This is a genomic window from Kitasatospora sp. NPDC091207 (genome assembly GCF_044768625.1).
GTDB lineage: Bacteria > Actinomycetota > Actinomycetes > Streptomycetales > Streptomycetaceae > Kitasatospora.
In genome coordinates, this window is sequence record NZ_JBIVVS010000002.1 from 278,641 (window position 1) to 335,349 (window position 56,709).

The 56,709-nt window shown below is 73.0% G+C and carries 47 protein-coding genes and 1 tRNA gene (2 of these 48 cut by a window edge); 23 read left to right on the forward strand and 25 right to left on the reverse strand.

Annotated features, from left to right (window positions below):
• On the reverse strand, positions 1-57 hold the start of the coding sequence (locus tag ACIQTO_RS05915) for an RNA polymerase sigma factor (protein WP_402383410.1). 531 nt of this gene lie to the left of the window's left edge; only the first 57 of its 588 coding nucleotides appear in the window; it begins with the start codon at positions 55-57; its stop codon lies beyond the left edge, outside the window.
• A gap of 120 nt (positions 58-177) precedes the next feature.
• Between ACIQTO_RS05915 and ACIQTO_RS05920 the strand changes: the two genes are divergently transcribed.
• Complete coding sequence (locus ACIQTO_RS05920) at positions 178-591, forward strand: hypothetical protein (protein WP_402383413.1); 414 nt, start codon at positions 178-180, stop codon at positions 589-591.
• Between the two features lie 64 nt (positions 592-655).
• On the opposite strand, the gene ACIQTO_RS05925 is transcribed toward ACIQTO_RS05920, so the two are convergent.
• On the reverse strand, positions 656-1,135 hold the full coding sequence (locus tag ACIQTO_RS05925) for a MarR family winged helix-turn-helix transcriptional regulator (protein ID WP_402383416.1): 480 nt from the start codon (positions 1,133-1,135) through the stop codon (positions 656-658).
• Positions 1,136-1,232: 97 nt separating this feature from the next.
• Between ACIQTO_RS05925 and ACIQTO_RS05930 the strand changes: the two genes are divergently transcribed.
• A complete protein-coding gene (locus ACIQTO_RS05930) occupies positions 1,233-1,616 on the forward strand; it encodes a hypothetical protein (protein WP_402383419.1) in 384 nt (127 codons plus the stop codon).
• Positions 1,617-1,712: 96 nt separating this feature from the next.
• On the opposite strand, the gene ACIQTO_RS05935 is transcribed toward ACIQTO_RS05930, so the two are convergent.
• Both ACIQTO_RS05935 and ACIQTO_RS05940 read right to left on the reverse strand, forming a co-directional pair.
• A complete protein-coding gene (locus tag ACIQTO_RS05935; RefSeq protein ID WP_402383422.1) occupies positions 1,713-2,894 on the reverse strand; it encodes a hypothetical protein in 1,182 nt (393 codons plus the stop codon).
• A 77-nt stretch (positions 2,895-2,971) separates the two neighbouring features.
• On the reverse strand, positions 2,972-3,604 hold the full coding sequence (locus ACIQTO_RS05940; RefSeq protein ID WP_402383424.1) for a hypothetical protein: 633 nt from the start codon (positions 3,602-3,604) through the stop codon (positions 2,972-2,974).
• Positions 3,605-3,795: 191 nt separating this feature from the next.
• Between ACIQTO_RS05940 and ACIQTO_RS05945 the strand changes: the two genes are divergently transcribed.
• On the forward strand, positions 3,796-4,212 hold the full coding sequence (locus tag ACIQTO_RS05945; RefSeq protein ID WP_402383427.1) for a hypothetical protein: 417 nt from the start codon (positions 3,796-3,798) through the stop codon (positions 4,210-4,212).
• Between the two features lie 85 nt (positions 4,213-4,297).
• Here the strand turns inward: ACIQTO_RS05945 and ACIQTO_RS05950 are convergent, their stop codons facing one another.
• Positions 4,298-5,179 carry a LysR family transcriptional regulator gene (locus ACIQTO_RS05950; RefSeq protein ID WP_402383429.1) on the reverse strand — a complete coding sequence of 294 codons (882 nt, stop codon included), beginning with the start codon at positions 5,177-5,179 and terminating at the stop codon, positions 4,298-4,300.
• 76 nt (positions 5,180-5,255) lie between these two features.
• Here ACIQTO_RS05950 and ACIQTO_RS05955 point away from each other — a divergent pair, with 76 nt between their 5' ends.
• Complete coding sequence (locus ACIQTO_RS05955) at positions 5,256-5,993, forward strand: hypothetical protein (RefSeq protein WP_402383431.1); 738 nt, start codon at positions 5,256-5,258, stop codon at positions 5,991-5,993.
• Positions 5,994-6,004: 11 nt separating this feature from the next.
• Here the strand turns inward: ACIQTO_RS05955 and ACIQTO_RS05960 are convergent, their stop codons facing one another.
• The 4 genes from ACIQTO_RS05960 to ACIQTO_RS05975 form a co-directional block, all read right to left on the reverse strand.
• A complete protein-coding gene (locus ACIQTO_RS05960) occupies positions 6,005-6,235 on the reverse strand; it encodes a hypothetical protein (protein ID WP_402383434.1) in 231 nt (76 codons plus the stop codon).
• A gap of 15 nt (positions 6,236-6,250) precedes the next feature.
• Positions 6,251-6,439 (reverse strand): hypothetical protein, encoded by a 189-nt coding sequence (locus ACIQTO_RS05965; protein ID WP_402383436.1) that lies wholly within the window; start codon positions 6,437-6,439, stop codon positions 6,251-6,253.
• A 38-nt stretch (positions 6,440-6,477) separates the two neighbouring features.
• On the reverse strand, positions 6,478-7,074 hold the full coding sequence (coaE, locus tag ACIQTO_RS05970; RefSeq protein ID WP_402383439.1) for a dephospho-CoA kinase: 597 nt from the start codon (positions 7,072-7,074) through the stop codon (positions 6,478-6,480).
• Positions 7,075-7,137: 63 nt separating this feature from the next.
• Positions 7,138-7,779: an MBL fold metallo-hydrolase gene (locus ACIQTO_RS05975; RefSeq protein WP_402383442.1), complete on the reverse strand. Its 642-nt coding sequence runs from the start codon at positions 7,777-7,779 to the stop codon at positions 7,138-7,140.
• 62 nt (positions 7,780-7,841) lie between these two features.
• Here ACIQTO_RS05975 and ACIQTO_RS05980 point away from each other — a divergent pair, with 62 nt between their 5' ends.
• The 3 genes from ACIQTO_RS05980 (at position 7,842) to zapE (ACIQTO_RS05990) (ending at position 9,397) form a co-directional block, all read left to right on the forward strand.
• Positions 7,842-8,267, forward strand: a complete 426-nt coding sequence (locus ACIQTO_RS05980; RefSeq protein ID WP_402383445.1) for a MarR family winged helix-turn-helix transcriptional regulator — start codon at positions 7,842-7,844, stop codon at positions 8,265-8,267.
• A 100-nt stretch (positions 8,268-8,367) separates the two neighbouring features.
• The gene (gene zapE / locus ACIQTO_RS05985) at positions 8,368-8,745 is read left to right on the forward strand and encodes an AFG1/ZapE family ATPase (protein ID WP_402383447.1); all 378 of its coding nucleotides are present in this window, start codon (positions 8,368-8,370) and stop codon (positions 8,743-8,745) included.
• A complete protein-coding gene (gene zapE / locus ACIQTO_RS05990) occupies positions 8,696-9,397 on the forward strand; it encodes a cell division protein ZapE (protein WP_402384242.1) in 702 nt (233 codons plus the stop codon). Before zapE (ACIQTO_RS05985) ends, zapE (ACIQTO_RS05990) begins: the two co-directional genes overlap by 50 nt.
• A 55-nt stretch (positions 9,398-9,452) precedes the next feature.
• On the opposite strand, the gene ACIQTO_RS05995 is transcribed toward zapE (ACIQTO_RS05990), so the two are convergent.
• Together ACIQTO_RS05995 and rpsA are read right to left on the reverse strand one after the other, a co-directional pair.
• The gene (locus ACIQTO_RS05995; protein WP_402383449.1) at positions 9,453-11,669 is read right to left on the reverse strand and encodes an MMPL family transporter; all 2,217 of its coding nucleotides are present in this window, start codon (positions 11,667-11,669) and stop codon (positions 9,453-9,455) included.
• Positions 11,670-11,920: 251 nt separating this feature from the next.
• Entirely contained in the window at positions 11,921-13,411 is a 1,491-nt protein-coding gene (gene rpsA, locus ACIQTO_RS06000) for a 30S ribosomal protein S1 (protein WP_387891445.1), read from the reverse strand.
• A gap of 454 nt (positions 13,412-13,865) precedes the next feature.
• Between rpsA and ACIQTO_RS06005 the strand changes: the two genes are divergently transcribed.
• Together ACIQTO_RS06005 and hrpB are read left to right on the forward strand one after the other, a co-directional pair.
• A complete protein-coding gene (locus tag ACIQTO_RS06005) occupies positions 13,866-14,681 on the forward strand; it encodes a class I SAM-dependent methyltransferase (protein ID WP_402384245.1) in 816 nt (271 codons plus the stop codon).
• Between the two features lie 94 nt (positions 14,682-14,775).
• The gene (gene hrpB, locus ACIQTO_RS06010; RefSeq protein ID WP_402383451.1) at positions 14,776-17,334 is read left to right on the forward strand and encodes an ATP-dependent helicase HrpB; all 2,559 of its coding nucleotides are present in this window, start codon (positions 14,776-14,778) and stop codon (positions 17,332-17,334) included.
• 82 nt (positions 17,335-17,416) lie between these two features.
• Here the strand turns inward: hrpB and ACIQTO_RS06015 are convergent, their stop codons facing one another.
• The gene (locus tag ACIQTO_RS06015) at positions 17,417-18,655 is read right to left on the reverse strand and encodes a DUF3103 family protein (RefSeq protein WP_402383454.1); all 1,239 of its coding nucleotides are present in this window, start codon (positions 18,653-18,655) and stop codon (positions 17,417-17,419) included.
• A 320-nt stretch (positions 18,656-18,975) separates the two neighbouring features.
• Complete coding sequence (gene polA, locus ACIQTO_RS06020; protein WP_402384248.1) at positions 18,976-21,675, reverse strand: DNA polymerase I; 2,700 nt, start codon at positions 21,673-21,675, stop codon at positions 18,976-18,978.
• Between the two features lie 337 nt (positions 21,676-22,012).
• Here polA and ACIQTO_RS06025 point away from each other — a divergent pair, with 337 nt between their 5' ends.
• From ACIQTO_RS06025 to ACIQTO_RS06050, 6 genes are all read left to right on the forward strand, one after another.
• Positions 22,013-22,492, forward strand: a complete 480-nt coding sequence (locus ACIQTO_RS06025) for a PaaI family thioesterase (protein WP_402383458.1) — start codon at positions 22,013-22,015, stop codon at positions 22,490-22,492.
• 586 nt (positions 22,493-23,078) lie between these two features.
• Positions 23,079-24,308, forward strand: coding sequence for a branched-chain amino acid ABC transporter substrate-binding protein (locus ACIQTO_RS06030; protein WP_402383461.1), 1,230 nt, complete (start codon positions 23,079-23,081; stop codon positions 24,306-24,308).
• 160 nt (positions 24,309-24,468) lie between these two features.
• The gene (locus ACIQTO_RS06035; RefSeq protein ID WP_380573573.1) at positions 24,469-25,398 is read left to right on the forward strand and encodes a branched-chain amino acid ABC transporter permease; all 930 of its coding nucleotides are present in this window, start codon (positions 24,469-24,471) and stop codon (positions 25,396-25,398) included.
• Positions 25,399-25,403: 5 nt separating this feature from the next.
• Positions 25,404-27,338, forward strand: coding sequence for a branched-chain amino acid ABC transporter permease (locus ACIQTO_RS06040; protein ID WP_402384250.1), 1,935 nt, complete (start codon positions 25,404-25,406; stop codon positions 27,336-27,338).
• A gap of 8 nt (positions 27,339-27,346) precedes the next feature.
• The gene (locus tag ACIQTO_RS06045) at positions 27,347-28,192 is read left to right on the forward strand and encodes an ABC transporter ATP-binding protein (RefSeq protein ID WP_402384252.1); all 846 of its coding nucleotides are present in this window, start codon (positions 27,347-27,349) and stop codon (positions 28,190-28,192) included.
• Positions 28,189-28,905 carry an ABC transporter ATP-binding protein gene (locus ACIQTO_RS06050; protein ID WP_402383464.1) on the forward strand — a complete coding sequence of 239 codons (717 nt, stop codon included), beginning with the start codon at positions 28,189-28,191 and terminating at the stop codon, positions 28,903-28,905. The genes ACIQTO_RS06045 and ACIQTO_RS06050 overlap by 4 nt, the downstream gene beginning before the upstream one ends.
• 66 nt (positions 28,906-28,971) lie before the next feature.
• On the opposite strand, the gene ACIQTO_RS06055 is transcribed toward ACIQTO_RS06050, so the two are convergent.
• Positions 28,972-29,661 carry an ANTAR domain-containing response regulator gene (locus ACIQTO_RS06055; protein WP_402383467.1) on the reverse strand — a complete coding sequence of 230 codons (690 nt, stop codon included), beginning with the start codon at positions 29,659-29,661 and terminating at the stop codon, positions 28,972-28,974.
• A gap of 70 nt (positions 29,662-29,731) precedes the next feature.
• Here ACIQTO_RS06055 and ACIQTO_RS06060 point away from each other — a divergent pair.
• Both ACIQTO_RS06060 and ACIQTO_RS06065 read left to right on the forward strand, forming a co-directional pair.
• A tRNA-Leu gene (locus ACIQTO_RS06060) sits at positions 29,732-29,804 on the forward strand.
• A gap of 119 nt (positions 29,805-29,923) precedes the next feature.
• A complete protein-coding gene (locus ACIQTO_RS06065; RefSeq protein WP_402383469.1) occupies positions 29,924-30,697 on the forward strand; it encodes a transcriptional regulator in 774 nt (257 codons plus the stop codon).
• 44 nt (positions 30,698-30,741) lie between these two features.
• Here the strand turns inward: ACIQTO_RS06065 and pyk are convergent, their stop codons facing one another.
• On the reverse strand, positions 30,742-32,172 hold the full coding sequence (gene pyk / locus ACIQTO_RS06070) for a pyruvate kinase (RefSeq protein WP_402383472.1): 1,431 nt from the start codon (positions 32,170-32,172) through the stop codon (positions 30,742-30,744).
• A gap of 266 nt (positions 32,173-32,438) precedes the next feature.
• Here pyk and ACIQTO_RS06075 point away from each other — a divergent pair, with 266 nt between their 5' ends.
• The 3 genes from ACIQTO_RS06075 to ACIQTO_RS06085 are packed head-to-tail and all read left to right on the forward strand — an operon-like array spanning position 32,439 to position 35,842.
• Complete coding sequence (locus ACIQTO_RS06075; RefSeq protein WP_402383475.1) at positions 32,439-33,527, forward strand: hypothetical protein; 1,089 nt, start codon at positions 32,439-32,441, stop codon at positions 33,525-33,527.
• A 7-nt stretch (positions 33,528-33,534) separates the two neighbouring features.
• Positions 33,535-35,325: an extracellular solute-binding protein gene (locus ACIQTO_RS06080; RefSeq protein WP_402383478.1), complete on the forward strand. Its 1,791-nt coding sequence runs from the start codon at positions 33,535-33,537 to the stop codon at positions 35,323-35,325.
• Positions 35,312-35,842 (forward strand): hypothetical protein, encoded by a 531-nt coding sequence (locus tag ACIQTO_RS06085; protein ID WP_402383480.1) that lies wholly within the window; start codon positions 35,312-35,314, stop codon positions 35,840-35,842. The genes ACIQTO_RS06080 and ACIQTO_RS06085 overlap by 14 nt, the downstream gene beginning before the upstream one ends.
• A 44-nt stretch (positions 35,843-35,886) precedes the next feature.
• On the opposite strand, the gene ACIQTO_RS06090 is transcribed toward ACIQTO_RS06085, so the two are convergent.
• On the reverse strand, positions 35,887-39,255 hold the full coding sequence (locus ACIQTO_RS06090) for an AAA family ATPase (RefSeq protein WP_402383483.1): 3,369 nt from the start codon (positions 39,253-39,255) through the stop codon (positions 35,887-35,889).
• A 516-nt stretch (positions 39,256-39,771) separates the two neighbouring features.
• Between ACIQTO_RS06090 and ACIQTO_RS06095 the strand changes: the two genes are divergently transcribed.
• From ACIQTO_RS06095 to ACIQTO_RS06105, 3 genes are all read left to right on the forward strand, one after another.
• Positions 39,772-40,467, forward strand: coding sequence for a LuxR C-terminal-related transcriptional regulator (locus ACIQTO_RS06095; protein WP_380573723.1), 696 nt, complete (start codon positions 39,772-39,774; stop codon positions 40,465-40,467).
• Between the two features lie 258 nt (positions 40,468-40,725).
• Positions 40,726-42,552 carry a bifunctional metallophosphatase/5'-nucleotidase gene (locus ACIQTO_RS06100; RefSeq protein ID WP_402383486.1) on the forward strand — a complete coding sequence of 609 codons (1,827 nt, stop codon included), beginning with the start codon at positions 40,726-40,728 and terminating at the stop codon, positions 42,550-42,552.
• Between the two features lie 353 nt (positions 42,553-42,905).
• Positions 42,906-43,373: a hypothetical protein gene (locus ACIQTO_RS06105; RefSeq protein ID WP_402383488.1), complete on the forward strand. Its 468-nt coding sequence runs from the start codon at positions 42,906-42,908 to the stop codon at positions 43,371-43,373.
• A gap of 102 nt (positions 43,374-43,475) precedes the next feature.
• Here the strand turns inward: ACIQTO_RS06105 and ACIQTO_RS06110 are convergent, their stop codons facing one another.
• The 9 genes from ACIQTO_RS06110 to ACIQTO_RS06150 form a co-directional block, all read right to left on the reverse strand.
• Positions 43,476-44,933, reverse strand: a complete 1,458-nt coding sequence (locus ACIQTO_RS06110; RefSeq protein ID WP_402383490.1) for an aldehyde dehydrogenase family protein — start codon at positions 44,931-44,933, stop codon at positions 43,476-43,478.
• 89 nt (positions 44,934-45,022) lie between these two features.
• Positions 45,023-45,889, reverse strand: coding sequence for a helix-turn-helix domain-containing protein (locus ACIQTO_RS06115; protein ID WP_402383493.1), 867 nt, complete (start codon positions 45,887-45,889; stop codon positions 45,023-45,025).
• A gap of 126 nt (positions 45,890-46,015) precedes the next feature.
• Positions 46,016-46,966, reverse strand: coding sequence for an MFS transporter (locus ACIQTO_RS06120; protein ID WP_402383496.1), 951 nt, complete (start codon positions 46,964-46,966; stop codon positions 46,016-46,018).
• Between the two features lie 154 nt (positions 46,967-47,120).
• Positions 47,121-48,581, reverse strand: coding sequence for a glutamate synthase subunit beta (locus tag ACIQTO_RS06125; RefSeq protein WP_402383499.1), 1,461 nt, complete (start codon positions 48,579-48,581; stop codon positions 47,121-47,123).
• Entirely contained in the window at positions 48,574-53,175 is a 4,602-nt protein-coding gene (gltB, locus tag ACIQTO_RS06130; RefSeq protein WP_402383502.1) for a glutamate synthase large subunit, read from the reverse strand. Before gltB ends, ACIQTO_RS06125 begins: the two co-directional genes overlap by 8 nt.
• A 508-nt stretch (positions 53,176-53,683) precedes the next feature.
• Positions 53,684-54,415: a VIT1/CCC1 transporter family protein gene (locus ACIQTO_RS06135; RefSeq protein ID WP_402383504.1), complete on the reverse strand. Its 732-nt coding sequence runs from the start codon at positions 54,413-54,415 to the stop codon at positions 53,684-53,686.
• A gap of 153 nt (positions 54,416-54,568) precedes the next feature.
• Complete coding sequence (gene lgt / locus ACIQTO_RS06140; protein WP_402383506.1) at positions 54,569-55,570, reverse strand: prolipoprotein diacylglyceryl transferase; 1,002 nt, start codon at positions 55,568-55,570, stop codon at positions 54,569-54,571.
• Between the two features lie 149 nt (positions 55,571-55,719).
• Positions 55,720-56,583, reverse strand: coding sequence for a DsbA family protein (locus tag ACIQTO_RS06145; RefSeq protein WP_402383509.1), 864 nt, complete (start codon positions 56,581-56,583; stop codon positions 55,720-55,722).
• A gap of 54 nt (positions 56,584-56,637) precedes the next feature.
• Positions 56,638-56,709: the 3' portion of a MauE/DoxX family redox-associated membrane protein gene (locus tag ACIQTO_RS06150; protein ID WP_402383511.1), read on the reverse strand. It continues 441 nt past the right edge of the window; 72 of the gene's 513 nt are visible here — the last part of the coding sequence; the start codon falls outside the window, past its right edge; it ends in the stop codon at positions 56,638-56,640.

Here is a 56,709-nt window from a genome sequence, read left to right on the forward strand (position 1 = left end):
GCTCATCGGCGCCGACGAGGACGAGCCGGTCGCGCCCGTCCCTTCCGACTTCGCCATGGGCGTCCTTCCGTCGGGCTTCGCGAGGGTGATCCAACGCCACCCCTCACCCCCATGACGGAGCCGGGCCTCGATTTCTTGCACCTGCAACGCGAGCCGCCCCGGCCACGTCGAGGGAGCATGGACGACTCCACACTCCTGTCCCTGCCCCTGTCCCTGTCCCTGCCCCGGCACCACCTGGCGCATGCCGTCCTCCTCGGTGAGGACCTGGTCGGCTGGCGCACCGCGCTGGTGGCCGCAGCGATGGCCGCGGTGCTCCTCGAACTCACCACCGCAGCGGTCCGGAGGGCCCTGCGGCGGCTGCCCGGCGCCCTCCTGACCGTGCTGGTCCGTCCGCAGCTTCCCGGCGCGGCCTGGATCCGGCTGAAGCCCGGCTGGGAGGGCGAGTTGGCGAGGAGGCTGGCTCCCGGGCCGGACCGTCGGCGGCGCCTGCTGGGCGCCGTCCGGTTCGTGCTCGCGCTCGCGTCCGGCGGCGCCGGCCGGCAGGCCCTCGCGCTCGGCCTGGCGCCGCGCCGGGACCGTCCGCGCCGGTAGCACCGGACGGCCACTGCGGTCCGGTCGGTCCCGCGCACCCGGCACGGGACCGACCGGACCCGATCTACCGCCCGTCCGCCGTGACCGCGGCCTCGTACGCGAGGAGGGTGTCCACGAACATCCGTCGCTGCTCCGGGGTCAGGGGGGCCAGCGCCGTGCGCCAGGCGGCCGCCCCCGGGGCGAGCCAGCCGGCGATGGCGGGCTGCTGGTCCGGGGCGATGGCGATGATCCGGCGGCGGCGGTCGGCCTCGTCCTCACGCCGTTCCAGGATCCCCTGGCGGTTCAGCTCGCCGACCATCAGGCTCACCGTGGTGGGCGCCACCTCCAGGCGGCCGGCCAACTCGTTGACGGTCATCGGGCCGTCGAAGAGCAGGTAGGAGAGCAGCGACAGGTGCCGGGGCGCGAGGTCGAAGGACCGCAGTGCCTCGGGCAGCGGAATCCTCTTCACCCGGCCGACCATCCGCGGCATGAGCAGCAGCAACGCCCGGACCGCGTCGTCGACCCCCCGCTCGTCGCCGTCCGCGCCCGCCTTCGGCGTTGACATCGCGCACCCCTCTCCCTATACCTTTGCCATCAAAGATTCTTTACGTGCAAAGCGAATTCACGTCCATGGTACGAACCGATCCGAACGGAGCTCCACCATGCCGCACTACAGCCTGCACATCCGCGAGGAAGCCCTCGACGGGACCATCGAACCCCGGCTGATCGGCGCCCTCACCGACGCCGTCGCCGCCGTCTTCGGCGAGGGCGTCCGGCCGCTCGTCGGCGTGGAGCTGATCGGCGTCCCGCGGAACCGCCGGGGCAGCGGCGGCGTGGTGACCGACCAGGACGCCCCGGAGGTCACCTTCAGCATGCGCGAGGCCGCCTTCCACCTGGACGCCGTCCCGGACGCGCCCGCCCGCCTCATCGCCGCCACCTACGACGCCCTCGCCGGCGTCCTCGGCGAGGAGAGCCGCCGGCAGACCGTCGTCACCGTCGTGGGCGTACCCCGGGGTCGCTCCGGCGTGGCCGGCGAGGTGGCTTGACCGAGGGCCCCGGGCGGGCCCGAGCGAGGCGGCCCGAACAGCGGGGCGCGGCGGCCGGGACCTCCGACCGCCGAGCCCCTGCGCCCGCCCGCGCCGCTACGCCACGAAGGCGAGCGGCATCACGCGGCCGCCGTCGGTCAGCAGCGTCGCCACCGCGCTCACCGCGCCGGTGGCGAGGTCGACCTTCAGGACCAGCACCCGGCTCCCCTGGTTCTCCGAGCCGTGCTGGATCGTGGTGTACGCCGCCCGGCCGGCGCGGTCCACCACGAACGCCTCCTCCTGGACGGCGGCCCCCCAGAACTGCTCGGGGATGGTGGCGAGCGGCTTGAGCGCGACGCGCGGGTGGGCCGGGTCGGCGGTGTCCACGGTGGCGAGCGCGAGCTCCCGCCCTGCGGCACTGAGGACCTGACGGTCACCCACCAGCGCCTTGGGGCTGAGCACCCCGCCGCTCACCTCGGCGACCGGGTTGGCGGCGAGCGTGGCCACCGGGCCGACCCGGACCGTCCCCCCGTCGTCCGCGGCGACGGTCAGCGAGCCGTCGCCGTTGGCCACCGCCCGCTTCGCCGTCTGCGCGGACACCACCCGGCCGCCGAGGAAGGCGAGCGCCTCGGGGGGCCGTACGCCGATCCCCTCCACCGGGTGCTCCCCGGTGCCGTCCGGCCGGACGGCCCGCAGCCGCCCGTCGACCGCCGGGCCGCTCGACTCGGTCCAGTGCACGACCTCACCGCTCACCGGGTCGACCACCGGGGCGCTCTGGCGGGTGCCCGCGCCGGTGGCCGGCAGGCCGGAGATGTCCTTGAGGTCGGTCGGGCCGCCCTGGCCGAGCACCGAGACGCGCGGCTCGCCGGGGTTCGCCACGTCCTGGAAGCCGTACTGGGCGGTGCCGACCATGCCGGCGAAGCCGGCGGTGAACCCGGCCGGGCTCGCACAGCCGCGGACGTTGGTCGGCGGCTTGGCCAGCCCGTTGGAGACCGCGAAGCTCCGCACCTTCGTCGCCGCGCCGTCCGCGCCGACGGCGACCAGGACGCAGCGCTCCTCCGGCGTCCCCGCGCGGGTGCTCACCGAGAGGACCAGCCCCTTGGCCTCGGTGGCGGCGGGCAGCGCGTCGAGCAGCACCTTCTCCGGGAACCGCACCCCGGTCGCCGGCCCGCTACCGGCCCCCGTCGCCGTGGCCGCCGAGGTGGCCTCCCCCGTTCCCCCGCCGCCGCTCTGGCATGCCGTCAACGCCAGCAGCGGCACGGCGGCCGCCGTCAGGACAGCACTGCGCAAGGGCCTCATGCCCCCCACCTCCACCCGTTCGGTTTCGGGCCCAGGGTAACCGGGCCCGAAACCGGGGCACGCGGCGGCGGCCGCGATCAGCCCAGCGGGTGGTCGGGGGCGAGGGCAGCCGCGACGCGTTTGGTGACGGTGTCGGCGTTGTTGCCCCCGGGGGCGTCGCACTCCTTGGTCACGGTGACGGCGATGGCGAGCCGACCGGCCGGCAGGTAGGCCTGGACGGCGGCGAAGCCGGCGAAGGACGGGTTCTGCACCACCCAGCCGTTCACCACGGTGACGCCGAGCCCGAAGTGCCGCGCCTCGGTGGTGAAGCCCGGCAGGCAGACGGTCTCCGGGCAGGTCGCGGTCGGCCCGGGGAGTCCGACCGTGCCGGGGTCGAGCTGGGTCCGGTAGGCGGCCGGCGAGAGCAGTTCCCCCGCGCCGACGGCCTCGGCCGGTTCGGCGGGGACACCGGTCATCGACTCGCCGAGGGCGCCGGTGACGAGCTCCCGGCCGTCGACGGTCACCCGCAGCACCACCGACGTGAGGTGGAGTTCCTCCTTCGCCCGCCGGGCGATGTCGAGCACCTCGCGGGCCGGCCCGTCCGCGGGCTCGGGGGAGCTGACACAGGGCCGGTACTCCGGCACGCCGGCGACGGCCGCGGCCGTGGTCTGGAGGCCGGTGGCGATCAGTGTGGCGGCGCAGAGCAGGGCCGCCGTCCGTGTACGCGTCATGGACGCGCTATGGGCGGAGGGGCCCGTCGAACCCGCGCACGCCACTCCGCCGGGTACCCCGTACGGCGGGCGGTCCCGGCGGGGCCCGCAGGCCCCGGGGGGGCGACGCGGCCGGGGCCGGGAAGGTGCCGGGACCGTCTTGACGGCGGCGACGGGCGATGACCTACCGTGAGCCCCGAAAGGGGGCCACCATGACGACCGGCCAGCTACCGGACTCCACCGCACCGGCGGGGAATTCCCTGCTCCTCGACCACGCCCGCCCGTTCCCCGAGCGGGTCGCCGCGGCGGCCCGGGCCTGGGACGAAGCCGGCCGCGACCCGGCCGGCCTGGTGGACGGCAGGGCCTTCTTCGCCCTCCGCTGCTGGCAGTTGGCCGCCGCGGCCCGGGGCGAGCGGGCCGGCGAACCGACCGCGGCCTTCCTCGACCGGGCCTACGACGCCCTCGGCGGCCGCTCCGGCTGGGACCTGACGCTGCGGCAGCGGGCCGTCTGTGCCTGCCACGGGGACACCTGGCGGCTGGAGAACATCGAGGTCTGCCTCGGGTGCCTGCGCTACCTCTGCTACCAGCTCGACGGTCCGTGCTGCGAGGGCGCCGAGATCGTCGGGTAGGTCCGGTCCGGTACCGCGGGTCGTGCACGCCGTCCCCCGGTCCCGACGCCCCCGGACCGACCGGGACGACCGGCCGACGGGACCGTCACCCGTCGAGCAGCCGCGCCAGCATTGCCGCCGGCCCCTCGGGCAGGCTGCCGTGCACCAGCTCCGTCCGGTGGACCAGTCGCGGCTCACCGACGGGTACCGCGACGACGCCCGCCGCTCCCGCCACCGCCGAGTCCGGGAGGACGACCAGGCCGTGGCCGGCGGCGACCAGGGCGAGCAGCCCGCGCACGTCGGTGCCCAGGTACCGGGCGGCCGGCCGGAAGCCGTCGACGGCGGTGGCGGCGCGCAGCCGGGCGGCGCCGGGGGCGATGTCGGGGGCGTCCAGCCAGCGGGCGGCGGAGAGGTCGGCCAGGGCCAGGCCGCGGTGACCGGCCAGCGGGTGCCCGGCGGGCAGGGCGACGGCGAGCGGCCGCTCGTCGACGGCGACGGTGCTGAGCGGGCCGACGTCCGGCAGCGGCAGCGGATCGCTGGGCGCGGCGAGGCCGTCGATCAGGGCGAGGTCCACCTCGCCGGTGGCGACCAGGGCCGGCAGCGCCTCCTGGGCGACCACCCGTACGGCGAGGTCCACCCGCGGGTACTCCCGGCGCACCTCGGCGAGCGCGCGCCCGAGGGCCGGGTCGACCGCCAGCGGGGTGGCACCGAGCAGCAGGCGGGCGGCCGGGGCACCGGCCAGGCGTGCGACATCGGCCCGCGCCGCGTCGAGCCGCAGCAGCAGTGGACCGGCGTGCTCCAGCAGCCGCGCGCCCGCCTCGGTCGGGCCGACCGGGCGGCGGACCAGCAGGCTGGTCCCGAGGTCCGCCTCCAGGGCCGCGATCTGCTGGGAGACGGCGGACTGGGTGTAGCCGAGTTCTCCGGCCGCCGCGGAGAAGGAACCCAGCCGGGCCACGGTGACGAAGGTGCGCAGCTGGTGCGGGTCCATGGCTATCAGTACCTCTGATCGAAGGGTCAGAAATCATCGTTGGCACTGATGCCCAACGGACGGTCAGGATAGCCGCATGACCTACCGCACCCCCCGCGTCGCCCTGGTCGGCGACCGCTCCCCCGCCGTCCGCTCGCACGCCCGCGTCCCCGGGCTGCTCGACGCCCTCGCCACCCGCGACCAGCTCGTCCTGGACGCCTACTGGATCCCCACCGAGGACGCCGGGGCGCCCGGCGCCCTCGACGGCTTCGACGCGATCTGGCTGCTCCCGGGCAGCCCCTACCGCAGCGAGGCGGGCGCGCTGGCCGCCGTCCGGACGGCCCGCGAGCGCGGCATCCCGTTCCTCGGCACCTGTGCCGGCTTCCAGCACGCCGTCCTGGAGTACGCGCGCGACGTCTGCGGGATCGGCGCGGCCGCGCACGGCGAGAGCCACCCCGACGAGGAGGAGCTGGTGATCGTGCCGCTCAGCTGCTCGCTGGTCGGGCACGAGGGCGCGGTGCGGATCACCCCCGGCACGCTGGCCGAGCGGGTCCTCGGCACCACCCGCACGCTGGAGCGGTACCACTGCGCCTACGGCCTGAACGCCGCCTACCTGGAGCGGCTGCGCGAGCACGGGCTGCGGTTCACCGGCGCGGACGACGACGGCGACCTGAGGATGCTCGAACTCCCCGGCCACCCCTTCTTCCTGGCCTCGCTGTTCCAGCCGGAGCTGGCCGGTGACGGCACCCGCGCCCACCCGATCCTGCGCGCCCTCGCCGCCGCCGCGGTCGACCACGCGGCGGCGGCCGGACAACCGGTACCGGCGCGGGACTGACCCGCCCCGGGTCAACCGACCGACAGATAGAGGCCGTCACCCGCCAGGGCGACGTACTCGTCCACCAGGTAGGGGCTCGCGCCGGGGGCGGTCTCACGGTCCTCCCCGGTCCGGGCATCCAGCACCACCGGATCACGCTTCGAGGTGAGACCGTAGACCGCGCGTGCCATGCCGCGCCCCCGGGCGTCGGGGGCGACGGCCACCCCGCCGACACCCGTCACCTCCAGGTCGACGCCGCCCACCGTGAACGGCAGCCGTCACAGGCCGGAGTGGGCGAGCAGCCGGCCGCCCTCCCCGCGCACCCCGAAGTGGATCTCCTTGGGCAGGAAGGTCAGCCCGGTGTCCGCGACACCGTACGGATCGGGGCCGTCGCCGAGGATCTCGGCCTGCTCGGCCGGGCCGTAGTCGGCGAGGCGGACGACGTCGGGAGTCATGTGATCAGCCATTGCCCCATGATCACCGCTGCCCGGGCGGCCTGACCGGATCAGACCTGACGGGACTTCAGCTCGCCCCAGACCTCGTCCACCCGGGGCGGGAGGGCCTCCAGCGGACCGCTGTTGTCGATCACCAGGCCCGCGACGGCCAGCCGGTCGGCCCGGGTGGCCTGCGCGGCCATCCGGGCCCGGGCCTCCTGCTCGGTCATCCCGCGCAGCCGGACCAGCCGGTCGATCCGCACCGCGTCCTCGGCGTCGACCACCAGCACCAGGTCGTACAGCGGGGCGAGCCCGTTCTCCACCAGCAGCGGAACGTCGTGCACCACCACCGCGTCCGGCGCGGCGGCCGCCTCCAGCTCGGCGGAGCGGGCCCGGACCAGCGGGTGGACGATCGCGTTCAGCGCCTTGAGCCGCTCGGGGTCGGCGAAGACGACGGCGCCGAGGGCGGGCCGGTCCAGCGACCCGTCCGGCCGCAGCACGCCCGCGCCGAACTCGGCCACCACGGCCTCCAGGCCGTCCGTCCCGGGGGCGACCACCTCGCGGGCGATCACGTCCGAGTCCACGATCACGGCGCCGTGGGCGGCGAGCAGCCGCGACACCTCGCTCTTGCCGGCGCCGATGCCACCCGTCAGTCCGATCTTCAGCATGGCGCCAGGCTACCGGCGCGCCGCCGTCGCGGTCAGCCCCGTCGCGGGCGACCCCGCCCGGGGTCAGCCCAGGTCGAGGCTCTCGCCCTCCCCGAGCGCGCACAGCTCGGCCCCCGTCCCCGGGCCGGCGGGGCCGACCAGTCGGGTGTGCACCGCCAGGCCCGCCGGGCTGAGCACCGCGTCGTGGATCGGCAGCGCCCGGCGCGGACCCGACTCCCGGACGTAGTCGACCAGCTCGGCCACCTTGGTCCACGGGCCGGCGATCGGCAGCAGCAGCGTCTCCACCACGTGCGGCGGCACGGTCAGCGCGTCACCGGGGTGGAACAGCCGGCCGTCGAAGAGGAAGCCGATGTTCGGCACCAGCGGGATGTCGGGGTGGATCACCGCGTGCCACTCCCCGTGCACGGAGACACCGATCCCGCCGACCTCGAAGGCGTCGCCCTCCCCGACCACCGCCACCCGCTGCGCGAGGCCGTCCAGCTGGGCGGCGACCGCGCCGTTGGTCCAGACCCGCAGCGCCGGGTCCGCCGCCAGCGCGGCCCGCAGCCGGGCCTCCTCGAAGTGGTCGACGTGCTCGTGGGTGATCAGCACCGCGTCCGCGCCGGTGAAGGCGGCGGGGTCGGTGAACATTCCGGGGTCGATGACGACGGTGGTGCCGCCGTGCTCCAGGCGAACGCAGGCATGTCCGAACTTCGTGATCCTCATACCACCGAATGTACAGCAAGGCTGCACAGCCTCGCTGCACAGAGTGCCGGTACGCTTCTCCCATGAACAGCCCGTCCCCCGACGCCCTCGAACTCGCCGCCGACCTGCGCGCCGCCATCGGCGAGCTGGTCCGCGCCCTGCGCGACACCGACGCCCTGCCGCAGAACCAGGCCGCCGTCCTCGGCCTGCTCGTCCGCGACGGCCGCGCCCGCACCGTCAGCGAACTCGCCGCCCACCAGCGCGTCCGGCACCAGTCGATGGCCCGCACGGTCGCCCTGCTCACCGAGGCCGGCCTGGTCACCCAGGAGCCGCACGCCACCGACGGCCGCAAGCTCCTCGTCACCCCCACCGACGCGGGCCGCGCCGCCCTCTACGAGCAGCGCGCCCGCCGCGAGGCGGTGATCGCCACCGCCGTCGAGACCCGCCTCGCCCCGGAGGAGCGGGAGACCCTGCGCACGGCCGTCGACCTGCTGCGCCGACTGCGCTGAACGGCCGGGCAGCGGGACAACTCCAAGCGATCTTGGCCGTTCTGACGCCCTGCTAGGGTCGCGAGGCGTGACGGACCGGGCGGGGAGACAGTACGAGTCGATGCGCGCGCACTTCCTGCGCGCCGCCGGACAGCGCGGATTCACGCTCGACCCGGCGCAGGAACCACCGGTCGAACGGCTCAGCCGGCTCGCGGGCGAGCTGGCCCACCCCGCCTGGCGACTGCGGCGGCCGCCGCGCCACCTCTACCTCTGGGGTCCGGTCGGCCGCGGCAAGAGCTGGCTGGTGGACACCTTCCTCGACGGCCTGCCCACCCCGCGCAAGCGACGGCTGCACGTCCACGACTTCTTCCGCCGGCTGCACGAGGGCGTCGCCCGGGAGTCGCACGCCCCCCCACGAGGGCTCGGCGGTCGACCGCGCCGTCGACGAGCTGCTCGGCGACTGCCGGCTCCTCGTCTTCGACGAGTTCCACGCCCATGACGCGGGCGACGCCATGCTGGTCGCCCGCCTCTTCGGCACCCTGCTGGAGCGCCGGATCACCCTGGTGACCACGTCCAACTACCCGCCCGCCGGGCTGATGCCCAACCCGCTCCACCACCACCTCTTCGAACCGACGATCCGGCTGATCGAGGAGCGGATGGACGTCCTGAACGTCTCCGGGGCGGTGGACTTCCGGCGGCAGCCGCGACCGGACGACGCGCGGCAGCGCTTCACCCTGGGCGCCCGGCTGGCCACCGGGACGGAGGAGGCCGCGGGCCTCACCCCGCCGCGGCCCGAGGAGGCCGGTCCGGTGCCGGCGCACCACCGCGCGCTGCCGGCCCGGGCGGTCCGCGACGACCTGGTCTGGTTCGGCTTCGACGAGCTGTGCGAGGGCCGCACCGCCGTGTCCGACTACCTGGTGCTCGCCGAGCGCTTCCCCGCCCTCGTCCTGGACGGGGTGCCGCCGCTGTCCACCGTGTCCCCCGACGCCCGCCGGCGCTTCGCCAACCTGGTCGACGTCTGCTGTGACCGGGACACCCGCCTGGTGCTGATCGGCGCCGACCCGCTGGCCGGACTGTCCGGCGACTCCGGCCCGCTGCTCGACCTCGACCGCACCGCGAGCCGCCTCGTCCTGCTCCGCCGGCCGGACTGAGCCGGGCCGCGGCGGGGGCCGGACCGGGCCGGCCGGTGTCCCTCCGGCCGGCTCCTCAGCCGCGCGCGTCCGCCCCCGCGCCCGCCAGGTCGTGGACCGGGGCCCGCGGCACCGGCAGCACGGCCGGCTCGATGGCCGGCAGTTCGACGTGCTCGCTCAGGCCGAACCGTCGGTGCAGCCGCCGCAGCGGGGCCGGGGCCCACCAGTTGAACTCACCGAAGAGGCTCATCGCGGCGGGGACGAGCAGGCACCGGACCACCGTGGCGTCCACCGCCACGGCGACGGCCAGCGCGATGCCCATCTGCTTGACCATCAGCATGTCCCCGAGCGCGAACCCGGCGAAGACGATCACCATCAGCAGGGCCGCCGAGGTGATGATCTTCCCGCTGCGCTGGACGCCCAGTTCGACGGCCCGGGTGCAGCTGTGGCCCTTGTCCCGCAGCTCCTTGATCCGGGCCAGCAGGAACACCTCGTAGTCCATCGACAGGCCGAACGCGAAGGCGAAGACCAGTACCGGTATGAATGTCTCCAGCCCGCCGGTGGGACTGAAGCCGAGCAGGCCGCTGAACCAGCCGTCCTGGAAGACCAGGGTCAGGGCGCCCAGCGAGGCACCCAGCGAGAGCAGGTTCATCAGCAGGGCCTTGACCGGCATCACCACCGAGCCGGTCATCAGGAAGAGCAGCACCAGCGTGCCGAGCGCCACCAGGCCCAGCGCGACCGGCCCCCGGGTGAGCAGCTCGTGCTGGAAGTCGACCACCGAGGCGGCGCCGCCGGTCACATAGGTGGTGAGCCCGGCCCGGTCGGCCCGCAGCTCCTTCACCACCTGCTTGGCCCCGCCGCCCTGCGGGTCGCCGTGCACCAGCACGTCGATGGTGGAGAGCTTGTCGCCGACCGGGGTCACCGCCCGGACGCCGTCGACACCGGGCAGCTTGGCGACCACCTCGTCCGCGTACGCCTGGGCCACCGGTGCGCCGCCCTCGACGACCACGGTGACCGGCGCCTGCGAGGCCTGCGGGAAGCGCTGGTCGATGGTCTCGGCGACCTGCCGGCCGGCCGAGGAGGCGGGCAGCACGGCAGCGCCGGAGGTGCGCATGTCGGCGTGCAGGAACGGTGCCCCGGCCGCCATCAGCAGCGCGGTACAGGCGAGCGCGACCGGCACGGCGCGCTTGCGCACCCGGCGGACGGTGCGACTGAAGAAGCCCTCGTCGGGGACGGGCGCGTCGGGGGCCTTGATCCGGCTCCCGGCGAAACCGAGCAGCGCGGGGATCAGGGTCAGCGCGGCGGCGACGGCGATCACCACCACGCTCACCCCGGCGGCGGCGACCGCGCCGAGCACCGGGCTGGTGAAGACGAAGAGACCGGAGAGCGCCACGGCGACGGTCAGCCCGGAGAAGGCGACGGTCCGGCCGGCGGTGGCGGCGGTCCGTTCCACGGCGGCGGCGATGCCCGCGCCATGGCCGCGTTCCTCGCGGAAACGATTCACCATGAGCAGCGCGTAGTCGATCGACAGGCCCAGCCCCAGCACGGTGGCGATCGGCAGCACGCTGGTGTCGATGTCCATGATCCTGCTGAACCCGAACATGGCCAGCAGCGCACCGCCCACCGAGGCGACCGCGCCGATCACCGGCAGGCTGGCGGCGGCCAGCCCGCCGAAGACCAGCACCATGACGACCAGGGTGACCGGCAGGGTGACGATCTCGCCGAACCTGGTGTCCTTCTCGGTCTGCTTCTTGACCTCCTGCTCCAGCACGAGGTCACCGCCGACGGTGACGTGGGCCCCGTCCGCCCGGATCCCGGCCAGACGCTGGGTGACGGCGTCGGTCTGCGCGGCGGTGCTGCCGTCGGCCATCCGGACCGAGACCAGGCCGGCGTCGCCGTCGGCCGACCGCAGCGCGGCGCCGGCCGGACCGGAGCCGTAGGCGTCGGTGACCGAGGAGACCCCGGGCAGCGCGGCGATCTCGGCGGTGGCCCGGGTCACGGCGTCCCGGACGCCCCGGTCGTCGACGGGCCTGCCGTCCACCACCGCGGTCACGGTGCCCCGGGCCGGATCGGCCGCGGCGACCACCGCGCCGCCGCGGTCGGCCTCGGAACTGGCCGAGGAGGCACCCGCGACGGATCCCTCGAACACCCGGCCGCCGATCAGGACCCCGACCACCAGGACGACGGCCCAGAAACCGAGCACCCAGCGCCGGTGCCGGAAGCAGAAACGGCCGAGGGCGGCAAGGCGTCCGTCGACCTGGCGGCCGGCGGACGTGCGGGTGGGGGGTGTCACTGCGGTGCTACGGCGCATGTGCAGGGGTGCCTAGCGTGCGGGGCCGGGTGAGCGACCCATCGGGCAACTGATCCCAAGGTAGGCCCCAGGTCCTGAAACACCCATAGGCACCCGATGAGCCCCTTATCACAAAAATCCCGCATATAAGGAACAAATAAGTGAATGCCCAAAACAATGAGCCCCACCCGGAATTCCGGGTGGGGCTCATCGATCAAGCGGCTATGCGCAGGGCACTAGCGAGGGGCGGGAGCTCAGCTCTGGCCGCCCGCCAGCTTCTCGCGCAGGGCAGCCAGGGCCTCGTCCGAAGCGAGAGCGCCGGAGCCCTCGTCGCTGCTGGAGGAGTACGAGCCACCGGCGGCGGCGGCGACAGCGTCGCCACCCTCGGCAGCGGCCTCGGCGTCGGCCTCACGGCTCTTGATGACCTGGGCCTGGTGCGACTCGAAGCGCGACTGCGCCTCGGCGTACTGGGCCTCCCACGCCTCGCGCTGCTTCTCGAAGCCCTCGAGCCAGTCGTTGGCCTCGGGGTCGAAGCCCTCGGGGTAGATGTAGTTGCCCGCGTCGTCGTACGAAGCGGCCATGCCGTACAGGGTCGGGTCGAACTCGACCTCGGCCGGGTTGGCACCGAGGGCCTCGTTGGCCTGCTTCAGCGAGAGGCTGATGCGACGACGCTCGAGGTCGATGTCGATGACCTTGACGAAGATCTCGTCGCCGACCTGGACGACCTGCTCCGGGATCTCCACGTGGCGCTCGGCCAGCTCGGAGATGTGGACCAGACCCTCGATCCCCTCGTCCACGCGGACGAACGCACCGAACGGAACCAGCTTGGTGACCTTACCCGGGACGACCTGGCCGATCTGGTGGGTCCGGGCGAACTGCTGCCACGGGTCCTCCTGGGTCGCCTTCAGCGACAGGGAGACGCGCTCGCGGTCCATGTCAACGTCGAGAACCTCGACGGTGACCTCCTGGCCGACCTCGACAACCTCGGACGGGTGGTCGATGTGCTTCCAGGACAGCTCGGAGACGTGAACCAGACCGTCGACGCCGCCGAGGTCCACGAACGCACCGAAGTTGACGATCGAGGAAACGACGCCGGAGCGCACCTGACCCTTCTGCAGGGTGGTGAGGAAGGTCTGGCGGACCTCGCTCTGGGTCTGCTCCAGCCAGGCACGGCGGGACAGGACCACGTTGTTGCGGTTCTTGTCCAGCTCGATGATCTTGGCCTCGAGCTCCTTGCCCACGTAGGGCTGGAGGTCGCGAACACGACGCATCTCGACCAGCGAGGCCGGGAGGAAGCCGCGGAGGCCGATGTCGAGGATGAGACCACCCTTGACGACCTCGATGACGGTACCGGTGACGATCCCGTCCTCTTCCTTGATCTTCTCGATCGTGCCCCAGGCACGCTCGTACTGAGCGCGCTTCTTGGACAGGATCAGACGACCCTCCTTGTCCTCCTTCTGGAGAACCAGGGCCTCGATCTCGTCGCCGACCTTGACGACCTCGTGCGGGTCGACGTCGTGCTTGATCGAGAGCTCACGGGACGGGATGACACCCTCGGTCTTGTAACCGATGTCGAGGAGCACCTCGTCACGGTCGACCTTCACGATGATGCCCTCGACGATGTCGCCATCGTTGAAGTACTTGATGGTCTCGTCGATAGCCGCGAGGAACGCCTCAGCGTCGCCGATGTCGTTGACCGCGACCTGCGGGGTGGTGCTGGTGGAGGAGTCGGTGGGGCTCGTCATTAGGAAAAGGGCTCCGGTGCGGACATGAAGTCGTAGGTAATGCCACGCGGAGGGCCCGTATCGCTCCTGCCGAAAGCCGGACAGCCAAGAACACGGCGCACCGGAAATTCCCGCACAGCGAGAAATTCGGTGTCCGTCTTGCGACCGTGGGGTCTTCGACAGATGCGAGCGCGACCTGCTCCGTCCGAGGCGCGCAGGCCCGCAGCGCAACTTGTAGCATACGGGGACGGCCAGGCACGGTCAACGCCAAGGGCGTCAAGACGGTGGAGGCCGGTATGGATCAGGCCATATCCTCCGATTGCGCACCTCATGGTGGCGGCCGCAGGAAGCCCTTCCCCGGATGCCACCGCCTGGATCCGGGCCCTTGACGGGCCGGGTCGCGGCAGCGGCGCTTCCGCAGACCACACCCTACGCGATGGGCATTATCACCGTGGCCACCACCCCCCCGTCCGACCTGCATGATCTTGACGACGACGGCGACGACGCGCTAAGGCGCGAGGCCGAGTCCGGCGAGAGCAGCCGGGCCAGCCGGCACTGGTGGGACCGCAACGCGGACGAATACCAGGACGAGCACGGCGAGTTCCTCGGCGACGACCGCTTCACCTGGTGCCCGGAGGGCCTGGACGAGGCGGACGTCCGACTGCTCGGGAAGATCGCCGGCCGCAGCGTCCTGGAGATCGGCGCCGGCGCCGCCCAGTGCTCGCGCTGGCTGGCCGCCCGGGGCGCCCGGCCGGTCGCCCTGGACATCTCCCACCGCCAGCTCCAGCACTCCCGCCGGATCGACCTCGTCCGCGGCGGCGCGCCCGTCCCGGTGGTCCAGGCCGACGCGGCGGTGCTGCCGTTCGCCGACGGCTCCTTCGACCTGGCCTGCTCGGCGTACGGCGCCGTGCCGTTCAGCGCCGACACCGCCGCGCTGATGCGCGAGGTGCGCCGGGTGCTGCGCCCGGGCGGGCGCTGGGTGTTCTCGGTGACCCACCCGATCCGCTGGGCGTTCCCGGACGAGCCGGGTGTCGAGGGGCTGACCGCCACCGCCTCGTACTTCGACCGCACCCCGTACGTCGAGCAGGACGCTCAGGGCCGGGCCACCTACGTCGAGCACCACCGCACCGTCGGGGACCGGGTGCGCGAGCTGGTCGGCGCCGGGTTCCGGCTGCTGGACGTGGTGGAACCGGAGTGGCCGGCCGGGCTCGAACAGGAGTGGGGCGGCTGGTCGCCGCTGCGCGGGCGGTTGATCCCGGGCACCGCGATCTTCGTCTCCGAGCGGGCCTGAGCCGGGCCTGAGCCGGACCTGAGCCCGCGGCGGGCCCGGCGGGCCGGCGGGCCGGCGCGGACCCTCGCACCGGCGGGGGCGGAGGCCGGCCGGTGTGATCGGGGAGACTGTGCGGGTGAACCCCGCCTGGCGCGAACTGCCCGTCCGTACCGCCCTGCCGGCCCTGCACCGCGCGCTCGACGAGCGCGGGGTGGCGGTGCTGGCCGCCCCGCCCGGCACCGGCAAGACCACGCTGGTGCCCCTGGCGCTGGCCGGGCTGCTCGACGGGGACGCCGCCCGCCCGGTCCGCCGGGTGCTGGTCGCCGAGCCGCGCCGGCTCGCGGTGCGGGCGGCGGCCCGGCGGATGGCCTGGCTGCTCGGCTCGACGGTGGGGGCCGAGGTGGGCCACACCGTGCGCGGCGAGCGCCGGGTCGGGCCGAGGACCGTGGTCGAGGTGGTGACCACCGGCGTACTGCTCCAGCGCCTCCAGCGCGACCAGGAACTGCCCGGCGTCGACGTGGTGGTGCTGGACGAGTGCCACGAGCGGCACCTGGACGCCGACACCGCGCTCGCCTTCCTGCTGGACGTCCGGGCGGCGCTGCGGCCGGAGCTGCGGATCCTCTGCGCCTCGGCGACCTCCGACACGGCGGCCTGGGCGGACCTGCTCGGCGACGCGCGGGGCCCGGCGCCCGTGGTCGAGGCGCACGGCGTCTCGCACCCGGTCGAGGTGGTGTGGGCGCCGCCGCCCCGGGCCGTCCGGCCGGCGCACGGCACCCGGGTCGACCCGGCGCTGCTGGAGCACGTCGCGGCCACCGTCCGGCGGGCGCTGACCGAGTGCCGGGGCGACGTGCTCTGCTTCCTGCCCGGCGTCGGCGAGATCGCCCGGGTCGCCGGCCTACTGGCGGACGCCCCGGCCGAGGTGCTGCAACTGCACGGCCGGGCCCCGCAGCCGGTACAGGACGCGGCGCTCGCGGCGGGCGACGGCCGCCGGGTGGTGCTGGCCACCGCCGTCGCCGAGTCCTCGCTGACCGTGCCGGGGGTGCGCGCCGTGGTCGACGCCGGCCTGGCCCGCGAGCCGCGCACCGACCACGCGCGCGGACTGGCCGGTCTGGTGACCGTCCGGGCCTCGCTGGCCGCCGCCCGGCAGCGGGCCGGCCGGGCCGGGCGTGAGGCGCCGGGCACCGTCTACCGCTGCTGGGCCGAGGCCGAGGACGCGCTCGCCGCCCGCTTCCCGACCCCCGAGATCGCCCTCGCCGACCTCACCCCGTTCGCCCTGCAGGCCTCCTGCTGGGGCGACCCGGAGGCGACCGGCCTCGCGCTGCCCGACCGGCCGCCGGCCGGGGCGATGGCCGCCGCCCGGCAGACCCTGCTGGCACTCGGCGCGGTGGACGCCGACGGCCGGGCCACCGCGCGCGGGGTCCGGCTGGCCCGGACGGGCCTCCACCCCCGGCTCGCCCGCGCCCTGGTGGACGGCGCCCCCGCGGTCGGCTCACGGCGCGCCGCCGAGGTGGTGGCCCTGCTGTCGGAGGAGCCGCCGCGCGCGCTCGGCGACGACCTGGGCGCCGTGCTGCGGACCGTCCGGGACGGCCGCGACCCGTACCCGGGCCGCTGGCGCGAGGAGGTGCGGCGGCTGCTGCGCGGGGTGGACGAGGCACCGGCGACGCCGCTGCCGGACGCGGCGGCGGTCGGCCTGGTGGTGGCGCTCGCCTTCCCCGAGCGGATCGCCCGGGCCCGGGTGGAGAAGCCCGAGCCGGGGGCCCGCAGCCCGTATCTGATGGCCTCGGGCACGGCGGCCGAACTGGCGCCCGGCACCGCGCTGGGCGCGGTGCCCTGGCTGGCCGTCGCGGTGGCGGACCGGCCGGCCGGGTCGCCGTCGGCGCGGGTGCTGCACGCGGCCGCGCTGGACGAGGAGACGGCCCGGCTGGCGGGAGCGCCGCTGCTGGCCACCCGGGAGGAGGTGCGCTGGGACGTCCGGCGCCGCGAGGTGACGGCCCGGCGGGTGGAGTCGCTGGGCGCCGTCGAACTGGCCGCGGCGCCGCTGGACCGGCCCCGGCCGGCCCTGCTGCGGGCCGCGCTGCGGGAGGGACTGGCCCGGGAGGGCGTCGGCGAGCTGCTGACCTGGTCGGCCGCGGCGGCCGGGCTGCGCGAACGGCTGGCCTTCCTGCACGCGGCGATCGGCGAGCCCTGGCCGGCGGTCTCGGACGAGGCGCTGCTGGCCCGGGCGGACGACTGGCTGGAGCCCGAACTCTCCCGCGCCCGGCGGCGTTCCGACCTCGCCCGGATCGACACGGCCGCCGCCCTGAAGCGGCTGCTGCCCTGGGCGGGCGGCGAGGCCGGGCGGCTGGACGAGCTGGCGCCGGAGCGGATCACGGTGCCGTCCGGCTCCCGGGTCCGGGTCGACTACAGCGGCGAACGGCCGGTGCTGGCCGTGAAGTTGCAGGAACTGTTCGGCTGGGCCGCCGCACCGGCGCTGGCGGGCGGGCGGGTGCCGCTCACCGTCCACCTGCTCTCCCCCGCCGGCCGGCCGGCCGCCGTGACGGGTGACCTCGCCTCGTTCTGGCGCGAGGGTTACCGGGCCGTCCGGGCCGATCTCCGGGGCCGCTACCCGCGCCACCCGTGGCCGGAGGACCCGACCACCGCCCAGCCGACGAAACGGCTCAACGCCCGGCGCTGACCGGCCGGGAGGCCGCCCGCGGGGTGACACCCGCGGGCGGCCGGGGCGCTGCCGGTCCGGCCGGTCCGGTCGTCCGGTCGGATCAGAACTGCTCGACGAAGTACGGCTCGACGGTCATCCAGCCGTTGCCGCGGGCCCCGTTGAGACGGCCCGAGCTGCCGCGGGCGAGGGTGTACCAGGAGTCCACGTAGTCCGGGTCGTCGACCCACCAGGAGTCCGGCAGGGCCGCCAGGACGGCGTTGACCAGCGGAATGTAGGCACCCTGGTCGGCGATGGTGAGCAGCACGGCGGCCACGGCCTGGGCGAGGGCCAGGTAGTTGGTGTCGCCGTCGTCCTCCATCAGGACGACATCGGCCAGGTTGTACTTGTAGTTCGACCAGTTCACCAGGATCTGGTTCGGGTAGTACACCGTGCCGTCGTACTGGAGGTACGGCATCGCGACCGAGTCGACCCGGACCTTGCCGTCCTGGCCGAAGCCGGTCACCAGGCTGAACATCTCGGCGGCGCCCTTGAACCAGGGCTCCTCGTCGTCGGCCACCTCGATGCCGCTGATCTTGGTGGCCCACCAGCCGCCGGCGGCCTGCGCCGCGCCGGCCCCCTGGACGGCGGCGCCGGGCGCCTCGGCGGCGGGGGCCGGCCCGTTCGGAGCGGCGGCGTCGAGGCCGCGCGCGCCGAACTCCCGCTGCAGGACGGCCAGCCCGGCGGCCAGCGTCCTGGCCGTGTCGATGTCGACCAGGTAGACCGGCTGCCCGGGCACCGCCCCGGCGTCGAGGGCGTGGGCCCGGCCGGCGGTGTCGTAGGCGCGGACGGTGCGGGCGTGGTCGTCGGCGACGGCGGTGGCCACCAGCGGGGCCGCGCCCGCGTCCAGGGCGGCCCGCATCGAGGGATCGGCCAACTGGACGCGCAGCAGCGGGCCCAGGTCGGCGCCGAGGCCCTTGGCGGCGGCGATCGCGCGGTCCGCCCGCGCGATCGCGGCCGCCAGCCCGCGGGCGGCGGGGCCCTGGGCGGCGGCGGCCAGCGGGGCGAGCCCGACGGGGCCGGTCGCCGCTCCGGTGGTCGCGGACCGCAGCCGGTCCCGCAGCGCGGAGTCGGTGAGGGAGGTGGCCAGGGCGCGGGCGACCTCGTCCTCGATCGCGGAGACCTGGGTGGTGGTGGCCTGGGTGGCGGTGGCCTGCTTGGCGGTGGCCTGCTTGGCGGTGGTCTGGGTGGTGGACGCGGCGGGGGCGGGCGCCGGGGCGGCCACGGCCTGGCCTGCGCCGAGCGCGAGCAGCGACAGGGCCGCGAGCGCCACGACGGCGCGCCGCAGAGGGGGCACGGACATGAGGGATCTCCAGACTCGTCGGGTGAGGCGTCGGAGCGAGCGAGCATCGGAGCGGGTGGCGCGGCACCGCGCCGCGATCAAGAGCGTCGGTGCCATGACAAGTGAAGAGGCTCCCTGACGCCGTATCAACCCCTGGAACCTGTCGCCTCCGTGAAGACCGGCTCCGACGACGGGGTCCGACGACGGACGGCGCGGCGGACGACCCACCCCCCCCGCCTCCGGGCACCACAGACCCCCGCCCCCGCAGCAGGCCCGGCCGTCCCCCGAAAGCGGCGTGGGTGCGACCCGAACCGGGTCGCACCCACGCCCTCGGGCCCGCGTCAGTGCGCGGCGGCCTCCCAGTCGGGGCCGACGCCGACCGAGACGTCGAGCGGGGCGCGCAGCGGGTAGGCGCCGGCCATCTGCTCGCGGACGATCGCCTCGACCCGCTCACGCTCGCCGGGGACCAGCTCCAGCACGATCTCGTCGTGCACCTGGAGCAGCATCCGGGAGGTGAGGCCGGCGGCCGTCAGCGCCTCGTCCACCCGCAGCATGGCGATCTTGACGATGTCGGCGGCCGAGCCCTGGATCGGGGCGTTGAGGGCCATCCGCTCGGCCATCTCACGGCGCTGGCGGTTGTCGCTGTTGAGGTCCGGCAGGTAGCGGCGGCGGCCGAGCAGGGTCTCGGTGTAGCCGGTGGCACGGGCCTCGTCGACGACCCGGCGCAGGTAGTCGCGCACACCGCCGAACCGCTCGAAGTAGGTGTCCATCAGGCCCTGGGCCTCGGCGGGCTTGATGCCCAGCTGCTGGGAGAGCCCGTACGCGGAGAGCCCGTACGCCAGGCCGTAGGACATCGCCTTGATCTTGCGGCGCATCTCCGCGTCCACGGCGTCGCCGGGGACCTCGAAGACCTGGGAGGCGACGGTGGTGTGCAGGTCCTCCCCGGTGGCGAAGGCCTCGATCAGGGCCTCGTCCTCGGAGAGGTGGGCCATGATGCGCAGCTCGATCTGGGAGTAGTCGGCCGTCAGCAGCGCCTCGTAGCCCTCGCCGACGACGAAGGCGCGGCGGATGGCACGGCCCTCCTCGGTGCGGACGGGGATGTTCTGCAGGTTCGGGTCCTGCGAGGAGAGCCGGCCGGTGGCGGCGACCATCTGGTTGAAGGTGGTGTGGATACGCCCGGCCCGCGAGACCGTCTTGAGCAGGCCCTCGACGGTGGTGCGCAGCTTCGCCTGGTCGCGGTGGCGGAGCAGGATGACGGGCAGCTCGTTGTCGGTCTGGGTGGCCAGCCAGGTGAGCGCGTCGGCGTCGGTGGTGTAGCCGGTCTTGATCTTCTTGGTCTTGGGCAGGGCCAGCTCGCCGAAGAGGATCTCCTGGAGCTGCTTGGGCGAGCCGAGGTTGAACTCGTGGCCGGCGGCGGCGTGCGCCTCCTCCACCACGCGCTGGATCTCGGTGGCGAACTGGGCCTCCAGGCCGGTGAGCCAGGGGCGGTCGGCGGCGATGCCGGTGCGCTCCATCCGGGCCAGCAGGGCGGCGATCGGCAGCTCCATGTCGCGCAGCAGCTCGGTGGCGCCGACCTCGGCGAGGCGGGTCTCGAAGAGGGCGGCGAGGTCGAGCACGGCCCGGGCCTGGAGCATCAGCGCCTGGGCGCGGGCGGCCACCCCGTCGGTGTCGTCGGCGTCGTCCGGGGTGTCGAAGGACAGCTGGCCGCTCTCGGCGACCGGGGCCGGGGCGAGCGAGCGGGCCAGGTACTCCTCGGCGAGCACCTCCAGGGTGAAGGTGCGGCGGCCGGGCTTCTCCAGGTAGGCGGCGAGGGCGGTGTCGGCGACGACGCCCCCGATCGTCCAGCCGCGCTCGGCGAAGGCGCGCATCACCTGCTTGGCGATGTGCAGGGCCTTCGGGGCGGCCGGGTCGGCCAGCCAGCCGGCGAAGGCGCGTTCGTCCTCCTCGGCGAGCAGCGCCGGGTCGAACCAGGCGGCGGACTCGCCGACGGCCAGCGCGATCTCGGTGACCTCGCCGGTGCCGAGCGCCCAGCGGTAGACGGCGGCCAGGGCCACCGGGGCCTTGGCGTCGGCGTGCCGGCGCAGCCACTCGGCCAGCGTGCCCGGGTCGTTGAGCAGTTCGCCGTCCACCTCCACGCCGGGGGCCAGTTCGGCGGCGGCCTCGGGCTCGGCGGCGGCCGGGTCGATGCCGAAGACCCGGTCGCGGAAGTTGGCGTTGCGGAACTCCAGCGACTCCATCAGGCCGGCCACGGCCTCGCGGTCGAACGCGGCGCGGCCCAGCTCGGTGACGCCGAGCGGGAGTTCGACGTCGCGGACCAGCTCGGTGAGGACGCGGTTGCGCTTCACCGAGTCCAGGTGCTCGCGCAGCTTCTCGCCGATCTTGCCCTTCACCTCGTCGGCGCGGGAGACGAGTTCGTCGAAGGAGCCGAACTGGTTGACCCACTTGGCGGCCGTCTTCTCACCGACGCCGGGGATGCCGGGCAGGTTGTCGGACGGGTCGCCGCGCAGGGCCGCGAGGTCGGGGTACTGGCGGGGGGTGACGCCGTACTTCTCGGCGACCTTCTCCGGGGTGTAGCGGGTGAGTTCGGAGACGCCCTTGGTCGGGTAGAGGACGGTGATGTGATCGGTGACCAGCTGGAGCGAGTCCCGGTCGCCGGTGACGATGTCGACGTCGAAGCCGGCCGCCTCGGCGGCGGTGGCGAGGGTGGCGATGATGTCGTCGGCCTCGAAGCCCTCGACCGTCATCCGCGGCACCCGCATGGCGTCCAGGAGTTCGCCGATCAGGCCGATCTGGCTGCGGAACTCGTCGGGCGTCTTGGCCCGGTTCGCCTTGTAGTCGGGGAACTCGACGGAGCGGAAGGTCTGCCGGGAGAGGTCGAAGGCCACCGCGAGGTGGGTGGGCCGCTCGTCCCGGACGGTGTTGGCGAGCATCGACGCGAAGCCGTACACCGCGTTGGTGGGCTGGCCGGTGGAGGTGTTGAAGTTCTCCACGGGCAGCGCGTAGAACGCCCGGTAGGCCATCGAGTGCCCGTCGAGCAGCATCAGCCGGGGCCGCGCCCCGTCGCCACCCGCCGCGCCCTTGTCCGTACTCTGCGTAGCCACGTCAACGTCCGTTCCTGCCGATTCCACTACCGGCCACCGATCCTATGGCCCGGCACCGACAAAAAGGGCGCCGCGCAGCCCGGGGTGCGGGGCGCCCGCACGGGCGGGCGGGCGCGCGCGCCCGCCCACGCGCGCGCGGGCGTGGACGCGAGGGGGGTGCGCGGGACGCGGCCGGCCCGCCACGCCAACCCGCCGACGCGACCGCTACCGCCGAGTAGGACGGTCGTACGATCACAGGCAGCACGACGACGTGACCCCGAGCGGCAGGAGCTCCCCCATGACCGAAGCGGCCCCCGGCGCGACCACCCCCGACGCGGCCCCCGCCCTGAACATCCCGCAGGAGGTGCTGGACCACTTCGCCAAGCTCGGCGTCGACCCCGTCACCTTCTCCGGCGGCCGCCTCGGCGACAAGCTCGGCATCCGGGTCGTCGAGGCCTCCGGCGACCGGGTGGTCGGCACCATGCCCGTCGAGGGCAACCAGCAGCCGTACGGACTGCTGCACGGCGGCGCCTCGGCCGCGCTGGCCGAGACCCTCGGCTCGGTCGGCGCGATGCTGCACGCCGGCCCCGGCCGGTACGCGGTGGGCGTGGACCTGAACGCCACCCACCACCGCTCGGCGACCTCCGGCCTGATCACCGGGGTCGCCACCGCCGTGTTCAAGGGGCGCACCGCCGCCACCTACGAGATCGCGATCACCGACGACACCGGCAAGCGGGTCACCAGCTGCCGCCTGACCTGCATGCTCCGCGACCTCTGACGCCCGGTCGGCCCGGTCGGCCCGCCAATGGCGCGCCGACCGGGCCGACTGATCATCAATTCCCTTGTCCGCCCCCTTGTTTGACCTTCGACTGCCCTGGGCAGGCGTTGGTCCAGACAAGGGGGCGGCCGCGTTTCGGCGCACTTTCAGGGATGTAACACTGCGTAACAAGTAGGAAATCCGAACTTTTGACCACTTCCGGGCCCTCAGCAGCCCGGAGGTCCTTCGTCAACCCCTCAAGTGTCCGATATTCGGACGCACACGCCCGAAACCAGCACGCCGGACAGTCGTGTCCGATTATCGGCGAGGCCAGGAGTCACCCGCATTTCTGGCCCTTACATGCGCTTACCAGCGAGTAAATGCCCAATGGTGCGGGATCGATCGAACCAGAACGACCACATACTGAGACGGTCGCTCCGTGTGCTCATAACAAGAGAATCACAGCCTCGCCGCACTACTGCCCGAGCCGCCCAGGGGCATCTAGAGTCACGGCCAGTCACCGCGCCACCGGAGTGGGCCAGCCCCACCGCGCATCCCGGCTCCCGCCACTCAGGCGCGGCGCCCTCCTGAACCGAAGGGGACCCCTGTGCGTCACCGTTCAGCAGTTGTCGTGAGCATTGCCGTGATCGGCGCCCTCAGCATCAGCGCCTGCGGATCCCGCGGCGAGAAGAAGTCCGGGGACGGCAACGCCGGGGCCACCACCACCGTCACCATCGGCGTCGACGCCCCGCTCACCGGCGACCTCTCCGCCCTCGGCCTCGGCATCCGCAACTCCGTCGAGCTCGCCGTCAAGCAGGCCAACGAGAAGAACGAGGTCCCGGGCGTCAAGTTCGAGATCAAGGCCCTCGACGACACCGCCAAGCCCGCCCCGGGCCAGCAGAACGCCACCCAGCTGGTCGCCGACAAGAACGTCATCGGCGTCGTCGGCCCGCTGAACTCCAGCGTCGCCCAGTCCATGCAGCAGATCTTCAACGACGCCAAGCTCGTCCAGATCTCCCCCGCCAACACCGGCGTCGCCCTCAGCCAGGGCGAGAAGTGGGCCAGCGGCGTGAAGGCCCGCCCCTTCACGTCCTACTTCCGCACCGCCACCACCGACGCCGTCCAGGGCCCCTTCGCGGCCCAGTACCTGGCCAAGGACGCCAAGAAGACCAAGGTCTTCCTCATCGACGACCAGAAGACCTACGGCGCCGGCCTCGCCGCCACCTTCAAGGGCGAGTTCACCAAGCAGGGCGGCAGCATCGTCGGCGAGGAGCACGTCAACCCCGACGACCGCGACTTCGCCGCCGTCGTCACCAAGGTCAAGACCTCCGGTGCCGAGGCCGTCTACTACGGCGGCGAGTACCCCGCCGCCGGCCCGCTCTCCCTCCAGCTCAAGGACGCCGGCGTCACCATCCCGCTGATGGGCGGCGACGGCATCCAGAGCGGCGACTTCATCAAGCTCAACCCCAAGAGCCAGGGCGACTTCGCCACCGCCGTCGGCCTGCCCGTCGAGGCGCTCCCGACCGCCGCCAAGTTCATCGCCGACTACAAGGCCGCCGGCTACAAGGACGCCTACGAGACCTACGGCGGCTACTCCTACGACAGCGCCTGGGCCATCATCCAGGGCGTCAAGGCCGTCGTGAGCGCCAACAGCGGCAAGCTCCCCGACAGCCCGCGCGCCAAGGTCGTCGACGCCGTCCAGAAGGTCTCCTTCGACGGCGTGACCGGCAAGGTCTCCTTCGACGAGTTCGGCGACACCACCAACAAGCAGCTCACCGTCTACACCGTCAAGGACGGCAAGTGGGCCGTGGAGAAGTCCGGCACCTTCAGCGGCTGAACCGACCGCGCGTCGGCACCGAGGAACGGCTGAGCCGACCGCACGTCGGCAACGCCACAGCACGTCGGAACAACCCGCGCGGGGGCGCCACGAGTGCCCCCGCGCGCCCCCACATCCACCACCCACGCGGACCCACCACACGCACAACGGAGGCCCAGCGGTGCACGACCTACCGCAGCAGCTGGCCAACGGCCTGATCCTCGGCGCCCTGTACGGGCTCGTCGCGATCGGCTACACGATGGTCTACGGCATCGTCCAGCTCATCAACTTCGCCCACGGCGAGATCGTCATGGTCGGCGGCTTCGGCGCCCTGACCGCCTACCTCGCCCTCCCCGGCGGCACCACACTCTGGCTGGCCCTACCGCTGATGCTGATCGCCGGCGTCCTGGTCTCCACCCTCACCGCCGTCGCCGCCGAGCGCTTCGCCTACCGGCCGCTGCGCAGCGCCCCCCGGCTCGCCCCGCTGATCACCGCGATCGGCCTGTCGATCGTCCTCCAGCAGCTGGTCTTCTCGTTCTACCCCGACGCCAAGAAGGCCCGGGTCTTCCCCAAGATCCCCGGTGACCCCTTCGAGCTCGGCTCCGTCACCATCCAGCGCAGCGACATCTTCCTGATCATCGCCGCCCCGCTCTGCATGCTCGCCCTCGGCTGGTTCGTCACCCGCACCCGCTCCGGCCGCGCCATGCAGGCCACCAGCCAGGACCCCGACACCGCCAAGCTCATGGGCATCGACACCGACCGGATCATCGTCATGGCCTTCGCCATCGGTGCCGCCTTCGCCGCCGTCGCCGCCGTCGCCTACGGCCTGCGCAGCGGCCAGGTCGACTTCCGGATGGGCTTCATCCTCGGCCTCAAGGCCTTCACCGCCGCCGTCCTCGGCGGCATCGGCAACATCTACGGCGCCATGCTCGGCGGCGTCGCCCTCGGCCTCGCCGAAGCCCTCGCCACCGGCTACATCCAGCACCTGCCCGGCATGCACCTCTTCGGAGGCGGCGCCTGGAAGGACGTCTGGGCCTTCGTACTCCTCATCGTCGTCCTGCTCGTCCGACCTCAGGGCCTGCTCGGCGAACGCGTCGCGGACAGGGCGTGAGCACCATGACCACCACCTCGACCACCGAGACCACCCCGGTCATCCCGCTGCCCGCCCGAGCCGCCGCCGCCCTCACCGGCCTCGGCGCCGTCGCCACCACCGCCTCCGCCCTGATGTCGTGGACCTGGACCGACGAGTTCCCCGGCGACCTCACCTACTACGGCTCCCCCGCCGGCCTCCAGTGGCTCGCCCTCACCTCCGGCCTGCTCACCCTCGCCGTGCTGCTCGCCACCCAGGGCGTCCCCGGCCTGCGCTGGATCGCCCCCGCCCGCAGCAACAACGCCGTCCTGTTCGCCGCCGCCGGCGCCTTCGCCGTCAGCTGGTTCTCCGTCATCGCCATCGCGGTCGACCTCGGCGGCCTCGCCAACCTCGAACCCGGCGGCTGGGTCGCCGCGCTCGGCTCCCTGCTCGCCCTCGCCGGCACCCTCGGCCTGCCGCTCGACCGGCGCACCCACGTCCCGCTGCGGATCCTCGGCCGGCGGCTCTTCCTGCTCGTCCCGGCCGCGCCGATCGCCTGGTTCGCCACCCACGCCGTCCCCGAGGACAAGCCGGTCGCCCCGGTGCTGACCGCCCTGGCCGGCGCCCTCGTGATCGCCGCCGGTGTCGTCCTGCTGCTCCAGCTGGGCCACCTCGCCAACAGCCGGCTCCGGCTCGGCACCGTCGAGCGGCCGCTGCCCGCCGCCCGGGAACTGCCCTCCTGGGTCGAGGTCCTGCTCATCGTGGCGGCCTTCGCGGCCGGCCTGTTCGCGATCACCTTCGGCATCGACACCGAGTACGGCGAGCTCTTCATCGCCTACCTGCTGCTGGCCGGCGCCGTGATCCCCGCGCTCGGCAAGGCCGGCCTGCTGGCCCGGCTGCGCGCGCTGACCGTCAAGCACCGCCCGGTCACCACCGGCGCCGCCTTCGCCGCCGCCGCGGGCTTCCCGTTCACCCAGACCAGCGACCAGTACACCTCGGTCGCCGCCAACATCCTGATCTTCGCCACGGTCGCGCTCGGCCTCAACATCGTCGTCGGCCTGGCCGGCCTGCTCGACCTCGGGTACGTCGCCTTCCTCGGTGTCGGCGCCTACGCCGCCGCCCTGGTCTCCGGCTCCCCCGCCTCGCCGATCCACGTCCAGTTCCCGTTCTGGGCCGCGATGCTGACCGGCGCCGTGGTCTCGATGATCTTCGGTGTCCTGATCGGCGCCCCCACCCTGCGGCTGCGCGGCGACTACCTCGCCATCGTCACCCTCGGGTTCGGCGAGATCTTCCGCATCACCATGCTCAACCTCAACGGCACCACCGGCCCGAAGATCACCAACGGCTCCAACGGCATCCCGCGGATCCCCGACCTCCAGATCCTCGGCTTCGACCTCGGCAAGCCGCACACCGTCCTCGGCGTCGAACTCGGCCGGTTCTCCAACTACTACCTGCTGATGCTCCTGGTCACCGCCCTCGTCGTGCTGGTCTTCGCCCGGGTCGGCGACTCCCGCATCGGCCGCGCCTGGGTCGCCATCCGCGAGGACGAGACCGCCGCCGAAGCCATGGGCATCAACGGGTTCCGGCTCAAGCTCCTCGCCTTCGCCCTCGGCGCCTGCCTCGCCGGCCTCGCCGGCACCGTCCAGGCCCACGTCAGCTACACCGTCACCCCCGACCAGTACACCTTCGCCGAGGCACTGCCGCCCAACTCCGCCTTCCTGCTCGCCGCCGTCATCCTCGGCGGCATGGGCACCATCAGCGGCCCGCTGGCCGGCGCCACCCTGCTCTTCCTCGTCCCGAAGAAGCTCGAGTTCCTCTCCAACTACCAGCTGCTCGCCTTCGGCATCGCCCTCATCGTGCTGATGCGCGTGCGCCCCGAAGGGCTCATCCCCAACCGGCGCCGCCAGCTCGAATTCCACGAGGCCGCGATCCCCGCGCAGCCCACCGGCGACACCGTCGCCCTCACCAAGGCAGGGGCGTGACCAGCCAGATGACCACCACCGACGCCCCCGCACCGGTCCCCGCCCGGCCCGCCCCCGCCCGACCCCTGCTCGAAGTCTCCGGCGTCACCATGCGGTTCGGCGGCCTCACCGCCGTCAACGACGTCTCCCTCACCGTCGGCGAGGGCGAGATCATCGGCCTGATCGGCCCCAACGGCGCCGGCAAGACCACCTTCTTCAACTGCCTCACCGGCCTCTACGTGCCGACCGAGGGACGCGTCGCCTACCGCGGCACCGTCCTGCCCCCCAAGCCCCACCTCGTCACCCAGGCCGGCATCGCCCGCACCTTCCAGAACATCCGGCTCTTCGCCAACATGACCGTCCTGGAGAACGTCCTGGTCGGCCGGCACAGCCGGACCCGCGAAGGCATCTTCTCCGCCATCCTGCGCGGCCCCGGCTACCACCGCGCCGAGGCCGAGAGCCGCGCCCGCGCCATGGACCTCCTCCAGTTCACCGGGCTCGCCGACAAGGCCGACCACCTCGCCCGCAACCTCCCCTACGGCGAGCAGCGCAAGCTGGAGATCGCCCGGGCCCTCGCCTCCGAACCCGGCCTGCTGCTCCTCGACGAGCCCACCGCCGGCATGAACCCGCAGGAGACCCGGGCCGCCGAGGAGCTGGTCTTCGCCATCCGTGACCGGGGCGTCTCCATCCTCGTCATCGAGCACGACATGCGGTTCATCTTCAACCTGTGCGACCGCACCGCCGTCCTGGTCCAGGGCCAGAAGATCGTCGAAGGCGACCGCGAGACCGTCCAGAGCGACGAACGCGTCATCACCGCCTACCTCGGCGCACCGCTCGAAGGCACCGCCCCCGCAGCAACGGAGACCGACCAGTGACCGCACTCCTCGAGGTCAAGGACCTCCGCGTCGCCTACGGCAAGATCGAAGCCGTCAAGGGCATCAGCTTCACCGTCAACCAGGGCGAGGTCACCACCCTGATCGGCACCAACGGCGCCGGCAAGACCACCACCCTGCGCACCCTGTCCGGCCTGCTCAAGCCCACCGGCGGCACGGTCACCTTCGACGGCCAGCCCCTCACCACCGTCCCCGCCCACAAGATCGTCGCGCTCGGGCTCGCCCACTCCCCCGAGGGCCGGCACATCTTCCCGCGGATGACGATCGAGGAGAACCTGCTGCTCGGCGCGTTCCTGCGCAGCGACACCGCCGGCATCGCGGCCGACGTGGAACGCGCCTACGGCCTGTTCCCCATCCTCGGCGAGCGGCGCAAGCAGGCCGCCGGCACCCTCTCCGGCGGCGAGCAGCAGATGCTCGCGATGGGCCGCGCGCTGATGTCCCGGCCGAAGCTGCTGATGCTCGACGAGCCCTCGATGGGCCTGTCGCCGCTGATGATGCAGAAGATCATGGCGACCATCGTGGAACTCAAGGCCGGCGGCACGACCATCCTGCTGGTCGAGCAGAACGCCCAGGCCGCGCTCTCGCTCTCCGACCACGGCTACGTGATGGAGACCGGCCGCATCGTCCTCAAGGGCACCGGCGCCGACCTGCTGCACGACGAGTCCGTGCGCAAGGCCTACCTCGGCGAGGACTGACCCGGCACCCGAACGGCCAGGGCCCCGTCCGACCGGACGGGGCCCTGCCGTGCTGTCCGGGACCGCTCAGGCCTCCGAGGCGCCCTCGTCGGCCTTCTTCTTGTCCTGCGCCTCGCCCTCCTCGATCACGGCCTCCGCGACCGCGGCCATCGTCATCCGACGGTCCATCGAGGTCTTCTGGATCCACCGGAAGGCGGCCGGCTCGTTCAGACCGAACTTGGTCTGCAGCACGCTCTTCGCCCGGTCCACCAGCTTGCGGGTCTCCAGCCGCTGGGTGAGATCCGCGATCTCCTCCTCCAGCGTCCGCATCTCGGTGTAGCGGGACACCGCCATCTCGATCGCGGGCACCAGGTCGCTCTTGGAGAACGGCTTCACGATGTACGCCATCGCACCCGCGTCCCGCGCCCGGTCGACCAGCTCGCGCTGCGAGAACGCGGTCAGCATCAGGACGGGCGCCAGGTGCGCCTCGTGGATCTGCTCGGCGGCGGAGAGCCCGTCCAGGACGGGCATCTTCACGTCCAGGATCGCCAGGTCGGGCCGCAGCTCCTGGACCAGCCTCACCGCCGTCGCCCCGTCACCGGCCTCGCCGACGACGGTGTACCCCTCCTCTTCGAGCATCTCCTTCAGGTCGAGGCGGATCAACGCCTCGTCCTCGGCGATCACAATTCGGGTGATCTGGGGCATGTCGGTCTCAAGCGGCTCTGCCTGCTCGTCGGCGGTGCTCACGGGGCTCCTCGTTCCGGCGGGGTACTGCATGCACGAGGGTACCTAGACACGGTATGTTTGAGACCAAGCAGGGTCGGGGGCAACCTTCGATTCAGCGGTTGCCCCGGTAGCCCAGCGGTAGAGGCAATGGTCTCAAACACCATCCAGCGTGGGTTCGAATCCCACCCGGGGTACTTTTCCTTCAATTCCAAGGTCGCCTAAATCGACTGGTGACTGGCGATCTTCATTACTTCGAATGAAGATTCGCACGACTTCCGGCCCCTTGAGCCCTCGGCACCGCAGGCTCGGCCACATGTACGACACGGCCACACGACAGCGAGCCGTCAGCCTTCACGCGTCCGGGCTGACCTTCAGCCAGGTGAGCCGGGCCACCGGAATCTCCCGCTTCGCGATCCGCGAGTGGGCGACGGGCACGGTGCTCGCCGCTCGCCCGACAGCCGACTGTCCGGTACTCCACGACGATCTGGAACCGCGGCGTCCGCGCCCCGACTACGCGTATCTGCTGGGCCTCTACCTCGGTGACGGCTGCATCAGTGAGGGCCGCCGCAACGTCCACGCCCTCCGCATAGCGTGCGGGGACGCATGGCCCGGGCTCATCGACGAGTGCGCACGGGCAGTCGCCGCAGTCATGCCGCACAACAAGGTCCAGCGCGTCCGTGCGACGGGGTGCACCAGCGTGGTGAGCACGAGCAAGCACTGGCCCTGTCTCTTCCCCCAGCACGGCCCGGGGCCGAAGCACCTACGCCGGATCACCCTCGCGCCCTGGCAGCAGGAGATCGTCGACGCTCACCCCTGGGAGTTCCTCCGGGGCCTGATCCACTCGGACGGCTGCCGGATCACCAACTGGACGACCCGCACGGTCGGCGGCGTCGACAAGCGCTACGAGTACCCGCGCTACTTCTTCACCAACACCTCGACCGACATCATCCGCCTCTTCACCGACACCCTCGACGCCGTCGGTGTGCGGTGGAAGGCCGCCACCCGCCCCGCCGGCGCCGTCAACGTCTCCGTCGCCCGCAAGGAGTCCGTCGCCCTCATGGACGCCCGCATCGGGCCCAAGTACTGACTCCGGTGCGGTTCCCCCCGGAGGCGGAACCGCACCGGCGCCGGTCAGTTGTCCAGCGTTCCCACGTGGTGGACGCGGACGAGGTTGGTGGAGCCGGCGAGGCCGGGCGGGGAGCCGGCGGTGATGACGACGATGTCGCCCTTGCGGCAGCGCCCGAGCGAGAGCAGCGCGGCGTCGACCTGTTCGACCATCTCGTCCGTGGTGGGGGCGAAGGGGCCGAGGAAGGTCTCCACGCCCCAGGTGAGGGCGAGTTGGCTGCGGACGGCGGGCTCGTAGGTGAAGGCGAGCACCGGGATCGGCGAGCGCGAGCGGCTGAGCCGGCGGGCGGTGTCGCCGGACTGGGTGAAGGCGATCAGGTACTTGGCGCCCAGGAAGTCGCCGATCTCGGCGGCCGCGCGGGCGACGGCGCCGCCCTGGGTGCGCGGCTTGGTGCCGGCGGTGAGCGGCGGGAGGCCGGCCGAGAGGACGTCCTGTTCGGCGGCCTCGATGATGCGGCCCATGGTCCGGACCGTCTCGACGGGGTACTTGCCGACGGAGGTCTCGCCGGAGAGCATCACCGCGTCGCTGCCGTCGAGGACGGCGTTGGCCACGTCGGAGGCCTCGGCCCGGGTGGGGCGGGAGGCGTTGATCATCGAGTCCAGCATCTGGGTGGCGACGATGACCGGCTTGGCGTTGCGCTTGGCCAGCTTGACCGCGCGCTTCTGGACCATCGGGACCTGTTCGAGGGGCATCTCCACGCCCAGGTCGCCGCGGGCCACCATGACGCCGTCGAAGGCGTCCACGATGGATTCCAGGTTCTCGACCGCCTGCGGCTTCTCCACCTTGGCGATGACCGGGACGAAGCGCCCCTCCTCCGCCATCACGCGGTGGACGTCCTCGATGTCGCGGCCGCTGCGGACGAAGGAGAGCGCGATCAGGTCGGCGCCGGTCCGCAGGGCCCAGCGCAGGTCGGCGACGTCCTTGTCGCTCAGCGCGGGGACGGAGACGGCGACGCCGGGGAGGTTGAGGCCCTTGTGGTCGGAGACCAGGCCGCCCTCGACGACGGTGCAGCGGACCAGCGGGCCGTCGACCGCGACGACCTCCAGGGTGACCCGGCCGTCGTCGACGAGGATCCGTTCGCCGCTCGTGACGTCGGCGGCCAGGCCCGGGTAGGTGGTGCCGCAGATGTTCTGGTCTCCGACGACGCCCTTGTCGGTGGAGATGGTGAACCGGTCGCCGCGTTCGAGAAGTACCGGACCTTCGGCGAAGGTCTCCAGGCGGATCTTCGGGCCTTGAAGGTCGGCGAGCACACCGACGCTGCGGCCGGTCTCGTCGGCGGCCTTGCGGACCCGGCGGTAGCGCTCCTCGTGCTCGACGTGGGAGCCGTGGCTCAGATTGAAGCGGGCGATGTCCATCCCGGCGTCGACCAGGGCCTTGATCTGGTCGTACGAGTCGGTGGCTGGCCCGAGGGTACAGACGATTTTTGCTCGGCGCATACTGCTGAGAGTAGGCATTACCGGCGCGTAACATCGACGCCCGTCCGACCAGCGGGATGACCTTTGCAGGAAGGCGAGTTGAACAATCTGACACATGCTCGGACAGGTGTGCGCGCGACCGTCGGCGCGGGTGTCCCGATGCGATTCCGTGAAGGGGTGTTCACCCCCGGTTCACCGTGACTTCCGCTGCCGCACGCGGCCCGGCGGGACGCTCGTCACCCGGGTGGGAGCCCGGACAGTGATCCGACGAGGGGGAATCGTCCGGCATGAAGCGTGTGTTCGGAGTGGTCGCAGCACTGGTGCTGCTCGGCGGGGTGGCGTTCGCGCTGCTCAAATCGCCCGGGGACGATCCGGGACCCAAGGTCGTCACCGTCACCGGCGTGATCGGATCCGAGAAGCGCGACTTCTTCAAGGACCCGGCCGTCACGGCGGAACTGGCGCTCCAGGGCCTCAAGGTCGAGACGCAGACGACCGGTTCGTGGCTGATGAGCGGGAGCAAGGTCGACCAGCTCGACTTCACCTTCCCCGCCAGCCTGTCCCCGGCCGAGGCGATCCGCAAGCAGTTGCAGGTGAAGGACGCGCCGATCCGCCCGTTCTACTCACCGCTGGTGGTCCTGGCGCACCAGTCCACGGCCAAGGTGCTGGCACGGAACGGGCTGGCCTCCCAGGACCAGAACTCCCGGGTGTGGACGTTCAAGATGGACGAGTACCTCACCCTGGTGAAGGCCGGCAAGAAGTGGGAGGAACTCCCGGGGGCCAAGGAGGAGTCGGACCTCAGCGGGTCGATCTTCATGACCACCACCGACCCCGGCGAGTCCTCCTCCGGCGCCCTGTACATCGCGCTCGTCTCCTACCTGTTGAACAACCACCAGGTGGTGTCGAACGACACCGAGGTGCAGCAGACCAAGGGCGTCCTGCAGACGCTGACCGCCAAGCAGGGCATCCAGAAGAGCAGCAGTGACGAGCCGTTCCGGGACTTCCTCTCGAACGTCGGCAATCCACTGGTGCTCGCCTACGAGTCGCAGGCGGCCCAGCTGACGGTGGAGGGCAAGAACACCGGCGACATGGTGGTGCTGTACCCGGACACCACCATCTCCTCCGACCACACCATCGTCGGGCGCACCGAGGCCGGGCAGAAGTTGGCCAACCTGCTGCGCGACAACGAGCAGTTGCGCAAGCTGGAGGCCAAGTACGGCTTCCGGCCGCAGTCGGACCCCAAGGCCTTCGGCCTGCAGACCGCCGGCCGGGAGAATCCCGCCTTCGCGGCGGAGCTGGCGCCGGCCGGGGTGAAGCAGGCGCCGGTGCCGGAGTCCGCGGTGCTGGCCAAGCTGGTCGACGCGGCCAAGGGGAAGTGACCGGCCGATGGCGATCAGGACCGGCGGCACGGCGGCAGGCCCGACACCCGGCACGACCGCCGGCACGACCGCCGGCACAGCGGCGGGCGGCACGACGGACGGCACGGCACACGGCAGGCTCGACGGCAGGACAGGCGGCACGGTGATGAGGACGACCAGGGCGGGGGCCGCGCTGCGGCGCGGCGGGCGGGCGGTGGCGGCGGGGGTGGCCCTGCTGGTGGCGGTGACGGCGTGCACGTCCTCGCCGGCGCCGGCGCCCAGGCAGAGCGACGCGCCCGCGCCGACCGCGCGGGCGGGGGTGCTGCGCGTGCTGGCCGGGAGCGAACTCCAGGACATGGCACCGGTCCTGGAGGAGGCGCAGAAGGCGACCGGGGTGACCGTCCAGTTCTCCTGGACCGGGTCGCTGGACGGCGCGGACGCGGTGGCCTCGGGCCGGGCCGACGGCAAGTACGACGCGGTGTGGTTCCCGTCCAACCACTATCTGCGGCTGGACGACACGGGGAAGTCCAAGCTGCTGTCCGAGACCCCGGTGATGGTGTCGCCGGTGGCGGTGGGGGTGCGCTCCTCCGCGCTGGGCGAGCTGGGCTGGGGGGACGGCTCGAAGGTGAGCTGGGCGCAGCTGGCGGACGCGGCCTCGACCGGCAAGCTGGCGTACGGGATGGCCGATCCGTCGCGGTCCAACTCGGGGTTCTCGGCGCTGGTGGCGGTGGCGTCGGCGTTCTCGGGGGCGGACGGGGCGCTCACGGACGCGGATGTGCGGAAGGCGACGCCGTCGCTGAAGCAGTTCTTCACGGGGCAGAAGCTGACCTCGGGATCGTCCGGCTGGCTGGCGCAGGCGTACACGCGGGCGGAGCGGGGCCGGGTCGGGGCGCTGGTGAACTACGAGTCGGTGCTGCTGTCGCTGAACAAGACGCTGGCGGCGGACCAGCAGTTGACGGTGGTACGGCCGACCGACGGTGTGGTGTCGGCGAACTATCCGTTGACGCTGCTGAGTTCGTCGGCCCAGCGGGAGCGGGACTCCTTCCAGCGGCTGACGGAGTACCTGCTGAAGGAGGACGTGCAGAAGCGGATCTCGGAACTGACGCTGCGCCGTCCGGTGGCGGCGGGGGTGGCGCCGGCGGCGTCGCTGCCGGCGGACCGGCGGCGTGAGCTGCCGTTCCCGGGCAGCAAGGCGGTCGCGGACGGGCTGTTGGCCTCGTACCAGGACGAGCTGCGCCGGCCGTCGCGGACGGTGTACGTGCTGGACACCTCGGGGTCGATGGCGGGTGACCGGCTGGCGGCGCTGAAGTCGGCGATGGGCCGGCTGACCGGGGCGGACGACCCGCGTGGGGTGCGGCGGTTCCGCAACCGGGAGGAGGTCACGCTGCTGTCGTTCGCGTCCAAGGTGAAGTCGACGAAGACGCACACGGTGCCGGCGACCGGGGCGCAGCAGGAGCTGGCGTCGATCAACGCGGATGTGCAGGCGCTGTCGGCGGACGGCGGGACGGCGGTGTACAGCTCGCTGCAGGAGGCGTACAAGGTGCTCGACCGCCAGCAGGCGACGACGGGGGACGACCGGTTCACGTCGATCGTGGTGATGACGGACGGCGAGAGCAACGAGGGCGCGTCGGACAAGGACTTCCGGAACTTCTACAACGGGTTGTCCGCGGCGCAGAAGGCGGTGCCGGTGTTCCCGATCCTGTTCGGGGACGCGGCGAAGAACCAGTTGCAGGGGATCGCGGACCTGTCCGGCGGCAAGCTGTTCGACGGGACGGCTTCGCTGGACGGCGCGTTCGAGGAGATCCGTGGGTACCAGTAGCGGCGGCGGCCCGTCCGGGGGGCCGGGCGGGCGGCGGGTGGTGGGCTATCTGGAGTCGACCCGCAACATGGTCGGCTGCGGGGCGGGGGCGGTCGGGCTCCTGCTGCATTTCGTGGGGCTCGGCGGGGTGTGGTGGCCGGGGATCGTGGCGGCGCTGTACGCCGCAGGTGTGCTGCTGACGCCGCGGCCGCGCCCGCGGGTGCTGCCGCCCCGGGTGGTGCCGGGCCCGCCGCCGGTTCCGGCCGCCCCGCCGGAGTGGGCGGAGCTGGAGGTGCTGGCCTGCTATCTGGGGACGGTGCCGGTGCCGCCGTCGGTGGAGCTGGATTCGCTGCTGGAGCGGTTGCGGGTGGCCGGGCCGGGGCCGGCGGCGGAGCGGATCGTGCTGCGGCGGCTGCCGGTGGCGGTGGACGGGTATCTGCGGGCCCGGGCCTGGCAGCCCTGGACGCCGGACGGGGCCGACCCGGGGGTGGCGCTCGCCCGTGAGGTGGAGCTGATGTCGGCGGCGCTGGCCCGCTGAGCGGCCGGCCGGCCGCCCGTGGTCCGGGCGGCCGGCCGGGCGGGTCACGCCTCCAGCGCGCCGGCCAGTTCGGCGCGCCGGCGGACGCCGAGTTTGCGGAAGCTGTTGGTCAGGTGGGTCTCCACCGTCCGGACGGCCAGGTGCAGCATCGCGGCGATCTCGGCGTTGGAGTGGCCGGCCGTGGCGAGTCGGCAGATCCGCAGCTCGCTGTCGGTGAGGGCCTCCGCCCCGGCGTGTTCGCCGCGGCCGCGGCGGGCGCCGCTGGCGCGCAGGGCCTCCACGGCGACGGCCCGCTGCCGGACCGCGCCGAGCCGTTCGGCCCGGCCGGCGGCCTCGCGCAGGGCCCGCCGGGCGGCACCGCGCCGGCCGCCGTCGGCGAGCAGGCGGCCGTAGGTGATCAGCGCGGGGATGAGTTCGGTCTCGACTTCGGCGCCGCGCAGGAGTTCGACCGCTTCGGCGGCGAGGTCGAGGCCGTGGCGGCCGCCGGTGGCGGCGCCGAGGGCGCGCAGGGCGCGGCCGACGACGCGCGGGGTGCCCCAGATCCGGGCGAGCCGCAGTTCCTCCTCGGCGAGGGCGACGGCGGGGCCGGGCTCGCCGAGCGCGATGTGGCAGTCGGCGGCCGCGGAGCGCCAGGGGGTGACGATGGGGCTGTGGACCTGCCGTTCGCTCTGGCGGCGTCCGCATTCCATCAGGTCGGCGAGGGCTTCGGCCGGTTCGCCGGTGGCCAGCCGGAGCAGGCCGCGGGCGTACAGGTACTCGTTCCACTCCCAGGAGCCCTGGGCGCGGTCGGCGGCGACGGCGCGGGCGAGGCCGTGGGCCTGCCAGTGGCGGCCGGTCTCGGTGAGGGCGATGACGGCCTGGGCGACGAGGTGGGCGTTCTGCTGTCCGAGCAGGCCGGCGTAGTGGCCGGCGGGCGCGTCGGCGGCGGCGGTGTCGCGGGCCCCCGCGCGGGCTCCGGCCGGTTCGCCGAGGCCGGGCCCGGCGCCGGCGCCGGCCTCGGCGAACCCGGTGCAGGGGCCCCGGCCCGCGGCACCGGCGGGGCCGGCGCCGACCGGGCCCGGGACTGCCGGGCCGGTCGGACCGGGGCCCGGCACGGTCAACCCGGTGGCGTCCGGCCCGGTGTCCGCCGGTGCGCCGCACCACCAGGACCAGACGGACCGCTCGGGCCGCTCGGCGGCCTCGCCGCCGGCCCGTCCCCACGCCCCGGTCCGCAGCCCGTGGCGCCCGGTCCGGTCGGCGGGCTGAGCGGCGGACCGGGTGGCAGGCCGGGCGGCGCTCCGGACGGCGGGCAGGGCCGCCGGACCGGCGGCGTCCCCGGCCTCCGGCCCACCGGCGGCCAGGGGCGCGGCGGCCGGCCCGGTGAGGGCGAGGTCGTCCAGCAGCTCCTGGTACTCCCCGCGCATCACCCGGCTCTCGGCCCGGACGCTCAGCAGGCACTGGTACCCGGGGTCGAGCGACGGCCCCCGGTACGCGGCCAGGCCGCGCGCCACCACGCGGTCCGCCTCGGGCAACAGGTCCGCCCACTGGGCGAGGGTGGCGGCCGAGACCAGCACGTAGGAGCGGCAGAGCGGGTCCACCGGGGCGTCGAGCAGCTCCCTGACCCGCCCGGCCACCTGGGCCGCGGAGAGCACGCCGCTGGTCGAGTCGAACTCGGTGAGCAGCGCGTACGCGGGCGGCGCGAGCCGGTGCTGGGTGCGGGCGGCGAACCGCTGGACGCCCTCGACCACCTGGAGCCAGCTGTGGCCGTCGTGCGCGGCGATCAGCGCGGCGGCGGCCTGCACGGCGTGGACGAGGTCGTCGCGGTCGGCGAAGCGTTCGGCGAGTTCCTCCATCAGCTCCAGCGCGGCGGGGGCGTCGCCGCGGGCGGCCAGCACGGCGCCGAGCGTGTTGGCGGTCTGGAAGACGCCTTCGTCGGACTGCTGGAGGTGGACGGCCTCGGCGAGGTGGCGGACGCCGGCGGTGCGCTCGGCCGGGCCCAGGGTGACCTCCAGGCCGCCGAGCTCGGTGAGCACCAGGCCGCGCCGGCGGTCGCTGAGCGGCTCGGTGAGGACGCGGCGCAGCAGGGCGACGGCGTCCTCGGGGCGGTCGGCCTCGGCAGCCTTGCGGGCGGCGCGGCGCAGGGCTTCGGCGGCCCAGCGGGGGCTGGGGGCGGGGGTGAACAGGAGGTGCCCGGCGACGCGTTCGTCGGGTGCCCCGCCGCGGTGCAGGAACTCGGCGGCGGCGCGGTGGACGCGGGCGCGGTGGCCGGGTTCGTGGCCGGCCAGGACGGCGTCGGCGAGCAGCGGGTGGGCGAAGCGCGGCCAGCGGCCGGGCCCGGGGTCGTCGAGCAGGTGCTGGGCGGTGAGTTCGGCGAGCCAGCCGGCTGTCCGGTCGGGGTCGGTGCCGGCGAGTTCGGCGAGCATCGGGACGGGGTCGCAGGCGCCGGCGCCGGGCAGCGGCGCGCTGCGGGCGGCCGGGTGTTCCTGCATCCGGGCGAGCACGCGGGCGGCGGTGAGGGCGCGTTCGCCGCCGCCGCGCAGCCACTGCTCGACGGCTTCGGGGAACGCGCCGCCGGGGAGCCGGGCGCAGCTGTCGGGCAGGTGCCGCGGGGCGGTGTGGACGCGGGGCGTCGGCAGGGCCGGCAGGCCGATGAGGGCCGGGGGCGCGGGCAGCGCGGTGAAGGCGGCGGGGCAGGGCCCGTCGGGGTGGTCGCGCAGGTCGGAGAGGAGTGCGGTGAGCAGCAGCGGGTTGCCGCCGGTGGCGTGCACGCAGGCGGCGGCGAGGGCGGGCGGGGCGCCGAGGCCGAGGTGGAGTTCGGCCAGCCGGGTGGCGGCGGTGGTGTCGAGGGGGCCCAGCCGGGTGGTGTCGGCCAGTCCGGGGGGCAGGCCGCGGCCGAACCGGGCGGGCGGGGTGCCGAGGGCGGCCTGGCGGCGTTCGGTGGCCAGCAGGAGGACGGGCAGCCGGTCGATCCGGCGGGCGAGCTGGAGCAGCCAGTCCCGGGAGGGCCGGTCGGCGAGGTGGATGTCGTCGACGGCGAGCAGGACGGGGTGGTGGGCGGCGTGCAGGCGCAGCAGGGACCAGAGGTCGGAGTCGGTGTCGGGTGTGCGACCGGGTCCGGCGGGCGGCGTGCCGAGGCCGGGGACCGCCTCGAACAGCTGGCGGGCGGCGGCGAAGGGGGTGGTGGCCTCGTCAGCGGAGCAGCGGGCCCACAGGACGGTGCTGCCGTGGGCGGACTCGCGGCGGGCGGCTTCGGCGAGCAGGGCGCTGCGGCCGGTGCCGGCGGGGCCGGTGAGCAGCAGGACGCCGCCGGTGCCGGCGCGGGCCCGGGCGGCGAGCGCGGCGATCCGGCGCAGCTGGGAGTCGCGGGCCGCGAGGTGCGGTGGTGCGGCGGCGGCCCGGTCCTGGTGATGTCCTCGCGTCCTGACGGTGCTCATCTGCTTCCCTCCCGCGACGCCCGCCGGATGACCGGACGGGCATGTTTCCCCGTTGTGCGGGGAAACGGCTTGACGCCGTGTCAGCGGCTCGGCTAGAGCTGTGATTCTCGTCGCACCCCTTCCGGAGCCGCACATCACCCCTACCCGACCCGCCCGGCACCCCCCGTCGGGCCCCGCACCGCCCCCGCCCGGGACCGGGCGGCGCGTCTCGTCCGCGTGTCCGCGCGGCGCTGCGCTGCTCCGATGCCGCCGGGTGGCCGATCTCGTGGTGGACCACGATGGTCGTGGCCGCCCGTGGCGGGGACCATGGAGCCTACCGGGGGGCCGTCGTCGTCCCCGCATCGCACGCCGCACGCCTCCGCCCGCCGGGTTCACGCACCGCCCCTCGGCGCGGCGCACCGGCCGTCCGGTGGCGGGCCGGGACCTTTCAGGAGGGGGCCAGATTTGACTGTCCTGCACACCGACCACGAACGCCGCGCCGTGCCCCGGCACGCTCCCGCGTCGACCGGTCAGCGCATGGTGCCGCCACAACGCCCGACCGCCCGCCACGTCGCCCCGTCTGCCGCTCCCCCGTCCAGCGGTGGCCGGACCAGTGTCGTCGTGCAGGCCGCGGACCCGATCTCGCGGGCCGGCGCGGAGGCGCAGCTGCGCCGTCACCCGGGCCTGGAGCTGGCGGACCCGGCGCCGGGCACGCCGACCACGCCGGGGGCGGTCACCGTCCTGCTGGCCGAGTCGGCGGACGCCGCCGTGATGGCGAATCTGCGCCGGCTGGTGCGCGGCGCCGACCAGCGGGTGGTGCTGGTCGTCGAGCGGATGCGCGAGGCGGAGCTGCTGGAGGCGGTGGAGTGCGGGGTGGCCGCGATCATCTGGCGCCGCGAGGCGACCGCCGAGCGGCTGGGCCGGGCGGTGCTCGCCGCGGCCCGGGGTGACGGCGATCTGCCGGCGGACCTGCTGGGGCGGCTGATCAGCCAGGTGGGCCGTTTGCAGCGGAGTGTCCAGGGGATGCCGGGGCACGCGCCGGCGGGGCTGTCCGAGCGGGAGTCGGACGTGCTGCGGCTGGTCGCCGAGGGCTGGGACACGGGTGAGATCGCGGCCCGGTTGTCGTACTCCGAGCGCACGGTCAAGAACGTGCTGCACGGGCTGACCACCCGCCTGCAGTTGCGCAACCGGGCACATGCCGTCGCCCATGCGGTCCGCGAGGGCTACATCTAGGTCCGGCGGTCCACGCCCGCCCGCCCCGCCACGGTTCCGTCCGCGGCGGGGCGGGCGTGCGTGGGCGCTCGGGGCGGGCGTGCGTGCGTGGCCGTCCGGGGCGGTGTCACGAACGAGTCGCCAAGATCTCACCTGCTGGAAACGTTCCGGGGCTATCCATCGGCCCGGTCGCGCGGCACACTTCTACGCGCGTACTTCTACGCGCGTCACCAGTACCGTTGACGATCCGTTCGCCGTTCCCACCCGGGAGAGTCGTCCATGCCTCTGAACCGCCGTGACTTCGTCACCCGGTCCGCCGCCACCGCCGCCGGCGCAGCCCTCGTCAGCGGCGCCGGCCTCGCCGCGGCCTCGCCCGCCGCGGCGGCCGGCCCGGACGACGCCCGGGCCAAGGGCCCGGCCAAGAAGCAGGCCTTCACCGTCATGGGCACCACCGACCTGCACGGCCGGGTGCTCAACTGGGACTACTTCACCGACGCGGTCTACGCCGACAAGGCGCACAACGAGGTCGGCCTCGCCAAGATCTCCACGCTGGCCAAGCAGGTCCGCGAGGAGAAGGGCTGGGACCGCACCCTGCTGATCGACGCCGGTGACACCATCCAGGGCACCCAGCTGACCTACTACTACGCCCGGGTCGACCCGATCGCCACCGACGCCGACACCGCGCCCGAGCACCCGATGGCGCTCGCCATGAACACCATGGAGTACACGGCCGCGGCGCTCGGCAACCACGAGTTCAACTACGGCATCGACACCCTGCGCGCCTACGAGGAGCAGCTGGACTTCCCGCTGCTGGGCGCCAACGCGCTGAACGCCAAGAACGACAAGCCGGCCTTCCCGCCGTACGTGATCCGCAAGCTGAAGCTGGGCGGCGGCCCGGCCCTCAAGGTCGGCATCCTGGGCCTGACCAACCCGGGCATCGCGATCTGGGACAAGGCGAACGTCGCCGGCAAGATGACCTTCCCCGGCATCGTGGAGACCGCGAAGATCTGGGTGCCGAAGGTCAAGGCAGCCGGCGCGGACGTCGTCGTGGTGGCCTGCCACTCCGGGATGGACGAGGCCACCTCCTACGGCGACCAGCTGCCGTGGGGGGAGAACGTCTCGGTCGCGCTGGCCGAGCAGGTCGCGGGCATCGACGCCGTCCTGGTGGGCCACGCGCACAAGGAGATCCCGCAGCGCCTGGTGGTCAACAAGGAGACCGGCCGGACGGTCGTGCTCTCCGAGCCGCTCTGCTGGGGCCAGCGGCTGACCTGCTTCGACTTCGAGGTGGCGCTCGACAAGGGCGCCTGGAAGGTGGTCTCGCTCTCCTCCCGGGTGCTGAACTCCAACACCGTCCCGGAGGACCCGGAGATCGTCGACCTGATGACCGACCAGCACAAGAAGGTGGTCGAGTACGTCAACCAGGTCATCGGCACCGCGAAGATCGAGCTGTCGATCGCCGAGGCACCGTTCAGGGACGTGCCGATCATCGACCTGATCGGCCGCGTCCAGGCCGACGTGGTCAAGGAGGCGCTGGCCGGCGGCCAGTACGCCAAGCTGCCGGTGCTGGCGCAGGCCGCGCCGTTCAACCGCACCGCGGTGATCCCGGCCGGCCAGGTCAAGCTGCGGGACGCGGCGGGCCTGTACATCTACGAGAACACCCTGGAGGCGCGCATCCTGACGGGTGCCCAGCTCAAGGACTACCTGGAGTTCTCCGCCAAGTACTACGCCCAGCTCGCCCCCGACGCGCCGGTCGACAAGGCCACCCTGACCAACGCGCAGAACACCCCGGACTACAACTACGACGCGGTGTACGGCCTGAGCTACGACATCGACGTCGCCCAGCCGGTCGGCTCGCGGATCGTCAACCTCTCCTTCGAGGGCAAGCCGGTCGACCCCGCCGCCCAGTTCGTCCTCGCGGTCAACAACTACCGCGCCAACGGCGGCGGCAACTTCCCGCACGTCGCAGCCGCGCCGAAGGTGTGGGCCAACTCGGACGAGATCCGCAACGCGATGATCTCCTGGGTGAAGGCCCGCGGTGTCATCGACCCGGCCGACTTCGCCGCCGAGTCCTGGCGCCTGGTCCGGGCCGGCCGCCCGGTCTTCTGATCCCGCCGCCACGCCCGGCCGTGAGCGCCCCGCCACCACTTCCCCGGTGGCGGGGCGCCCGCGTCCGCGCGGCGGGGCCCCGGCGACCGGGTACCGGTCCCGGAGCCGTTCGCCTTCGAGCTGGCCACCACCGAACTGGTCCGCCACCCCGGCGGACGGCCCCGCCGCCCCGCCGCCGGGCGCTGCCGCGGAGAGGCACCCGCCCGTCATGCCCCTTGAGGCAGCGGAGACCCGACACCGGGGCAGCGGCCACCCGGCCTCGTTGACGGAGCGTCAGCTCCTGGCGAAGGCTGACGGCGGGCCACTGCCGGCCCTTCGCGCCCCCGCATCGCCGGGCACCACCAGGAGTACTGATGAGCAGGTTCAAGACCGCCGTCGTCGCCGTCGCCACCGTGGCGGCCATCGGGCTGGGCTCGTCCCCGGCCCTCGCCGCGAGCCAGGGCGGCGACACCGGCACCGCCCAGCCGGGGCCCGCCAAGCCCAAGTCCTGCAGCGCGTACGGCGGCACCTTCTTCTGCGGCGGGGACTACGGGGACGGCAAGACCTCCGTGACCCTCTCGGACGGCACCAGGCAGATCTTCGTGGTCGGCACCGACTACGACATCTGGACGACCTGGTTCCCCCCGAAGGGCGCGCAGGCCGCGTGGATGTCCATGGGCGGCGACCACGACTTCGTCAACAAGGTCAAGATCTCGAACAGGAAGGGCAACGCGTTCACCATCGGCGCGCGCTCCTTCCACCTCGGCGCGGACCTGAACCGTGACCGCGGCAACGGCGGTGCCTGGAGCGGCTGGTGGACCAAGGCCGTCCCGGCCGGCTGACGGCCCGCCCCGCACGGGCGACAACACACCCCGCGCACGACAGGAGCCCTGCCGTGCGCGGGGAACAGCCGTGCGCGGGGAACGACCGCCCGGCCGGGCCGGTCAGAACGGGAAGCGGCTGCGCCCGTGCTGGATGGAGATCCACTTCACCGTGGTGAAGGCGTCCACGGTGGACTCGCCGTTGAGGCGGCCCACCCCGGAGTTCTTCTCGCCGCCGAAGGGCACCACCGGCTCGTCGGCGATGGTGCCGTCGTTGACGTGGATCATGCCGGTCTCGATCCGCTGCGCCACCCGCACCCCGCGCTCCACGTCCGCCGTGTGCACGGCGCCGCTGAGCCCGAACGGGGTGTCGTTGGCGAGCCGGACCGCCTCGTCCTCGCCGTCGAACGGCACCACCAGCACGACCGGGCCGAAGAGTTCGCGCTGCAGGATCGGCGCGCCGGCCGGCAGCCCGCCGAGCACCACCGGGTCCATCAGGCTGCCGTTGGTCTCGCCGCGCAGCAGGGCGGTGGCGCCGCCGGCGATCGCCTGGTCGACCTGGGCGGTGATGGCGTCGGCCTGCACCGGGTTGATCAGCGGGCCGATCTGGGTGGCCGGGTCCTTCGGGTCGCCGACGCGCAGCGAGGCCACCTTGCGGACGAACCGCTCGGTGAACTCCGCCTCGACGCTGCGGTCGACCAGCACCCGGTTGGCGGCCATGCAGACCTGGCCCTGGTGGGCGAAGCGGCTGAACACGGCGGCGTCGACCGCGTAGTCCAGGTCGGCGTCGTCGAGCACGATCAGCGCGCTGTTGCCGCCGAGCTCCAGCACCGTCCGCTTGAAGTGCGAGGCGGCGACGGTGGCGACGTGCCGGCCGACCTTGTCCGAGCCGGTGAAGGAGATCACCTTGGGGACGGGGTGCTCGATGAACGCGTCCCCGATCTCGGCGATGTCGGTGACCACGACGTTGAGCAGGCCGGCCGGCAGGCCCGCCTCCTCGAAGATCTTGGCGATCAGGGTGCCGCCGACCACCGGGGTCTCCTGGTGCGGCTTGAGCACCACGCCGTTGCCGAGCGCGAGGGCGGGGGCGACCGCCTTCAGCGACAGGAACAGCGGGAAGTTGAACGGGCTGATCACCCCGACGACACCGACCGGGAGGCGGTACAGGCGGTTCTCCTTGCCCTCCACCGGGGAGGGCAGCAGCCGGCCCTCGGCGCGCAGCGAGAGCTGCATCGACTCCCGCAGCATGTCCTTGGTGAGGGAGAGTTCGAACCCGGCCTTGAGGGCGGTGCCGCCCAGCTCGGCCATGATCGCCTCGGTGATCTCCTGCTCGCGGTCCTCGACGATCCGCAGCGCGCGCTCGAAGACCAGCCGGCGCGTGTAGGGGTTGGTGGCCGCCCACTCCTTCTGCGCCCGCTCGGCGGCGCGGTACGCCCGGTCGACCTCCTCGACGGTGGCGACGGTGATGGTGGCGAGCTTGTCACCGGTGAAGGGGTCGACGTCGACGATGTCCCAGGAGCCGCTGCCGGCCCGCCACTCGCCGTCGATGTACTGCAGCGCCAACTCGGAAAGGTACGACATCTGGTCCCTCTCGTACTGATTCGGGGGCTGCGGGAAAGCCCGCAGGCCTCCCTCGATCAGATCTGATCGAGACTCATCGTACTGACGCCCTACAGCTCTTGGCGTACGGAGCGAAGAAGTTCCCGTGTCAGCTCGGGGGAGAGACTGTCGGCCACCAGACCGTCCGCCGCGCCGGAGTACTCGGCCACCTCGGCGGGCTTGTCCAGGTACAGCGCGGTGGTGAACTGCTCCAGGTAGACGACGTCCGCGAGGTCCGGCTCGGCGAAGCTCAGCACCGAGAAGGCGCCGCCCTCCGCGCGCAGCCCGCCGAAGCCCAGCGGCATCACCTGGAGGACGACGTTGGGCAGCTCGGTCAGCTCCAGCAGCCGGTCGATCTGCGCCCGCATCAACTCCGGCCCGCCCCAGGGGCGGCGCAGCGCGGCCTCGTCCAGGACGGCGAGCAGCCGCGGCGCCCGGTCGGCGGTGAGCACCCGCTGGCGCTTCAGCCGGACCTCGACGCGCCGCTCGACCTCCTCGGTCTCGGTGACGTGGCCGCCGTGGGTGATCACCGCCCGCGCGTAGTCGGCGGTCTGCAGCAGCCCGTGGACGAACTGGACCTCGTAGCTGCGGATCACGGTGGCGGCCTCCTCCAGGCCGAGGTAGGTCTGGAACCAGCCGGGCAGCACATCGCCGTAACCGTGCCACCAGGACGTCGCGTTGGCGTCGCGGACCAGGCCGAGCACGGAGGCCCGCTCCTGCTCGGCCTCGACCCCGTACAGGGTGAGCAGGTCGGCGACGTCGCGCTCCTTGAAACCGACCCGGCCCAGCTCCATCCGGCTGATCTTCGACTCGGACGCGCGGATCGAATAACCGGCCTCCTCCCGGCTGACGCCTCTGGCCTCCCGCAGCCTTCGCAGCTGGGAACCCAGCAGCAGGCGCCGTACCGTGGCACCTCCGCCTGCCTGAGTCATGCTCATCGCGTCACCCTCCGCACCTCGCGCAGCCCCCCGGCCGTCGGCCGCAGTCTGCCATCTGACACGGACAAACAACAGTCCGTCAGCGGTCGCGTTCCAGGCGTAGCAGCCCGGGCACCGCGGCCAGGCTCAGGACCAGCAGGAACAGCCAGGGCCAGCCGGCGCCCCGGCCGAGCAGCAGGGTGAGCAGGGCGGGAGCGACGGCCTGGCCGATGTTCCAGGAGAGTTGGTGGACGGCGAGTAGCGGCCGCGCAGCCCGGGGTCGGCGAGCGAGACGCTGAGCTCCTCCCGGAACGGGGTGGCCATCGTCTCGGCGATGTTGTAGAGGAACATCGCGGCGTAGAGCCCGGCGAGGACGGCCCAGCCGGGGGCGGCGGCCAGCAGGGCGAAGGCGCCGAAGGCGAGGGCGTTGAGGAGCGAGGCGGCGGCGAGCACCCTGGTCGGCCGGAACCGCTCCAGCCGCCCGGCCACGACGTTCCCGGTGAGGACGACCTGGACGCCGTTGAGCACCAGCAGCGAGCCGGCCTCCCAGGCCTGGCGGTGCAGGCCCTCGGTGAGGTACACGGCGAGCAGCATGCTGAGGATCATCGAGCCGAAGACGAAGGTGAGGTTGACGGCGACCAGCAGCAGGTACCGGCGGTCGCGCAGCACCACCCGGTAGCCGCCCGGCTCCACCGCCCCGGCCTCCGGGGCCGCCTCCACCGGCGCGGGCGCGGGCACGGGCCGCCAGGCGGCCAGCAGGGCGGTCGCGAGGACGTAGCCGGCCGCGTTGAGCGCCACCAGCAGCCGCAGGCCCCCGGTACCGCCGCCGGCCACCAGGAGGGCGCCCAGCGCCCCGCCCAGGCCCAGCCCGGCGTTGCGCAGCGTCTGCACCAGCGCGAACCAGCGGGTGCGCTCCCCCTCGGCGGAGGCGAGCACCACCAGGCCGGTGCTGGAGGTCCAGTACGCGACGTGGCCGATCTGGGCGAGCAGGCAGACCAGCACGATCTGCCAGAGCTGCTGGGCGAGCAGGTAGCCGCCGACCTCCTGCTGCGCGGCTGAGGCCGGGCCGGGACAACGAAAAGCGGCACCTGCCCTCAACTTGGTCGGGGAGAGGGCAGGCGCCGTGGGACCGCGTTTGGCCCGGCGACACTGGCGGGAGGAGCGGCTCATACTCCCGGCGATGCGGTGCCGGGCGCTCTGGGGGTGGACGGAATCCGTCGGCGGGGGTGGCCGCGACCGGTCCGGCCGTGCGTCAGACCACCAGCGGGCGGTCCGTCGGACGGATCGGGGCGGGCAGCGGAGTCTTGCCGCCCAGGTACTTGTCCACCGCGGCGGCGGCCGAACGGCCCTCCGCGATGGCCCAGACGATCAGCGACTGGCCACGACCGGCGTCACCGCAGACGTAGACGCCATCGACATTGGTGGCGAACTTCCCGTCCCGGGCCACATTACCCCGAGCGTCGAGCTCGACGCCAAGCTGCTCGACCAGGCCGTTCTTCACGTCCGTGCCGGTGAAGCCCATCGCGAGGGTGACCAGCTGGGCCGGGATCGCCCGCTCGGTGCCGGGCACCGGCTCGAAGCGGCCGTCCTTGAACTCGACCTCGACCAGGTGCAGCTCCTGGACGTTGCCGTTCTCGTCGCCGGTGAAGTGGGTGGTGTTGACCGCGTAGATCCGGTCGCCGCCCTCCTCGTGGGCCGAGGTGACCTTGTAGGTCATCGGCATGGTCGGCCAGGGCTGGTGGCCGGGGCGCTCGTCGCTCGGCCGCGGCATGATCTCCAGCTGGGTGACCGAGGCCGCCCCCTGGCGCAGCGCGGTGCCGAGGCAGTCCGCGCCGGTGTCGCCGCCGCCGATCACGATGACGTGCTTGCCCTTGGCGCTGATCGGGGAGTCGACGAAGTCGCCCTCCTGCACCTTGTTGGCCAGCGGCAGGTACTCCATCGCCTGGTGGATGCCCTTGAGCTCCCGCCCGGGCACCGGCAGGTCGCGGGCGGTGGTCGCGCCGGCGGCCACGACCACCGCGTCGAAGCGCTCGCGCAGCTGCTGGCCGGTGATGTCCTCGCCGACGTGCACACCGGTGCGGAACCGGGTGCCCTCCGCGCGCATCTGCTCGATGCGGCGGTTGATGTGGCGCTTCTCCATCTTGAACTCGGGGATGCCGTAGCGCAGCAGGCCGCCGACGCGGTCGGCGCGCTCGTACACCACCACGGTGTGCCCGGCCCGGGTGAGCTGCTGGGCGACGGCCAGGCCGGCCGGGCCGGAGCCGACCACGGCGACCGTCTTGCCGGACAGCCGCTCGGGGATCTGCGGCGTGACGCCGCCGCGGTCCCAGGCCTTGTCGATGATGGTGACCTCGACGTTCTTGATGGTCACCGCGTCCTGGTTGATGCCCAGCACGCACGCGGACTCGCACGGAGCCGGGCAGAGCCGCCCGGTGAACTCCGGGAAGTTGTTGGTCGCGTGCAGCCGCTCGATCGCGCCGGTGAAGTCGTCCCGGTAGGCCAGGTCGTTCCACTCGGGGATGAGGTTCCCGAGCGGGCAGCCGTTGTGGCAGAACGGGATGCCGCAGTCCATGCAGCGGCCGGCCTGCTTGGTGATGACCGGCAGGAGGCTGCGTTCGACGTAGACCTCGTTCCAGTCCCGCAGACGGACGTCCACGGGCCGGCGCTCGGCCAGCTGCTTGCCGGTGGTCAGGAAGCCCTTGGGGTCAGCCACGTGCCGCCTCCATCATCTTGCGAGTGGTCTCGGACTCGGAGAGTCCATCGCGCTCAGCGGCGTCCTTGGCGGCGAGCACAGCCTTGTAGTCGGTCGGCATGATCGTGGAGAAGCGGGAGACCCCGCTGCCCCAGTCCGCCAGGAGCTCGGCGGCGACGGTGGAGCCGGTCTCCTCGTAGTGCTGCTGCACGGTGTCGCGCAGCCAGTCGCGGTCGGCGGCGCTCGGGGCCTCGATGCCCACCATGCCGTCGTTGACGTTCGCGGGACGCAGGTCCAGCACGTAGGCGACGCCGCCGGACATGCCGGCCGCGAGGTTGCGCCCGGTCTCGCCGAGGATGACGACCCTACCGCCGGTCATGTACTCCAGGCCGTGGTCGCCCACGCCCTCGACCACCAGGGTGGCACCGGAGTTGCGGACGGCGAAGCGCTCGCCGGCCTTGCCGCGCAGGTGCACGCGGCCGCTGGTGGCGCCGTAGCCGATGGTGTTGCCGGCGATCACGTGGCTCTGCGCGTCGGCACCGATCGCGGCGGCCTCGCGCGCCGGGCGCACGATGACCACACCACCGGAGAGGCCCTTGCCGACGTAGTCGTTGGCGTCGCCCTCCAGGCGCAGCGTGACGCCCTTCGGGACGAAGGCGCCGAACGACTGCCCGGCCGAGCCGGTGAAGGTGACGTCGATGGTCCCCTCCGGCAGGCCCTCGCCGCGGTAGCGCTTGGTCACCTCGTGGCCGAGCATGGTGCCGACCGTGCGGTTGACGTTGCGGATCGGCAGCTGGATGCGGACGGCGTCGCCGCGCTCCAGGGCGTCCTGGGCGAGGTCGATCAGCTGGTTGTCCAGGGCCTTGTCGAGCGCGTGGTCCTGCGTGGTGGTGCGGTGCAGGGCCGCGCCCTCGGGCAGCTCGGGCACGTGGAACAGCGGCGCCAGGTCGAGCCCGGCGGCCTTCCAGTGCTGGATCGCGGCCTGGGCGTTGATGTGCTCGGCGTGGCCGACGGCCTCCTCGATCGAGCGGAAGCCCAGCTCGGCCAGGATCTCGCGGACCTCTTCGGCGATGAACTCGAAGAAGTTGACGACGAACTCGGGCTTGCCGGAGAAGCGCTCGCGCAGCACCGGGTTCTGGGTGGCGACGCCGACCGGGCAGGTGTCCAGGTGGCAGACGCGCATCATGATGCAGCCGGAGACGACCAGCGGGGCGGTGGCGAAGCCGAACTCCTCGGCGCCCAGCAGCGCGGCGATGACCACGTCGCGGCCGGTCTTCAGCTGGCCGTCGGTCTGCACCACGATGCGGTCGCGCAGACCGTTGAGCAGCAGGGTCTGCTGGGTCTCGGCGAGGCCGAGCTCCCAGGGACCGCCCGCGTGCTTGAGCGAGGTGAGCGGCGAGGCGCCGGTGCCGCCGTCGTGGCCGGAGACCAGCACGACGTCCGCGTGCGCCTTGGAGACGCCGGCCGCGACCGTACCGACACCGACCTCGGAGACCAGCTTCACGTGGATGCGGGCCGCCGGGTTGGCGTTCTTGAGGTCGTGGATCAGCTGGGCGAGGTCCTCGATGGAGTAGATGTCGTGGTGCGGCGGCGGCGAGATCAGACCGACACCCGGGGTGGAGTGCCGGGTCTTGGCGACCCACGGGTAGACCTTGTGGCCGGGCAGCTGGCCGCCCTCGCCGGGCTTGGCGCCCTGGGCCATCTTGATCTGGATGTCGTCCGCGTTGACCAGGTACTCGGAGGTGACGCCGAACCGGCCGGAGGCGACCTGCTTGATCGCCGAACGGCGCTCCGGGTCGTGGAGGCGGTCCGGGTCCTCGCCGCCCTCACCGGTGTTGGACTTGCCGCCGAGGCGGTTCATCGCGATGGCCAGGGTCTCGTGCGCCTCGCGGGAGATCGAGCCGTACGACATGGCGCCGGTGGAGAAGCGCTTGACGATCTCGGAGACCGGCTCGACCTCGTCGACGGAGAGCGGCGTGCGGCCGAGACCGTCCAGCTGGAACAGGCCGCGCAGCGTCATCAGGCGCTCGGACTGCTCGTTCACCCGGTCCGTGTACTGCTTGAAGATGTCGTACCGGCGGTTGCGGGTGGAGTGCTGCAGCCGGAAGACGGTGTCCGGGTCGAACAGGTGCGGCTCGCCCTCGCGGCGCCACTGGTACTCGCCGCCGATCTCCAGCGCGCGGTGCGCGGCGGGGATGCCGGAGGCGGGGTAGGCCTTGGCGTGGCGGGCGGCCACCTCCTTGGCGACCTCGTCCAGGCCGATGCCGCCGAGCTTGGTGGTGGTGCCCGCGAAGTAGGCGCCGACCAGCTCCTGGGAGAGGCCGATCGCCTCGAAGACCTGCGCGCCGCGGTAGGAGGCGACGGTGGAGATGCCCATCTTGGACATGACCTTGAGCACGCCCTTGCCGAGCGCCTTGATCAGGTTCTTGATGGCCTTGTCGGCCTCGACGCCCTCGATGAAGACGCCCTGGGCGACGAGGTCCTCGACGGACTCCATGGCCAGGTACGGGTTGACCGCGCCGGCGCCGTAGCCGACCAGCAGCGCGACGTGGTGCACCTCGCGGACGTCGCCGGCCTCGACCAGCAGCGACACCTGGGTGCGCTGCTTGGTGCGGATCAGGTGGTGGTGGATCGCGGAGGTGAGCAGCAGCGAGGGGATCGGGGCGTGCTCGGCGTCCGAGTGCCGGTCGGAGAGCACGACGATCCGGGCGCCGTCGGCGATCGCGGCGTCGGCCTCGGCGGCGATCTCGGCCAGGCGCGCGGCCAGCCCCTCGCCGCCGGTGGCGACCTTGTAGAGGCCGGACAGCGTGACGGCCTTGAGGCCGGGCTGGTCCCCGTCGTGGTTGATGTGGACGAGCTTGGCCAGCTCGTCGTTGTCGATCACCGGGAAGGTGATGCCGACCGAGCGGCAGGAGGCGGCCTCGGCGGCCAGCAGGTTGCCCTCGGGGCCGAGGTTGCTCAGCAGCGAGGTGACGAGCTCCTCGCGGATGGCGTCCAGCGGCGGGTTGGTGACCTGGGCGAACAGCTGCACGAAGTAGTCGAACAGCAGGCGCGGCTTCTCGGAGAGCGCGGCGATCGGGCTGTCGGTGCCCATCGAGCCGAGCGCCTCACCACCGGTCCGGGCCATCGGCGCGAGGATGACCCGCAGCTCCTCCTCGGTGTAGCCGAAGGTCTGCTGGCGGCGCGTCACCGACGCGTGGGTGTGCGCGATGTGCTCGCGCTCGGGCAGCTTGGCGAGCTGGATCTGGCCGCCGGCCACCCACTCCGCGTAGGGGTGCTCGGACGCCAGCGCGGACTTGATCTCCTCGTCCTCGACGATGCGGTGCTCCGCGGTGTCGATGAGGAACATCTTGCCGGGCTGCAGGCGGCCCTTGCGGGCGATCTTCTCCTGGTCGATGTCGAGCACGCCGACCTCGGAGGAGAGGACGACCAGACCGTCCTCGGTGATCCAGTAGCGGGCCGGGCGCAGGCCGTTGCGGTCCAGCACGGCGCCGATCTGGACACCGTCGGTGAAGGTGACGCAGGCCGGGCCGTCCCAGGGCTCCATCAGGTTGGAGTGGTACTGGTAGAACGCGCGGCGGGCCGGGTCCATGGTGGCGTGGTTCTCCCACGCCTCCGGGATCATCATCAGCACCGAGTGCGGCAGCGAGCGGCCGCCGAGGTGGAGCAGCTCCAGGACCTCGTCGAAGGAGGCCGAGTCGGAGTGGTCCGGGGTGCAGACCGGGAAGATCCGGTCGAGCCCCTGCCCGTTCCGGTTGACCGGGATGAGGTCGGTGGCGAGCTGGGACTCGCGGGCGGTCATCCAGTTCCGGTTGCCCTTGACCGTGTTGATCTCGCCGTTGTGCGCGACGAAGCGGTACGGGTGGGCGAGCGGCCAGCTCGGGAAGGTGTTGGTGGAGAAGCGCGAGTGGACCAGGCCGAGCGCGGAGGTGTAGAGCCGGTCCGACAGGTCGGGGAAGAAGGGCTCCAACTGGCCGGTGGTCAGCATGCCCTTGTAGACGATGGTGCGCGCGGAGAGCGACGGGAAGTAGACACCGGCCTCGCGCTCGGAGCGCTTGCGGACGACGAAGGCGATCCGGTCCAGCGCGATGCCGCTGGTCCCGGCCTGCGCGAGGAAGACCTGCCGGAAGCGCGGCATCACGCCGCGGGCGGTGGCGCCGAGCAGGTCAGGGGTGACCGGGACGTCGCGCCAGCCGAGAACGGTCAGGTTCTCCTCGGCGGCGATGGCCTCGATCCGCGCGACGGCGGCGTCGGACGCCGCGTCCTCGTCGGGCAGGAAGGCGATGCCGACGGCGTAGGAGCCGGCGGCCGGCAGCTCGAAGGAGACCTTGGCGCGCAGGAAGGCGTCCGGGATCTGGGTCAGGATGCCCGCGCCGTCACCGGAGTCCGGTTCGGCGCCGGTGGCACCCCGGTGCTCCAGGTTGCGCAGGACCGTCAGCGCCTGCTCGACGATCTTGTGGTCGGCGATGCCGGTCAGCGTGGCGACGAAGCCGACGCCACAGGCGTCGTGCTCGTTCCGCGGGTCGTACAGGCCCTGAGCAGCAGGTCGCGCATCCGGAACGAGCGCGTACGGCGGGCGGGCTGCGCCGGCCTGGGGCTCGTTTGCGGAGTGCATGGATGCAGACAGCATCGGCTCTCCCGTCGTCGTCTTGAGCAATGAGCTTCGTGCAATAGGGACGACGTTGGCCCTCTGCGATTTCGTGCAGGTTACATGATGCCGGAGATCCCGAGAAGTGGAACATCTCGTCCACATGGCGGACATGACCCCAGGTCAGGGGCTATTACCGGCGAGTATGGCGAGCGAAAGGAGTCGGCTTCCCGACTGCGCGCTCCCTCAAGTGTGCCCGTGCCCCGGGGAGCCGAAACGGGACCGAAATCCCCCGTCGACAAGATCGCCCCGGGCGCGCCTGCGATTCGATCCTCCGGGGCCGGTCGGACCGGTGAATCCTCGGACCGGCAGGCCCGCGGCCGATACTAGGACGACCGGGCTTCCGGGCCCATGTGCGGAACGTCACGCAGTGCACAGCATAACCATGCAGCCGACTGTAGCAATCGACGAATCCCCCGCCCCGGCCGTCCCGAGCCGCCGCACCGGCCCCCGCGGGCCCGGTGGGCCCACCGTGTCAGCCGACCTGCCCGCCGATCAGCACGCCCAGCAGGTACGTCACCGCGGCCGCCGCCCCGCCCAGCACCAGCTGCCGCAGCCCGCTGTACCACCAGCTCCGCGCCGTCACCCGGGCAACCACCGCGCCGCAGAGGAAGAGCCCGCCCATCGAGAGCAGCAGCGCCGGCAGCAGCGAGGTCGCGCCCAGCAGGTACGGCAGCAGCGGCAGCAGCGCGCCGACGGCGAAGCAGACGAACGAGGAACCGGCCGCGACCCACGGCGAAGGCAGGTCGTTGGGGTCCACACCCAGTTCCTCCCGCGCGTGGACCTCCAGCGTCCGGTCCGGATCGGCGGAGAGCTGCCGGGCCACCTCGTAGGCCAGCGCCGGGTCGACCCCGCGCGAGGTGTACAGCTGGGCCAGCTCGGCCAGCTCGCCCTGCGGGTTGCGGCGCAGCTCCAGCCGCTCGGCCTCGATCTCCGCCTGCACCAGCTCGCGCTGGGAGGCCACCGAGGTGTACTCCCCCGCCGCCATCGAGCAGGCGCCGGCCGCCAGACCGGCCAGGCCGGTGAGCACCACCGTGCTGCTGGAGACCGCGCCGCCGACCACGCCGGTCATCAGCGCGACATTGGAGACCAGCCCGTCCATCGCGCCGAACACCGCCGGCCGCAGCCAGCCGCCGTTCACATCACGGTGGTGCCCGGCGGCGGGCACACGGGGGTGCTGTCCGGCCTCGGGTTCAAGGGTGGTCACGCTCACGGTCTGGGGCCTCCGTCCGATGGTCCGACGACCCGAACATATCCCTCCTGACCTGCGGACTTCCAGCAAAGTAAGGCTTCCCGAACACGCCACCGGCCGCCCTCCGGGAAAGCCCGGGGAGCGGCCGGTGGCCACGGAAACCGCTGGTCAGGTGAGGTTCTTGGCGTCCTTGTCGGCGCTTTCGGAGGCGGCCTCGGCCGGTTCGGCCGCCGCCTTCTCGTCCGAGGGGCGAGACGGCGCGGGGCTCCCGTCCGAGGAGTCCGCGGCGGTGGCGGCCTCCGAGGTCCCGGCGGTGCCGGCCTTGGCCTCGGCCTCGGCGGTGGCGGTCGGGTCGATGCTCGCCGGGTCCTCCCGGCCGGGGTGCCGCTTCCCGACGATCACGAAGGCCGCGACGGCGCCGAGGAACACCGCGATCGCCACCCAGTCGTTGAGCCGCAGCCCGAAGAAGGTGTGCGCCTCGTCGATCCGCAGCCACTCGGTCCAGAACCGGCCGACCGTGTACGCGGCCACGTAGAGCGCGAAGGCCCGGCCGTGGCCGAGGGTGAACCGGCGGTCCGCCCAGATCACCAGCGCCGCGACGCCCACGCACCAGAGCGACTCGTAGAGGAAGGTCGGGTGGTAGATCCCGGTGACGACCTGACCGTTCGGCAGCGTCTTGTCGATCTCCAGGCCCCACGGCAGCGTGGTCTCCCGGCCGTACAGCTCCTGGTTGAACCAGTTGCCCCAGCGGCCGAGCGCCTGGGCCAGCGCGATGCCCGGCGCGATCGCGTCGGCGTACGCGGGCAGCGGCACCCCCCGACGGCGGGCGCCGATCCAGGCGCCGACCGCGCCGAGCGCGATGGCGCCCCAGATCCCGAGGCCGCCCTCCCAGATCTTGAAGGCGTTCCAGGGGTTCTTCCCCTCGCCGAAGTAGAGCTGGTTGTCGGTGATCACGTGGTAGAGCCGGCCGCCGACCAGGCCGAACGGCACGGCCCAGACGGCGATGTCACCGACGGTGTGCTTGCCACCGCCCCGGGCGACCCAGCGCTTGCTGCCGAGCCAGACGGCGACGACGACACCGAGGATGATGCAGAAGGCGTAGGCGCGCAGCGGGATCGGTCCGAGATCGATGACGCCCCGCGACGGGCTGGGAATGTAGGCGATATCCATGGCAGCTCCGACGCTACAGGGTCGGCGGCCCGCCCCGGGCACCCCGTGGGTCACAGATCCCGAACAACAGGGCGGGCACCCGGCTGCCGACCGCGCCGCCACCCGCTCCGGACGGGGAGGGGCGGCGGCGCGGTCGGCCGGTACCGGCCTCAGCCGGCCTTCGGTGACGGGTTGTTGCTCTCCGGGGCGGTGCCGCTGGGCGCCGGGGACTGCCCGTGCGAGCCCGGCGTCCCCAGCTTCTTGCCCTGATTGGCGGCGTCCACCCACTTGACCAGGTTCTCCGGGGTGATCTCCTCGGCGCCGTTCTTCGGGTAGATCGGCTGGCCGTTGAGCAGCACCGTCGGCGTCGACTTGTAGCTGGACTTGTCGAAGTCCTGCTGCACCGCCGACACCCAGCCGCCGAAGGTGTTGTCGTTGACGCAGGCCTCGAAGGCGGGCGTGTCCAGGCCGTCGACCTGCTTGGCCAGGTTGATCAGGGTGGCCTTGTCGCCGAAGGCGTCGCTGGTCTCGTCCGGCTGGTTGCGGTAGAGCACGTCGTGGTAGTCCCGGAAGTGCCCGGCCTCCTGGGCGCAGCCCAGCGCGTTGGCCCCGTACTTGGACCCCTTGCCGGGCACGGCCCGGTCGATGAACGAGACGATGTGGTAGTTGGTGTAGATCTTGCCCGCGTCTTCCAACTGGTCGATGGTCGAGGTGAACTCACGCTCGAAGGTGCCGCAGGCGGGGCAGCGCGGGTCCTCGTAGACGGTGAGCACGGAGGGGGCGTCGGCCGCGCCGACCGGGACGACCAGGTTCTTGTCGCCGATCGTGCCGGCCGGCGCGGCGGTCGGGGTCTCCGGCTTGGAGCGCTCGTTCTGCACCACGACGCCGGTGACCACGGCGGCGGCGATCACCGCCAGCACCACCCCGCCGATCACCAGCTTCTTCCTGCGCCGGCCGCGGGCCTCGTCGGCCGCCCGCTCCGCCTGCATCCGCTCGCGGGCGGTGCGCTTGCCTTCTCGGTTCTTCTCGCTCATTGCCTTGACATCCACCATCGGGAAAAGGGGTGTGGGGGTGGGTGGTGGCGGCGCTCAGGCCGCCAGCCAGCCGTCCACCGAGAACTTGGTGCGGGGGCGCCAGATCAGCCAGCCGGCCAGGAGCAG

Excerpts from the sequence above, each read along its gene's own strand:
- coaE (WP_402383439.1), bottom strand. The coding sequence starts at position 7,074 with ATGCTGAAGATCGGACTGACGGGTGGCATCGGCGCCGGCAAGAGCGAG.
- ACIQTO_RS05965 (WP_402383436.1), bottom strand. The coding sequence starts at position 6,439 with ATGGCTGATCACATGACTCCCGACGTCGTCCGCCTCGCCGACTACGGC.
- ACIQTO_RS06025 (WP_402383458.1), top strand. The coding sequence starts at position 22,013 with ATGACCGAAGCGGCCCCCGGCGCGACCACCCCCGACGCGGCCCCCGCC.
- ACIQTO_RS06115 (WP_402383493.1), bottom strand. The coding sequence starts at position 45,889 with ATGAGCATGACTCAGGCAGGCGGAGGTGCCACGGTACGGCGCCTGCTG.
- ACIQTO_RS05925 (WP_402383416.1), bottom strand. The coding sequence starts at position 1,135 with ATGTCAACGCCGAAGGCGGGCGCGGACGGCGACGAGCGGGGGGTCGAC.
- ACIQTO_RS06105 (WP_402383488.1), top strand. The coding sequence starts at position 42,906 with ATGAGCAGGTTCAAGACCGCCGTCGTCGCCGTCGCCACCGTGGCGGCC.
- rpsA (WP_387891445.1), bottom strand. The coding sequence starts at position 13,411 with ATGACGAGCCCCACCGACTCCTCCACCAGCACCACCCCGCAGGTCGCG.
- ACIQTO_RS05930 (WP_402383419.1), top strand. The coding sequence starts at position 1,233 with ATGCCGCACTACAGCCTGCACATCCGCGAGGAAGCCCTCGACGGGACC.
- ACIQTO_RS06095 (WP_380573723.1), top strand. The coding sequence starts at position 39,772 with ATGGTGCCGCCACAACGCCCGACCGCCCGCCACGTCGCCCCGTCTGCC.
- lgt (WP_402383506.1), bottom strand. The coding sequence starts at position 55,570 with ATGGATATCGCCTACATTCCCAGCCCGTCGCGGGGCGTCATCGATCTC.
- ACIQTO_RS06055 (WP_402383467.1), bottom strand. The coding sequence starts at position 29,661 with ATGCAGTACCCCGCCGGAACGAGGAGCCCCGTGAGCACCGCCGACGAG.
- ACIQTO_RS05950 (WP_402383429.1), bottom strand. The coding sequence starts at position 5,179 with ATGGACCCGCACCAGCTGCGCACCTTCGTCACCGTGGCCCGGCTGGGT.
- ACIQTO_RS06100 (WP_402383486.1), top strand. The coding sequence starts at position 40,726 with ATGCCTCTGAACCGCCGTGACTTCGTCACCCGGTCCGCCGCCACCGCC.
- ACIQTO_RS06015 (WP_402383454.1), bottom strand. The coding sequence starts at position 18,655 with ATGTCCGTGCCCCCTCTGCGGCGCGCCGTCGTGGCGCTCGCGGCCCTG.
- pyk (WP_402383472.1), bottom strand. The coding sequence starts at position 32,172 with ATGCGCCGAGCAAAAATCGTCTGTACCCTCGGGCCAGCCACCGACTCG.
- ACIQTO_RS05955 (WP_402383431.1), top strand. The coding sequence starts at position 5,256 with ATGACCTACCGCACCCCCCGCGTCGCCCTGGTCGGCGACCGCTCCCCC.
- gltB (WP_402383502.1), bottom strand. The coding sequence starts at position 53,175 with ATGCACTCCGCAAACGAGCCCCAGGCCGGCGCAGCCCGCCCGCCGTAC.
- ACIQTO_RS06075 (WP_402383475.1), top strand. The coding sequence starts at position 32,439 with ATGAAGCGTGTGTTCGGAGTGGTCGCAGCACTGGTGCTGCTCGGCGGG.
- ACIQTO_RS05980 (WP_402383445.1), top strand. The coding sequence starts at position 7,842 with ATGAACAGCCCGTCCCCCGACGCCCTCGAACTCGCCGCCGACCTGCGC.
- ACIQTO_RS06040 (WP_402384250.1), top strand. The coding sequence starts at position 25,404 with ATGACCACCACCTCGACCACCGAGACCACCCCGGTCATCCCGCTGCCC.
- ACIQTO_RS05975 (WP_402383442.1), bottom strand. The coding sequence starts at position 7,779 with ATGAGGATCACGAAGTTCGGACATGCCTGCGTTCGCCTGGAGCACGGC.
- ACIQTO_RS06045 (WP_402384252.1), top strand. The coding sequence starts at position 27,347 with ATGACCACCACCGACGCCCCCGCACCGGTCCCCGCCCGGCCCGCCCCC.
- ACIQTO_RS06065 (WP_402383469.1), top strand. The coding sequence starts at position 29,924 with ATGTACGACACGGCCACACGACAGCGAGCCGTCAGCCTTCACGCGTCC.
- ACIQTO_RS06090 (WP_402383483.1), bottom strand. The coding sequence starts at position 39,255 with ATGAGCACCGTCAGGACGCGAGGACATCACCAGGACCGGGCCGCCGCC.
- ACIQTO_RS06145 (WP_402383509.1), bottom strand. The coding sequence starts at position 56,583 with ATGAGCGAGAAGAACCGAGAAGGCAAGCGCACCGCCCGCGAGCGGATG.
- zapE (WP_402383447.1), top strand. The coding sequence starts at position 8,368 with ATGCGCGCGCACTTCCTGCGCGCCGCCGGACAGCGCGGATTCACGCTC.
- ACIQTO_RS05945 (WP_402383427.1), top strand. The coding sequence starts at position 3,796 with ATGACGACCGGCCAGCTACCGGACTCCACCGCACCGGCGGGGAATTCC.
- ACIQTO_RS05920 (WP_402383413.1), top strand. The coding sequence starts at position 178 with ATGGACGACTCCACACTCCTGTCCCTGCCCCTGTCCCTGTCCCTGCCC.
- ACIQTO_RS06080 (WP_402383478.1), top strand. The coding sequence starts at position 33,535 with ATGGCGATCAGGACCGGCGGCACGGCGGCAGGCCCGACACCCGGCACG.
- ACIQTO_RS05935 (WP_402383422.1), bottom strand. The coding sequence starts at position 2,894 with ATGAGGCCCTTGCGCAGTGCTGTCCTGACGGCGGCCGCCGTGCCGCTG.
- ACIQTO_RS06110 (WP_402383490.1), bottom strand. The coding sequence starts at position 44,933 with ATGTCGTACCTTTCCGAGTTGGCGCTGCAGTACATCGACGGCGAGTGG.
- ACIQTO_RS05940 (WP_402383424.1), bottom strand. The coding sequence starts at position 3,604 with ATGACGCGTACACGGACGGCGGCCCTGCTCTGCGCCGCCACACTGATC.
- polA (WP_402384248.1), bottom strand. The coding sequence starts at position 21,675 with ATGCTGCTCGACGGGCACTCGATGGCCTACCGGGCGTTCTACGCGCTG.